Below are 57671 nucleotides of genomic sequence, written 5' to 3'. Positions count from 1 at the left end.
ATTGAGCCCGCCCCCCAGCAGGATACGGCTGCAAGTCAGCGAGAGTTAAACTCATTCAGGCTCGCCCGCCAATTCGCTTTGACCACCTGACGAAGCCCTTTAAAGTTTAACATCTCCCAACTGTCGGCAAGGCTGATATCCCACTTTCGATACCCTTCCCGCTTAGGATGCTTTACGCAGGGTTTTCATTAAGGCTTGGGGACGACTTGCGTGAATGCCAAAAGAGCACGGCAAAGACGGCGAGGCCCACAAGGTTCATCCAAAGCGGTACATGTGGCCACAACAGTGCCAACGCTGCCACACCCGAAATGACACGCAAGATAGGGTTCAACGGCCCCTCTAAATACCCTTCCATAAAGCCGACAAACGCGTACATACCCGCCAAGGCGAAGAAGAAGATCGTAAAGACTTCCGTTAATGATCCGCCAATAAAGTTGGTGTAAGCAAAGAGCACAGGCACCACGTACAAACCTTTGGAAATTTTCCAGGCCATAAAGCCGGTTTTCATAGGCGGTGTACGTGCAATGGCCGCCGCCGCAAAGGCAGTTAAACACACCGGAGGCGTTACGTTGGAATCTTGCGAAAGCCAGAAGATGATCATGTGAGCGGAGAGCAAAATCATCGACAACGTGGTTGGATCAATCGCTTGCTCAAGCAATTGGCCTTTAAAGTCGGATGGGACTTTATCCAGCAAGAGCTGCGCATCCACCGGCGACATCGGGGACGATAGCGCCGCGATTTTATCTGGGTCCACCAGCATAAAGATCATCTTCGCCGCTTCCGGGAGTGCCCCATTGGCCATCATATCGACCAACTGCATCTCGGCTATCAGGTTATACAAAGCCGGTGCCGATAAGGTCGCCAACACGATATAAGCGGCAGTCACCGGTAACCCCATCCCCAACACCAAAGAGGCTAGGGCCACCAAAACCAAGGTGATCAACAGGCTACCGCCTGCCCAATCGGTCACCATCAACGAGAAGGTATTACCAATACCGGTCATGGAAACCACATTGACGACTAAACCAACCGAGATCAGCAAAATGGCGGTCGTGGCCATGTTCTTGGAGCCTTGCGCTAGCGCATCCAGCACATCCTTAACCTTCATTGGGTTCTTGGATAACCAAGAGGAGGCAATCACCGACAAAATCGAAATACCGGCTGCATAGGTCGGCGTAAAACCGTACACTAGCAAGGCCACCAAAACCACCAGCGGTAACAGGAAGTGCCACCCCTCTTTCAGTACCTCTTTAACAGGACGGCTGTCCATCTCGACCGCGTGCGCGTGGCTGCGCATCGCCTCTACGCGCACATAGAACCCGACTGACATAAAGTAGAGTAACGCCGGCAGTGCGGCGATACCGATGATATCGACGTACGGAATCTGCGTGTAAGACGCCATGATAAACGCCCCGGCACCCATAACCGGCGGCATTAATTGCCCGCCCGTGGAGGCGGCCGCTTCAACACCCGCCGCAAAGCGTGCAGGGAAACCGGCGCGTTGCATTAACGGAATGGTAATGACACCGGTCGATACGGTGTTCGCCACGGAGGAGCCAGACACAGACCCCATCAAACCCGAGCCTAAAACCGCCACAAACCCAGGGCCACCAACAAAGCGACCAGCCGCACAACGCGAAAGCTCGATGATAAAATCACCCGCCCCGCTTTTAACCAAAAATGCACCAAACAAGATAAACATGAACACGTAAGTCCATGAAATTCGGGCAATTTGGCCAAACATCCCCTCTGATGAGAAATAGCTTCGGTACATCACGGTTTCAAAGCTTAAGCCCGAGAAACCAAACATCCCATCAATGTATTGCCCCCACCAAAACACATACGTCAGAGCAAACAGTATCAAGGTTGGGATAAACCAGCCCGTGGTACGGCGGGCCAACTCAAGCGCAATCAAGATCGCAACAATCGAAAAGAACCAATCACTGCCAACAAAGGTGACGCCACGATCATAGAGCGCATCTTCAAAGAGCATCAGATACACCACCGATGTGACCGCCAATAGGCCTACACCGATATCAATAGCCAAGATGACTTTATTGCCCGCTAAATGGCCTTTTGCCATGGGGAACATCAAAGCACACATCACAGCAAAACCACCAAAGTGGATGGCCGCAACCCAAAGCTCCGATAGGGTACCCAGTGTGTTGAAATAAATATGAGCGATGGCAAAAAGTACCCCACCCCAGTACAAAAACTGACCCACCGCTCCGTTTTCAGGGCGTTGCGTGGTTTCCAGTTTTTTCAGTTCCGAAGCGGTATCTTGCTCTAACTGCGCAGCATCAGACATCGAGATCACCAAAGAGGATAAAACAGGTAAACTCCCCCAGCCTTGCGCTGGGGGCACTTACGAAACGGTATTACTCTGCGATCAAGCGATCAGGAATAGTAAGACCGGCTTCTTTGAAGTAACGCACCGCACCTGGATGCAGCGGAACAGGCAGACCTGCAATCGCTTTTTCCAGTGACATCGCTTTAGTGGCTTTGTGGATGCCATTTAGGAAAGCCAGGTTTTCGTAGATGGTTTTGGTCAGTTGGTACACATCTTCTTCAGAGACATCAGCGTTTACAGCCAAGAAGTTTGGCTGTGCCATGGTGTTGATCTCTTTAGTTTGACCTGGGTAGGTGTTTGCCGGGATGGTGTAACGCGTCCATAACTCGTATTGGCCATTGGCTTTTTTGATCTGCTCATCGGTAAAGTCTAATACGGTAAGATCACTCCCAAGTGCCGCATAAGCACGGGTAATCGCCGACGTAGGCACACCCGATGGAATGTTCATACCTTCGATGGTTCCGTTTTGCAGAGCATCGGCCGAAGAGCCATAACCCATGTAAGCTAGGTTAAAACCATCCACATCGATACCTAAGTTACCCAAGATGGTACGACCGGAACCTTCTGTACCGGAGTTTTTGCTGCCGATGGAGAATTTTTCGCCTTTAAAACCGGTCATATCTTCGATGTTACCGGTTTTAACGTAACTGGTGCGCACTGCAAATTGCTCTACGTTTTGCCACAGCATGGTCACAGAGCGCAGATTTTTCTGTGGGCCTGATTGAGCCAGCTTGCCTTCACCATCCCACGCCCAAGAGCCGTACAAACCTTGCAGGATCGAGAACTGAGCTTCATTTTCAGCCATCAGTTTGATGTTTTCGCCAGACCCAGCCGAGTTGATGGCCGATAGCGATAAGCCTTGAGTGGGCTCTAATTTCACTTTAGCCAACGTCGCCAGCGCAACGCCTACTGGGTAGAAAGTTCCGCCTGTTGAGGCCGTTGCCAAAATGTAGGAGCGCTTTTCATCGGCCGCCTGTGCAAGTGTGGTCACACCGCTCAGTGTAGATACAGCTACCGCCAAAGAGAGGGATTTAAGCAAAGTACGCTTGCTGATGGTCATTATTGTCACCTTTGTTTTTGTGATTGTTTTTAGAAACAGGTTCAAACTTACTTAGCAGACTCTGCGCCAATTTCCGAAAACAACTTTAAAAACAAACCACTATGACGAAACACAACAAGGCATTGTCTATTTAACGATCTAACATACCTTGAAATCAGCAAAAAATCGCCGATTTCGATCAATCCATAAGCAAAAAATGGCCTATTCATTAACCAAAGCCACTTATCGCTTTTTACCAACACGTTTGATGCATATTGATCGACGTTCATGACGAAAACGCATCAAATCGATCATACAGCGTTTACATAGGCTAATTTTGGCCGATTCGTTGTTGCTCTTACTCTTCCACAAAATCGCCGCGATTCAGGCCATAACGGACCATTTTCTGATTAAGCGTCCTGCGAGGTAAATCCAACTCTTCCATCACCGCTTTGATGTTGCCTTGGTGACGCTTTAAGGTTTCCCGAAGAATACCTGATTCAAATTCAGCGACCTGCACTGATAAAGGCAGCGCCGTTTGAACCGCCCTTGGCTTCGTCGAAAGATGAGCCCGGTCCGTCGCCGATAAAATTGAGGCTACCGACAACTCAGTGTCTAGCGCAAAACGGATCGCGACGTTTTTAAGCTCGCGAACATTACCAGGCCAAGGGTGACTGGCCAGCGCCAGAAGATCGTGATCCGAGACCGGACGCGGCTTGTCATCTCCCCCGCTTTTATTGGAAGCCAAACGCACATAATGACTGAACAGAAGCGGGACATCTTCCATCCGCTCTCGAAGCGGCGGTATGTAGAGTTGCGATACATTCAAACGGTAGAAAAGATCCTCCCGGAAGGATTCATCCAACCGAAGATCCACTTTGGACGCAGCAATCACCCTCACATCGACCGGAATCGACTCATTAGACCCGAGTCGCTCAACAACGCCTTCTTGCAGGGCTCGCAGCATTCGCACCTGTAAAGGCGGCGGCATGCTCTCAATCTCATCCAAGAACAAAGTGCCCTTATCCGCATACTCAAATTTACCGATGCGCTTTTTTGCAGCGCTGGTAAAGGCACCCGCTTCGTGACCGAATAACTCACTTTCCATCAAGCTCTCGGGTATCGCGCCACAGTTGATCGGCACAAAATGCGCCGCATGACGCTGACTCTGCTGATGAAGACATTGGGCGATTAACTCCTTACCCGTACCGGTTTCACCGTAAACAATGACATTGGTATCTAAGCTGGCAAGCTTAAGTAAGTCTTTGCGTAACCGCTGGATCGATGGGCTGATCCCGATGATTTGGGTATCCAAGCCACCTTGCTGGGTGAGCGCCGCTTGAAGGCGGGCATTCTCAAGGATTAATCGACGCTTGTCGCCAGCACGCTGCACGGTTTCGGTTAAGCGCTCCGGCACATAAGGCTTTTCAATGAAATCGTAAGCTCCATCACGCATCGCCTTGATCGCCATATCCACATCTCCGTGGCCGGTCAGCAGCACCACAGGGATACCCGGCATCTCGCGAAGCACTGTATCCAATAAAGCCAAGCCGTCCATCTCGGGCATTCGAACATCGGTAACGACAATCGCTATGCTTTGGCTTTCATACAGTCCTTTTAGGTGTTCAAGCGCCGTCTTTGCCTCCCCAAACGGGCTGACTTTGTATCCGCAGACCTCTAACCACTGTAACGTGGATTCGCGAACCATAGGTTCATCGTCGACCAAAACGACTTCTACACTTACCTGCCCAGCACTCATTAAATCGAAACACTCCTCATCGAAGTTAAAACCTTATTGCCCCGCCACGGCACAGGGTAAAGTGACTTTCATCACTAAGCCCTTCGGCTCATTAGGCGCCACCTGCAATTGCCCACCTAAGTCACGGACAATTTGATCCACAATGGATAAACCCAACCCCAGACCTTTTCCGATCGGCTTAGTGGTGTAAAAAGGCTCAAAGAGATGATCCCATGCCTCTTTTTTAACACCCGGGCCATTATCCGACACCCACACACTGACACGATCACCAAAAGCCTTCATGTCGATTGAAATCCACTTTTCGGGCTGATCGATACTCTCTAGAGCATCGCACGCATTACCGACTAAATTACCGAGCACTTGCTCCAACCTTTGATGATCGCCCATCACGTAGATGGCTGGCGTCGGGGCGTTTTGTTTTAAAGTAATCCCAAGCGATTCGCAACGCGGCCTTAGTTGCTTATCAATTTGAGTCACCACATCCGTAAGGGCAACTTTCTGGGTGGCTTCACGGCCCTTGTAGGCAAAGCTCTTAAGCTGTCCTGTCATGGACGCCATGCGCTCAATCAACTGATCCATAAAGCCTAGGCTTGATTGCACGCGAGCCGCATCAATCGTTCCGACATCAACTAAGCGATGCACAACAGAGACCGAGTTCCGCATCGCCGTCAGTGGCTGGTTTAGCTCGTGAACAACCGCCGTCGACATCCGGCCAAGCGCGGCCATCTTCTCGGACTGAAACAGTTCTTTTTGGGTCGCTTTTAACGCTTCGGTGCGCTCCACCACCTTATGTTCAAGCGATTCATTCATTTCACGCAGCGCATGCTCAAGGCGCTTTCGTCGTGATATATCAATAATGGTGGCCAAGTATCGGTCACTTTGTCCTTGCCCGAGCGGGTAGAGCGAAAACATCATAGGAAACGTAGAGCCATCGGCGCGTCGACCCACAATTTCATAAGCCGAAATCGGGGCAAACTCTTGTTGGCCCAGCATTTTTAACCAGCGATCCAGCGGTTCAAATTGCTCGAGATCATCAAACAGTTCCGACAAGAATTTGTCTTTTACTAAGGCTTGCGACACCCCAAAGAGGCGCATCACCGCATTATTGATGAACTCAATCCGGCCATCGCTTGCGACCGTGATCAACCCCACCTGTGCGGTATTGATGATCTTTCGCTGGCGCTGTTCACTGTCAAGGTGCGCTCTCATCGTCTCACGTTGGGAGCGCCGTTTTAGCCGGGCTTCGCGCAAGTACAGGGCTAACAGCACCAAGACTAACAGCGTCCCCGCCATCGCCAATGCCCGTCCTAAAGCAACGGATTGCAAGTGATCCATCGGGATAAGCACACCGACAAACCAGTTAAGGTCATCCAACTTTACCTTGTTCACCAACCAAAGACGCCCTTCGCGCTTGAGCGTATCCACCCACAAGTCACCGGCTGCCATCGAGGTTAAATCCACCAATGGCCACGCTTCGGATTGATCAAACATCGCACTGGTCAGCAGTAAGCGTCCTTCGTGATCACTGACATAAAAGCTCAACTCCGAAGAGAGCTGCTCTCGTAGCGTTGCGACTTTTAAACGTAGCACCGCAACACCTAAGAATGACTGATTCGCATAGATCGGTGCCGATAAGTAGTAAGCAGGCTGACGGGTGTCGGGGTCGGTGACCAAGTAAGGGCCTTGTTCACTTTTTTGGGCGCCTTTAAAAAAGGACGCATGGGCGTACCGGTCTGGCTCAAGGCTCGCCTCTTCACGCCAATTACTAAACGCGCGCACTTGGCCATGTTTATCCATGATCATCAAGGCGGCAGAACCTGCGATCAGATTGGTCTGCTCAAGGTAGCGACTGACCCGAAAATGGTTAGTCTCGTCCGGTGAGAGCAACAAGCGCTGCACGTCTCGATTTTGTGAGAGCAAAAACGGCAGATAGCGGAATTGATCCACCGCAACCCGCAATGAACGTATGGTTTCAAGCAGCTGCTCTGAAGCAACTTGATGATAGTTTTCAAGCTCCTGAGTTTTGCTGAACCGGTAGGTCTGCCAACTGAGCAAAACTCCAACCACGATAATCAGAGCACCCCACAAACGGGCTCGTTTTACACTCTTTTCGGTCACGAACGGTGCCTTATTGTTACTCAGCGTGATGAAAGTACAACTGTGTTCAGCCTATTCGTTGAAAGCGCGGGGTATGTCATAATGAGCGCCCTTTTTTCAACGCTTATGAGCTTATCACGACCATGACAACGAATATAATCGCATATCAAGGCTATCCGGGTGCTTACTCTCACCTTTCTTGTCGCCATGTTCACCCAGAGATGGATGCACATGCCTGCAACAGCTTTAGCGATGCAATGTTTATGGTCGAGCGCGGCGAAGCCGACTTAGCGATGATCCCGCTGGAAAATTCAACCGCTGGACGTGTAGAAGAGATCTACCGCTTGATGCCAAAAACCCAATTGCACATCATTGATGAGCACTTTGAGCCGGTGAATCATTGCTTATTGGTCCGCCCAGGCACAAAAGCCGAAGATTTAAAAACCATCTCATCCCACCCGCAAGCACTGGCTCAGTGTGATGGACACATTCGTGAGATGGGATTAACGCAAATTGCGCACCTTGATACGGCCGGTTCCGCCGAAGAGCTATCAAACCGCAATGACCACTCCCATGCAGCCATCGCCTCAAGCCTAGCGGCAGAACTGTATGGCCTTGAGGTACTGCGCGAGCATTTCCAAGACAAAGCGGGCAATACCACGCGCTTCATTATTTTGGCACGCGATAGCCACATGCCAAAACTGGAACCAGGTGTCACCTTTATGACTACGGTCATGTTTACGGTACGCAACATTCCGGCCGCTCTCTATAAAGCGCTTGGCGGATTCGCGACCAACGGCGTCAACATGGTGAAACTCGAGAGTTATATGGCATCTGATACGATGCAAGCGGCCAGCTTCCATTTAGATGTGATCGGTCATCCGCACCAACAGTCGATGAAGTACGCCCTTCAAGAGTTGGACTTTTTTGCCAAGGAGGTCCGGGTTATCGGGACCTACCCTGCACATCCGTTTCGCTTCAAGCCCGGATCAGCGATTGACGCTTAACTGAAACTCAATTGCAGTGCACAAACTCAATTTTTGAACATTTTTTCACCAGAAATCCCTTGTGAAACAATGCTCTAAAATACCCAGTACTAAAGTACTATTGTGCACCGCACAATAAAATCCAATAGTGAACATCGATAGACTATCGTGTTGCGCCTCTTCACGATGACTCTTCTATCACATCCCTACTTTTCAACTCTGGCTATTTTTGAGTTGTCTTTTTTCCACCCCTGCCCTGCAGGGGTTTTTTTATGCTTACCACTGGTGCTTGATGACAATTTAAGCAGTTGTTATCAATGCGTTATTTTTTCTATTATTTTTAGAAAAAAGGCTTGATCTTAAAAAATCACTTCATTAATATACGCCGCACTTAAGCAGTGCCGGTATAGCTCAGTTGGTAGAGCAACTGACTTGTAATCAGTAGGTCCCGAGTTCGACTCTTGGTGCCGGCACCACTTTTACCCTCCTGCTTGTTGATTCTCCTCACTTTTTTATTTATCTACTTTCACTTATGCTCATGTAGACACTTACATGGAAGCTATTGTGATGCACACACCTTCACCCATTACGCTGTTACCAAATCCGCCCTCTTTGAACCGTAAGGATGACCACCCTATCCTTGAATCCAAGGCGGAATATCAAAAACGACTTAAAAAGTGGCAGAAGCGATTACTGACCGTGCAGCAGGCGTATTTTCATCAGAAACGCCGAGCCCTAATCGTGATGGAAGGTTGGGACGCAGCCGGTAAAGGGGGCGCCATCCGACGCATCACCGAAAAACTCGACCCTCGTGGCTTTACCGTTTACCCCATCAGTGCACCCACACCGTCCGAGCAAGGCAAACACTATCTGTATCGCTTTCAAACCAAGCTCCCTGCGCCTGGGCACATCGCGATATTCGATCGATCTTGGTACGGGAGGGTGTTAGTAGAACGTGTAGAGCAGTTTGCATCCCCCAACGAGTGGCAACGCGCCTATCAAGAGATAAACGAGTTTGAACGTATGCTGCTGGATGATAACGCCCGCATCATAAAGTTGTTCCTGAACATCACACCTGAAGAGCAACTCAAGCGTTTTACTGAACGCTTGGAGAACCCTCTTAAACGCTGGAAACTCACCCAAGAGGACATCCGCAATCGCCAGCGCTGGCATCAATACGAAGAAGCCATTAACGACATGTTCGCTTACACCTCGACCACCAAAGCACCTTGGCAGCCTATTTCGGCCGACCATAAATGGTACACCCGTGTCGAGGTATTAAAGACCATCGTTAAACAGCTAGAAGAAGGCGTCGATCTGACACCCCCTCGCATTGATCCGGATGTTTTAGCATCCGCAAGGGAGCATCTGGATTTCGATATGAAGATCGATTGAACCTAAAGCGATTCAATCGGCGTGATTAACGGCTTACTCTCTAAGTAGGCCGCAATATTATCGAGTACTAATTGACTCATCGCCTCACGTGTTTCATGCGTACCGCTGGCCGTGTGTGGCGATAGCACGACATTAAATTCGGGAATCGAGCCTGCAAACTTGCATCTGCCCCTGTTGAGGCATTGGTTACCAGCACATCAAACGCATCGGCGTTTTCGTTAATGAACGCTTCGGGGTCTTCTTGCTCCCACAAACGGACGGTATTGAACTGGTCCTTTAGTGCGTTGTTTAGCGAGTCGGATATTGAAGCTACCTGTAAGACACGATCCATGACACTCTCGTTATTTTTTATATAGACTCAAACAAAGTATGATGTCATACAAATTAACAGTGAGTTGCATCGATCAATGCAATCCAGATCGTTTTTAAGACATTAAGGATCTATGGTGTAGCTGCGACGAAGGTCACCAAAGGTTCGAATCCAATAACCGTTATCTTGCACGGCTTTGGGTAGCGTCTTGGCGACCGCTTTACTGGTCCGGTTATTCGGGTAGTCGCCATACAGCAACACGTATTTCTCGGCCCCATCTTGAGCGACGTGAATAAAATAGGCTGATTCCTGAAGCTGGTGCTCTTGGATAAACTTCATCATGCCATCTGGCTGACTGGCTTGGACCAGTTGAATCGCATAACGCATATTAGGTTGCTTATTGATCCAATTAGCCGAACGCTGAAAAGCCTTGGCATCTAACGGAATACTCTGCTCAGAGGCTACAGGCATTGTCGACTCTGATTGCGAACTGGTCGAAACAGCCGCTTTTTCGGACTGAGCTTTTACCGTGTTAGCATCGTTATCAATGGCTACAACAGCCTGATCCAGATCACTGGCGGCCAAAATACTGGCCGCTTCTGGTACCGTATCTTCTAAAACATCCGATGATTCAGGCTGTGAAACAGACTCTACTACCTTATCCAGTTCAGACTCCTGATCCAGCTTTTGAGGCTCTGATTCCTCAATGGTGGCCACATCGACCACTTTAAAGTGACCCGTTGATGATTGCGCATCCAAAGGTTCTGCTTGCTCATCATCAGATGAGAACGAGAGCTTGCTCATCATCCGCTTAAAGAACCCAGGTTCCTTATTTTGGGGCTCTTCAAGGTGGACGTGCGGTGCGAGTGTGTCGGATTCTGCGTTGACGGACTCATCCACAATAGCAGGACTTGGGGACACAACCTCAACACTGGACGGCTCTTTCGCAAGACCAGTATCTGGTAAATCATTCGCTTCTACCGATGCGATCACAGGCTCGTTGGACTCTATGACGGTAACCGTCTCCACAACGGGTGCGGGCTTTTGATCCTTTAATGGCTCGGCTGGAGTAGCCTCAACTAAACTCTGCGACTCATCGACAATCACTGATGACTCAGATGCCATAACCTCTTCACTTAGAGAGGGCTCTTCAACCACAGACGGTTTCGATGTTTCCACAACGACCGCTTCATTTTGCGTTGGAGCATCCGACACTACAGGTTTAGGCGGTTTAGATTCAGAGGCGGTTTCCATCTTGATGCGGATGCGGGTGATGAGCTCTTGGCTTTTCTCAAAACCGGCTTGCGAGCCAAATTGAGCAAGCTGAAGCGCCTTGTCCCAATCCTTTTCAACCCCCAAACCATAGTAATAAAGCTCAGCTAAGCGATGATTCGCGTAAAGGTTTCCACCTGCGGCCGCACGTTCGAATAACTTTGCACTGCTTTGCGCGTCGGTATCTTCTAATAAGATACCTAACGATAATTCTGCGTCATGATTACCTTTAGACGCAGAACGATTTAACCAGCGGACACCTGTTGTAATGTCTTGCTTGGCGCCTTGGCCTTCCAACAACATTAATGCCACTTTAAATTCGGATTGCTCATGCCCTTGCATGGCTGCATTACAATACCACTGGTATGCACGAACCGGATCTACCGGCCCCGCCTGACCAAACTCAAAGCGTTGACCAAGAGCGTAGCTTTGCGATGCAGATTGCTCCGAGAAGGGCTGATTGAGGCCATCGGGACGACAGGTCAACGGGTTGTCTTTTGCAGAAATAGCCACCGCACCAGACAAAACAATACAAGAGCTTAAAAGGGCTATACCTGTGATACGAGAAGGACGCACTACACCTGTTCCTGCCAATAGGTTTAAACACTAAAGAATATTCAGTTTAAACCAAAAAGATGAAAGTACATTGAGTGTATCGCAACACACGTGACTTTCAAGTCAGCATTCGTGAACTCCTTTAAAAATCAATCCATTGCACTCGAGATGTAAAATCCCTCGATACTCACCGTCTCCAATAGCAGACATTTCAAACATAACTTTCTGGTACTTTTTATGCGGACTTTATTCGCTTGCGCTGGCCGTCTTTTCAAATATAGAATGAAATTCATTATCATTAACATTTAGATAATGATATTCATATGAAATTAGACAACGACATTGACAAGCCAGAAGGAGAGCCAGATGTCCCATCAATTTCCAGCACTGCCATACGAGTACAATGCATTAGAGCCGTACATTGATGCTAAAACAATGGAAGTGCATTACAGCAAACACCACAAAACCTATTACGATAAATTCATGGCCGCCATTAAAGGCAGCGACCTTGAAAACCAATCACTGGAAACCATTTTTTCTGGGATCTCCTCACAGTCTAAAGCGGTACGCAATAACGGCGGCGGCTACTACAACCACATTGTTTACTGGGAATGCATGTCACCCAACGGTGGTGGAGAGCCCGTAGGTACGGTTGCTAAAGAAATTGAGAAGACGTTTGGTAACTTCGAGGCGTTTAAAGAAGAGTTTGCCCAAGCTGCAATCAACACCTTCGGCTCTGGTTTTGCTTGGTTAGTCGTTGCTGATGGCGCTTTAAAGATCGCCTCCACCAGCAACCAAGACAACCCATTAATGGATGTAGCCGATGTAAAAGGCACTCCAATTCTCGCGCTGGATGTGTGGGAGCACGCTTACTACATTAGTTATCAGAACCGTCGTCCCGAGTACATTGATGCTTGGTGGAACGTCGTTGATTGGTCTGCGGTAGAAGCTAAGTACCAAGAAGCCGTATCGGCTTAAGCCTTATACTTTGCGGGGGTTAAACACCCCGCTTTTAACATTCTTTATCGCCTTCTTCTATTCTGCTGCGCCCTCTTTTATTTACCTCTTTTTCTTACATCAAGAACTCTCCCTTCTTAGGCTTATTGAGCCCAACCCGCTTAACATTTCTTAACAAACAAGCCGTTTTTTTGATGCTGCGTAAAGTTGAGTAAAGCCCATTAAGCCCTGCGCAGTAAGACAATACACTTACACAAATATGATAACGAGTCTCATTTACCTACGGCCTTCAAGGAGGGCTCTTATGCTTGGACGTTTGCGCACAACCACTGTATTTGCACTTTTTACCAGCGGCGTGCATTTGATCTATCATGCCGATTCCATCGAACTGCGCATCGAACTGCCCGATTACGAGTTAAAAATGGCTGCACCACAACTGAGCCGATGGGATATCATTCCTAACGATGCATTGTTGGATTATGTGCATCCACACTTATCGGTGACGACAAACCAGGGTAAGCCACTCACACTGAACGTGCTGCCCATCACCAGCCGAATGGATGAAGACGGTAATCGCGATCGGATCTATCAACTTTGTTTTTCGGCAGATACGACACCAACCGATTGGCCTCTGACGCTCAACTACGATGGCATCAAGCAGGGTGATGAACCACAAAACCTACGTATGGTTAATGCAGGATTTTGACCAAGCTATTTTTGCCGATCACCCCACCCTTGTGGACGTTATTCGCTACCAACACACAACGGTCACATTGGAGCACTCGCCCTCCTCGCTTCGAGGACTCAGCACACTCTCTATCATGGGGGCGCATCACATTCTGAATGGCTTGGACCATCTTGCGTTCTTAGTGGGTTTATTGTGGCTCTGTATTAAAAGGGCCTCACATCAAAAGGCAAGCCGCCCACTGTGGCTCGAGAGCATCAGCATCATCACGGCCTTTAGCCTAGGACACTCCATCAGCTTTGCCGCCACCGTATTGGGTATGGTGTCACTGCCTGTCAACTGGATAGAGATCGCCGTTGCAGCAACGCTAATCGTGACGGGTGGCTCCCTTTTGAAAAAACAGCAACGGATTGCCCTTAAGTTTGAATGTTTCCTAGCTCTGTTTTTTGGTGTGATACATGGAATGGCCTTTTCTGAGGTCTTTACCGAAATGTCGCTTAAAGGCGCTCAGTTAATCACCGCTTTGCTGAGTTTCAACCTTGGCATAGAGGCAATTCAGATCATCATTGCGTGCATTGCATTGCCTTTAATTAAAGCAACGGTGCGTCTTAGCGCCTTTGATAGCCTATCCAAAGTAACTGGCATGCTCATCTTGCTATCAGGGCTTATGTGGCTGATCGAACGAGCCTTAGGCTGAACACTCCCTATAGAGGCATTTGCTACAGCAACACCGCTTTTTTGGATTTTGGAGTATCTAGCACTGATAGCTGTGCTCGCTCTGTGGCTTAGGTATTACGCAAAGCAGCGTGTCACAGAAAACCCAACGAGCTGACCCTAAGATTGAGCCTGCCTATGGAAGGCTTGCTCAATCTCGTTCAGCATCCAGTTAATCTCTTGTAAGGTCAGCGCCTGGTGGCAAGGAAACTGGATCAGATGGGCCGATAAGTCCACACTGTGCGCACACACATCTTCGTTAATCGAAAGGTCTAACAATTCACCAAAACGCCAAATCGGCACCCCAGCCATTTTGAGTTCATGAAACACGCTCTGCAGTGACTCCACATACAGTGGATAGACCAGAGGAATCGCCCCCTCTGGCAAGGTGTTATAGAGCGGTCTAGCGCCCGGCAGTTGAGATAACCGATCATGAAGTATTTGATAGTTTTGTCGTCTCGCATCACACAACTGTTGTTGCTTAGCATGCGAAATCACCCATTTAGAGGCTTTAGACATCGACTTGTGAATCCAAGCGCTGTCTAAACCAAACCCGCCCTCTGACGAGGCTGGCGCTTTAAAGCTTTGTTGGCGCTCCGCCCCCATGCAACGCTTAGCGCATTTCCAAAGCGCTTCCTTAAGCTGAATAGCCAACTTAAGGCCCTTCCCTACAAGCCCCAAGCGACGGTAATGAACCGCTTTCTCGACCAAATTGATCGCGCTTTTAAGCTCGAACGCTCGGCCCACGCCTTCCAAGGAGATGGCCGATAAATCATGCTGAGCACTGGCCAGAATACCGCCATCCAAATTAGGGAAAAACTTCATGCTGCTGGCAATGGCGTAATCCCCTACCGTTCCAACGACGGCATCCGAGTTGCCTCCCAAAAACGCATGAGCACAGTCTTCGATCAAAATGAGATTGTGCTGATCACACCAGTCTCGAATTGGCTTAATGTTTTGCATCACCCCGAAATAGTGCGTAATCAAAACAGCTTTTGTGTTGTCAGTGCGTTTAGCGGCAAGATCCTCAAAATCGACCGACGCATCACGGGTAATTTTAAAGAATACCGGGGTCGCATCACGCCATAACGTCGGCGAGATCATGGATTCGCAGTGATAGGCCGGTATCAAAACCTCGTCACCTTTTTGCACGCCAACCTGCTCTAACGCCAAAGCAATAGCGGCACGCCCGCTTGTAACCCAGCGAAGATGAGGATTTTGTAAGATGGAGGGCTCTTGCTTAAGGCTCGACGTTTTAAGTGTATAACCACGCCCAGACAACAAAGGCGTTAAAGGTACCTTTGGATAGGGATACTGAGCAAAACCAGCAATGATCTCTTCGCGTGTGGGAGTGCCAACATCATCATTGGGTTGGGGTTGTTCAGGATGAGAAGATAAAGAGGAGCTCATCGAAGATCGCCTTCCTAGCCATCGTTAATCGGAAACCTAAAAACAGTCCTGTAAGGTGCCGTGTAAAACACAAGTGTTCATGATACCACTGTCTGATAAAAAACGAAGACACTTGTCGTTAATGACGGATAAAAGCGACAGAAACAAAAAAGCCGACTCAATGGTCGGCTTTTTACGGGAGTGATCGATTAGTTAACGAAAGCAATCAGCTGAGGCTCACCCAACTTAAAATCCAATGCCATTGTCACGCTTAGCGCAGTAATGGTAATGATTGAGAAGATGAAAACCTGCTTTGCCCAACGGTTGATATCAATGTCCAAACGGTAACCACTGACTGCCATTGCCAGCCACCACAGGCTGGTTGCACACGCGACTAATAGGAAACCAACACCCGTGTAACCTGAGATAGGTAACAGCAATGTCGTTAAACCAAAGACAGCAATGTACAAAACGATGTGGCGTTTCGCTTTCGAAAGACCTTCTGCAACGGGCAACACAGGGATACCGGCTGCTTCATAATCTTTAAAACGAAAGATAGCAATCGCGTATGAATGTGGCATTTGCCAGATACAGAACATCAACAGCAGGATCGCTGCCGCTGAATCAAACTGACCGGTTACAGCGCAATACCCTACAACAGGCGGTACCGCACCCGACAAACTGCCCACCAAGGTGCCGTATACGGAATGACGTTTCATGTAGAGGCTGTAGATACCTACATACACGACATAGCCAAGCGCCGCAAAACCGACAGCTACCCAATTGGTCATCACAATCAACAGCGCAAAACCAGCAACCCCAAGCGCCAAACCAAGCAACAAAGCGGCTTGGCCAGAAACGGCTCCGGTTACGGTTACACGGTTACGCGTACGCTGCATTTTGGCATCAATATCTCGGTCAATGAAGTTATTCACTGCACAACCGGATGCCACTACCAAGGACAAACCCAACACTGTCGTAAAAAACAGCGCCCAGTTGATATCACCTTGCGCGGCCATGAAAAAACCACCGGCTACGGAGACTAAATTCCCCATAATAATGCCGGGCTTTGTGGCTTTTACATATTTCTGAACCGACTTACTCAACATGTTGCTCACTCCAGTGCGGCCCAGTGGAATCCACCGGGCCGCGCGTCTCTTTAGTACATCATCATTGCGTTAGCTTCGTAGATGATCCAGACCGACAGGCCTACAACCATCACGATAACCAGCGCCGTGAAGATGAAAGACAATGTATCCATGCGACCGTCTTCGGTAGTGAAGGTCAGATGCAAGAAGTACTTCAAGTGTACGATGATCTGAACAATTGCCATTACCAGAATAACGGCTACCGTCGTCGGCTTATCGAACGCTTCGGTCATCACTGCCCAGAAAGGGATCGCCGTCAGAAAAACTGAGAGGACGAAACCAATCAAGTAGTCTTTAACTGAACCGTGACCGTGTTCTTCATGAGAATGATTGCTCATTACATAGCCCCCATCAGATAAACAACGGTGAATACACAGATCCAAACAATGTCCAAGAAGTGCCAGAACAAGCTCAGGCAACCCAGACGAGTCACTGTGCGGTCACCCAGACCACGTTTGCTCACTTCAAACATCATCAGAGCCATCCAGATTAGACCGGATGTTACGTGCAGACCGTGAAGACCAACCAACGAGAAGAAGGCAGTCAGGAATGCACTTTCCCCTGGACCGTTACCGTGAACAATCAGGTGATGGAATTCATAGATTTCCATCGCGATGAAGAGCGCACCCAATACGAAGGTTACTGCTAACCACGTCAAAGTGCCTTTACGGTCCTTTTTGTGAGCGCAGATCAACGCAAAGCCGTACGTGATACTACTGAACAAGAGAGCAGCGGTTTCATACGCTACGAAATCAAGTTCGAAGATATCTTTACCCGATACACCACCGGCTGTGTTCATAAAGAGCACAGCATACGTCGCAAAGAACGACGCGAAGATGATGCAGTCGGTCATCAGGTACAACCAGAAACCTAGAATCGTATTACGACCGGTATCGTGGTGTTCGTCGTGTGCATGATGATCATCATGCGCAGTCATATGTGTTGTACTCATTGTTACCCCTTTGCAACGCTATCCAGATGTGCATTCTCGATGCGAGCAACTTCGTCAGGCTGAACGTAGTAGTCCACGTCAGTGTCGTAAGCACGAACAACCAGTGCTACAACAGTACCGACTAAGCTTGCAGCCGCCAGCCACCAGATGTGCCAGATTGCAGCGAAACCAAATACGGTCAGCAGAGCACCCATGATCACGCCTGCAGAAGTGTTCTTCGGCATGTGGATTGGCTCGTAAGATGCTTGACGCTGGTACGCTTCACCGCGCTCTTTCATGTCAGTAAAGGTGTCGATGTCACGGATTACTGGCATTTTAGCGAAGTTGTAGAACTGAGGTGGAGACGCAGTAGACCACTCAAGAGTATGGCCATTCCAAGGGTCACCAGTAGTATCAGCCAACTCATCGCGCTTCATGAAGCTTACGAACAGCTGGATGAACTGACACAGGATACCTACCAGAATCACGATTGCACCCGCCATAGCGATGTACAGCCAGATGTTCCAGTCTGGGTTATCCGTGTGGTTGATACGACGAGTCATACCTAGGAAGCCCAGCACGTAAAGTGGCATGAACGCTAGGAAGAAACCGATCTGCCAGCACCAGAAAGACGCTTTGCCCCATTTTGGATCCAACTTGAAGCCCATTGCTTTCGGGAACCAGAACACGAAACCAGCCAAGTAACCAAATACCGCACCACCGATGATGGTGTTGTGAAAGTGAGCGATCAAGAACAAGCTGTTGTGCAGTACAAAGTCAGCACCAGGAACAGCCAGCAGAACGCCTGTCATACCACCGATAGAGAAGGTCACCATGAAGCCCAGAGTCCAGTACATAGGAACTTCCAGACGCAGACGGCCACGGTACAGAGTGAACAACCAGTTGAACAGTTTTACACCCGTTGGTACCGCGATGATCATGGTCATGATACCGAAGAAGGCGTTTACGCTTGCGCCTGAGCCCATCGTAAAGAAGTGGTGCAACCATACGATGAAACCAAGGATCGCAATCGAGCCTGAGGCATAAACCATCGACTTGTAGCCGAATAGACGCTTACCTGTGAAGGTCGATACGATCTCCGAGAAGATACCAAACGCTGGCAATACCAGGATGTATACTTCAGGGTGACCCCACGCCCAGAACAGGTTGATGTACATCATCGCGTTACCACCACCATCGTTCGTGAAGAAGTGGAAGTCTAAGTAACGGTCAAGTGTCAGCATGGCCAGAGCCGCTGTCAGGATTGGGAACGACGCAACGATCAGGATGTTGGCCCAAGTACATGTCCAAGTGAAGATTGGCATCTGCATCAGTTTCATGCCAGGGGCACGCATTTTGATAACCGTTACCAAGAAGTTCACACCGGTCAATGTGGTACCAATACCTGATATCTGGAGAGCCCAGATATAGTAGTCAACACCAACCCCTGGACTGAACTCAAGACCTGACAATGGCGGATACGCCACCCAGCCAGTCTTCGCGAACTCACCTACACCCAGAGACAGGTTGATAAGAACCGCACCAGACACAGCTAGCCAGAAGCTTAAGTTGTTCAGGAATGGGAATGCCACGTCACGAGCACCAATCTGCAGAGGCAGAATGATGTTCATCAGACCGATCATAAATGGCATCGCCATAAAGATGATCATGATCACACCGTGAGCGGTGAAGATCTGGTCGTAGTGATCCGGTGGCAAGTAACCTTCAGCACCGTTGGTCGCAAGGGCCAACTGGCTACGCATCATCAGGGCGTCCGCGAAACCACGGATCAGCATGACGAATGCAAGGATGATGTACATGATACCAAGGCGTTTGTGGTCTACGGACGTGATCCAGTCATGCCACAAAACACCCCATTTTTTGTATTTGGTGATCAGGCCTGCTAATACCAGACCCAAGACAGCGACAACCGAGAGCGTGACCACAATGATCGGCTCGTGCAGCGGCACCGCGTCGAGTGTTAATTTACCAAACATAGTGATTACTCCTGAGTCGCAGGCTGATGTTCAGAACTTTCTACCCGCGATGGACGATTAGTATCGCCTTCTACCGCATTATCCGGCTTCTCGTAGTAGTCGACTGCGCCGTGATCCTTCATGTACTGCATAATAATGTCGTAGAACATGTCAGATTTAACCTGGCCGTAGTACTCAACCGGATGGAACTCAGTCGGTTCTTTCAGCTCTTCGTAGGTTTCAGTGTTCAGCGCTTTTGGAGACTGCTTAACTTTAGCCACCCACGCTTCGAACTCGGCATCTGTTTCAGTTGCTGTCGCTTTGAACTTCATGCCAGAGAAACCTTCGCCACTGTAGTTCGCAGAGAAGCCGTCAAAGACGCCCGCTTCGTTTGCGATCAAGTGAAGCTTCGTTTCCATGCCCGCCATTGAGTAGATTTGGCTACCCAACTGAGGAATGAAGAAAGAGTTCATTGTCGTTTGAGCTGTGATGCGGAACTCGATAGGTACATCTTTCGGGAACGCCAGCTCGTTTACGGTTGCGATACCTTGCTCTGGGTAGATGAACAACCACTTCCAGTTCAGAGAAACCACTTCAACCGTGATTGGGTCACGATCGTGATCCAGCGGCTTGTAAGGGTCCAATGAGTGAGTAGTTACCCAAGTTTTCCAGCCCAAAACAATGATGATCAGGATTGGGATACCCCAAACGATGGCTTCAATCTTAGTAGAGTGAGCCCATTTAGGGTCATAGATCTCATGGTCGCGACCTTCACGGTATTTCCAAGCGAAATACAGAGTCATCACGATCACGGGAATAACGACAAGCAGCATGATCAGAGTCGCAAAAATGATTAATTGCTTCTCTTCAACACCGACCTGTCCTTTTGGATCTAAGACGCCACCCTTACAGCCCGAAAGTAGGACCAAAGAGAACGCCAGAACGACGGAGCTAATGATACGAGTTAACAAAGGTTTTATCCTCTAACCCAGGTTTTTCAGTAGAAGTTACCCCAAAGGAGATAACCGCATGATTCCGGCAAAGCCGGCTATCGGTTCAGAAGTCATATAGCCCTCATCACCCTTTGCTGAAGTCAGCAATAGCGGGAGCTAAAGATGAAAAGGATTAGACGACTTCCTTAAGCCGAATAAGGTGGAGCGCGGCTTCCGTGCGCCGCTGAAATCGTTTCCTGAAACGCTTTTAGCGGAGCAGGTAACCAACGTTCCTGAATAATGTTGACGATGCTTGCTTGTGGCTGATCTTCTTTAGTCAGCAAGAACCAACGGCACAACAAGAAAACGTTGAGAAGGAATACGATGAGGCAAGAAAAGAAGAGACCTAGATCTTCAATGAACTTAACAACCAACCCAGTCGGCTCATGCAAAACACCACAAAGATGAAACACATAGTAAGTTAAAAGAAGCAGTGTGGTGAAAAAACCGATATTGTGAGCACGCATAAGACGCGAGCGGCATAAAACCCGCCCGAAGACCATATCTGAGTTGATTAGGGTCGTCTTAGTATCCAGCATAGTTCCGGTTCATGCCTATATCAGGGAGATCTAATAAACCTGATACAGATCAATAGTTATTAATCGCGCCAACATTAACAGATTTTTGGAACCTTACAAGCCCAAAAACGTAATACCCCTTTATTCTACGCGACAACCTTTCGATTTTCAGCCCCTACTATTAGCCAATGTCATCCTATTGCAACTTAAGTATGAGCATAGCTGCAATCTGCCCGAATACCATTAATTGCGGCTTTTCAACTCAGCGTTGATGGAAAAATAGGACAGGCTTCTATTTAATAGCATCGACACAGCGCACAAGCGTGTACCTTATATAAGTAGTTACCGAGTTATCAGCAAGAGTGATCATCATGTTGAAATGGCTAGACATCAAGCGCTTTGCAACGCAAGGCAACCCGGAGCCTGACCATCGAGTTATCAAAACCGAAGAAGAATGGCGCAATGAACTGAGCCCAGAGGCCTACTACGTGCTTCGCGAGCAAGGCACAGAACGCGCCTTTAGCTCGGAGATGTGCAGTGTGTTTGAGCCGGGTCTTTACGAGTGCGCAGGTTGCCATACCCTACTGTTTGATTCGAACGAAAAGTTTGAATCAGGGTCCGGTTGGCCATCGTTTGTTCAGCCCTATCGCCCAAATGCTGTGGCTTATCACAAAGATGAATCTCATGGCATGGTTCGAATCGAAGCGACCTGCAATACCTGCGGCGGTCACTTAGGCCATGTGTTCCCCGATGGGCCAGCCCCAAGTGGTTTACGTTACTGCATCAATGCTGCAGCGATGGTGAAAGCAGCACGGGTTGAAGATAAAGCTACTTTTGGCGGGGGCTGCTTTTGGTGCACTGAAGCCATCTTCCAGAACGTTGAAGGTGTCATCAGAATCGAAAGTGGTTACAGCGCAGGTCAAGTGCGAAACCCTACTTATCGGGAGGTCTGTACAGGAACAACAGGCCACGCCGAAGTTGTACAGATCACTTATAACCCAGCCAAAATCAGCTACAGCGATCTTTTGCGTTTACACCTGCAGAGTCATGATCCGACGACCTTAAATCAGCAAGGGGCCGATCGCGGCACTCAATACCGCAGCATCATTCTGACGCATAACGATCAACAAGCCAGCGAAGCCAAAGCGGTTATTGAAGAGATGCAGCCAACGTTTGATCAGAAAATCGTTACAGAAGTGGCTGAATTTGATGCGTTCTACAAAGCGGAAATTGAGCATCAAAACTACTTTAATGACCACCCTGATGCGGGGTATTGCCAAGTAGTAATAGCGCCGAAAGTGCAAAAATTTAAAGACGCCTTCAAAGAGCGCTTAAAGCAATAAGCCGATGTGGCTTAGCACGTAAGGTTCAGTGTAAAACGGGGCTTTGGTAATGACGTTGATGAAGGCTGACATTAAGGTGGTGCTGAACAAAAGTGCCATGGCAGTCTTCATCCGCGACAACATGCGTAAGCTCTTTAACTTCAGGAACAGGCTGCTCGGCTAACAGTGCTTGGGTATACAGGATCACCCGGTCGGCTTCCTCTTCTCGTTGCATGTGATGCAGCACATTGGATGAGAAAATCGCAGACAAGCACAGCATGGTATTCACCATCGTCTCATCATCAAGGCGCTTAATAAGAATGGTTGCCAAGTCAAACGCCCCACCCATTAACGGTAACGCTTGCTGCCAATCTCTGTGGAAATAATGAGATTCCGCCTGCTCCATCCACTGAAACCAGGTTTTGATTAAAGTTTGCTCATCTTGCTCTTCGATAGAATGACGATGATGTGCACATAAAAATCCCATACGTTCCTCCGCCCATGACGTTAAATCAATGTGTGCGAAGCCATGGTATCCAGCCATGGCCGATGACGAATAAAGCCGGACCCACAACCCTCTAAAACATCACTCGCACACGGAGAAACTATACACAATTGAGAATCATTTGCAAATAGAAACTATTAGCAAAAACTAACTCGCCTGCTGCAATCCAAGCAGACGACGCTCCCATTCAAGCTTAGAGATGGGGTACGAAAGGTAATACCCTTGCGCATAACCACACTCTATCACTTTTAAGCATTCGAGCTGGGCATGGGTTTCCACACCCTCGGCCACCACATCCATGCCTAACTCATCCGCAATGGACAGTACCGATCTCACAATCGCCATATCGGTGTTACCATCATCGATATCAATGATAAAACTGCGATCCAACTTAAGGGTGTCCGCCGGTAAGTGCTTAAGAGAAGACAGAGAAGAATACCCCGTTCCAAAATCATCAATCGACACTTTGAAACCTAACGTTTTGATCTGCTCGATCGATTCACGGCAGCGATCCAGATTGGTCATCATGTCCCGCTCTGTAATTTCGAGCGTGATGTGGTGCGCAAGACTAGGATTACTTTCGATGATCTCACTAAGTTCGGCTTTAAGCCCTTGGGAGAAGAACTTCCTACCCGAGAAATTGACCGAGAACGTCAGCCCTTCAAATGCGATGCCCATTTTTTGCCACTGACACATCTCTTTAAAGACACGCGCCAATACCCAGTTATCCAAATCGACAATAAGCCCTGTCTGTTCGGCGATCCCTAAGAAGGCCCCTGGGGAGAGCAGACCAAGCTCCGGGTTGTCCCAACGGATCAAAGCTTCGGCCCCAATCACCTTGCCAGTGTTAAGCTCAAATTGAGGCTGATAGACCAGCAAAAACTCGTCGTTTTCCAACGCACGACGGATGCCTGCGCTTTTGTATATCAGGTCATGCGCTTCGTGGGTCATGGAATCTTTATAGATACAATACTGATCCCGACCTTGGCGTTTAGCGTGATACATGGCGGTATCGGCATTACGAATCAAGGTCGCAGGGTCAATACCGTGATCAGGATAACGACACACGCCGATGCTGCTGGTCACAAAAATCGGCTCACCTGCAATAATGAAAGGTTTGCGAAGGATCTCGTTGATCGATCTGGCCAAATTGGCCGCCCCTTGAAGATCAGGCACCCCGTCACCGATCACCATAAACTCATCACCACCTAAACGGGCTACTTTGCCCTTGGCACCGATCAATGATTTAAGGCGCTCTGATACACCACGCAGCAACTCGTCTCCAGCATCATGACCCAGAGAGTCATTGATGTTTTTAAATTGATCAACATCTAGGTACAGCATGGTAAACGGGCTGTCTTGGTCGCTGTCACTGATCACTTTGTCCAGCGCCTGCTGAACAAATAATCGATTCCCCATCCCGGTCAGAGGGTCATGATGGGCAAGGTAGTTAAATTTCGATTTCTCGTTATTCAGCTCAATGTAGGTTTGCTCTAGGCGAGACGCCATCTTGTTGAAGGCGGATTCGATCGTTCCCCACTCGTCTTGACGCTTCAGATTCACCCGCTGATTAAACTCGCTGGATTCTAGCTGCTTGAAGCCCTCGGTCAGCGCATTCAGCGGTTCGCGGATGTGTCGGCGGACCATGTGAATGACCAAGATAATGCCCACCACAATCGCAAATAAGCCAACCGCTACGACCTTGATACGCATGTTGGACAAATCCTCACCAAGCCGCCCTTTAAGAGACACGGCGCTGTCGTGCACATTGGCTTCGGTCCGTTCTACGTAAGAAATCAACTCGTTTTGGGAACCCACCAAAGCATTCATCACCAACCATCGCTGATCCAAGTTGGCACGCATTTTTCTAAGGGCCGCGGTGTAGCGTGCCAAAGTACGGCTTAGGGCTTTTTTAGCCGCTAAAATCTCAGGGTTAAAAGCTTCCAAGTTAGTGAGGTGCATGCGGAAGATATCCAGCTCTTTCAAGACCTGAATAATGACGACGGTTTCCGTGTCCGGGGTAATACGACTGCGCACCGACCCAACCATTTTACCGGTACTGAGATAGGTTTCACGCAGCATGTTCATCAAATCCACATGATCACCGATCTGCAAGTCGTTGTCTTTTAAGATCTTTTCAACCGTGTAGGCTGCGACTAAGTAATCCAGTTGGTCTATCTGGGATTCTAAACGGGCATCAATTTGGGTGATCTCTTGAAGAATACGGTTCAGGGTTAACGAATTACCCAAAAAACGATGGAAGTCCTGTATAAAGAGATCCATCTGCACCACAAACTGCTCATCATCCGAGAGTGCACGTACTCTTTGCAATTGCTCATCGATGTTAAAGCCCTCTTCCGATAACACCGACTCGTTATACAGGAACGTCTGCTCAAGCAAGCGCACACGGGAGGACAGATCAAAGATCTCTCGGCTTACCACCGAGTTGACCGTGAGTGAGTCGATGTGCTCGATCGACTCTTGTTCAAGGATCTGCTCGACCGACAGTAAAGATTGGATAACCAAACTGACCCCTACACCAAAGATGGTCAACAGAACCAGAACCGTGCCCGCTAAACGAGCACTTAAATTAAGCACTCGCGATTTCATTTCCAAATCTCCAGATACGCATCACGATAGCCGTTTTTTGGCTCATAGACGCCGCTGTAGCGATCAATTTCGCCCATGTTGGAATCGGTAATCAGATGTACCGCCGGATTAAAACCACTAGAAGGCAAGCCATGAAAGGCGCGATTAAACTCATCTATGATCTGCCACCCCTGTAAGAATAAAGGCTCTGGCACGGTTGCACGCTGAAACTTACCTTGTTCGATTCGCTTATAAGCCGCCATGCTGCCATCCCCAGCCGAAATACTGTGGGGAAGCTGACTCTCAGTAAGTCCTGATGCCTGAAGGGATGGCGTCGCGTAATCGATGTAGAGATCATTAATAACAAGAAAGTGTGTGATACCCTCCGGGAATTCATTCAAAAGACGCCCAACCACATCGGGCATCAAGTCGGATGTTTTATCCAGTGAGACATGTTCAATAGACAGCAGTTTGCAGCCAGAACAATCTGAGATCTGTTCCGCCATGCTATTGGCCTTTAGCATCGCGATGCTGTAATTGGGGTCAGTAAAGATAACCACTCGAGCCGTGCGGTCGGATTCAACAATGGCTAACTGGGCTGCAATTTCACCCACCGATTTCGCATCGGTCGTAATGTTGGTGAAAAGCCCCAACTCTTTATCACCCGCAGGGTCATTGGTCGAGTGCCACCCAATGACTTTAATGCCCAGTTGCTTTGCCGCCTGCAAAGTTTCCTTATGGCGGTACGCATCAATCCCGCCCAGTACAATACCATCAGGTCTAAAGCTAATGGCACGATTTAAAGCAGCGGCTTGGCGCGTTTCAGAACCACCGCCATCAAGTAAGCGCAGATTCCAATCCAGATGAGTAACGGCCTCGGTCATTCCTTTGGCAACACCGTTCACACCGCCGTTACGTAAATCCGAGGCGATGTAGATGATGTTCATCCCAGAAGCCGCTTTGGGTCCTGTGGTAGGCCCCCTCCAAACCGGGTCGACGCGAATGGCTCTCTCAACCGCTTCTTTAGCTCGCTCAAAAGTCAGTTGGGCTTGAGCATTTTTACTCTGCAGTAAAAAAAGAAATACACACAGAGAAAGCAAGGGAGCATAAAAATAGTGTCTCAATTTAGTCACAATATTATTAAATTATCTTTCCAAATAAAAACGCATAATCCCTTATCTGGCTGTCTCCATAGGTTTGGACTACACTTCGCCCAATGAATAGTAGACATTATAGGAAAGAATAATGCCGTTATTGAAAAAGTGTGTCTTTTTTTTTGGCGCACTGATCACGTTTCATGCAGTAGGCGCAACCACTCCAGATGCCACCGCCCAAACGGACGCGAATAATAGTGACTACTGGCAGCCGGAACAGGTAAACGACCCTGCCACCGTTTCGTCGTTTCAAAACACCGTCAGCAGCGAAGCCGCACCGTCCGATTTAACCTTGCATGCTCCGGTTAAAATCGCCCTGATCTATCCAAGTGCAGACGTATCTGACTTTTGGATACGAAACTTTAAAGCCATGACCGGCCGTTTAAAGGATTTAAATATCCCGTTTGAAGTTGAAGAGTTTAGCTCTAAGCAGATCGAGCACTCACTTCAGACCCGTTACACGGATGAAGTGCTTGAGCGCGCCGATCAATTCGACTTTGTTGTTTTTGGCCCATCGGAGCTCCAAGTACAGGCTGAAAATATTCAACGCCTTTCGGCATCGGATCAATTTGAAACCTATATTTGGGCTTTTCACACACCGATGAAAAGCTGGGCGCACCGCCCTGATGCTTGGTTTGATTTTTCGAGCTCCGTCGGTGCGAAAGCGCTGTGCGAATTTATGACCAAACGCCTTGGCGAAGACGTGTTCTTTGCCATGAACCGAGGGATACCTGGTATTACCGACGATCAACGCTCTGGCGAGTTCAACCAGTGTGTCCAAGAAAACGCGTACTGGATAAATCTGTATGAACACTTTGGCCAATACCAACCCCGCGGTGGACGTGACGGCGTCGAGCTTATCTTGAAGAACTTCCCCGAGGTTCAGGTGCTGCACAACGCCAACACCGCGATGACCATAGGGGCCATCGAATACCTTGAAGAGACCGGCCAAACCGACAAGCTTTATGTGACCGGTTGGGGGGGGACTGCGATTGAAACTCAGAAAATCAAAGAAGGCTCGCTCAATGCTACGCCAATGAGGATGAGTGATGATGTCGGCGTCGCAACCGCCGAAGCCATTAAATACACCTTGTTAAAACGCGAAGCCGAAATTCCTCAGGTTTACCTTGGTCGCATCCGCGTTATTGATGATCAATTAAGCGACGATCAAATTGATGCACTCACCCGAGAGGCCTTCCGCTACTCTGGCATCGAATAACAAAAGGCTCCTTAGGGAGCCTTTATCACCATCACGATAGCGGATTAAAGCGAAACGTGTTGTTTGATTTTAGCCAGCAGTTTTGGCCCCATCCCTTTGACTTTAAGGAGACGGTCAATCGACGCAAACGGACGCTCTTCTACGATCTGTTTTGCCAGCTTTTTAGAAAGGCCTTTTACCGCCTCAACCTCTTTTAATGAAGCCGTGTTCAAATTCACAACAGCCACTGCAACCTTTTTAGGCGCAGGTTTTGCTGGGGCTTTAACAACGGGCACTTTTGCTTGTGCCGTTTTTTTAGGCGGCTCAGCTTTGTTTTTTACAGCCTCTTTAGCGGGCATCGTACGCGCAGCAGGAACCTCTTTTTCTGGACGAGAGAAGTCCACTTCAATGACCTTCTGCCCATCGGGTTTGACCATGCTTCGCTCATCGACAGATTCCGCCACCACGAAGGGAAGCGGGAAGTTCACATAATCGAGCGTATCGAATGCCGTTCCGTTCCACTCACGCAGCATGGCACACAAGGTCCACTCCCCTGCTGCAGGTTCCGCAAAGCACAGATCATAATGACACGCTTCTAAGTAGCAATTATCCGAAAGCTGACCAATTTGAGTGCCCGCAAGTGGCGTACCCGAGAAGAAACCGCCTTGATACGCTTCAGGTAGCGCCCAAAGCTCAATCGATAAAGTACCGCTGATCGCCGCCTGCTGGCGATTGTTTTCAATGCGATCAAACGTGAGATGCACGCGATCACCGTCGATTCGGTAACCTACGTTTTGCATACGGATGAGTGGCAGAGACTGCAGTGTGTATTGCGCTTTCTGTGGTGAGGTCATGACAAAATCCCTGTTATTATTTAGCGCATCTAGTGTAGGACGGCGATTGTTAAAAACCTATTGCAATGAGTTCATCAAACATTAGGGTTTATAACTATCGATCTACCAAAGCTTTCGACCTGACTTACCTCTAATCCTTTGATTTTAAGCTCATTAAATAGACACGCCTTGATGAGCGTAAAATACGCAATGCTCACCATGCCTAAGCAACGTACAAATAGACTCCAAATAGAAACAAATATACGCACCATTGAATGAATTCCGCTCAACTGGCTACTCAGCACTCAAAAACGAACAAAGCCAATATGATTCAGATCAAAGTTGCAATAAAATCAACAATCAAATAAAAAAACAGAACAGTCTTTGGGGAAGGCGAATATAAAAAGCGAGCAAAAAAAAGCCGGGTTAAAAATACCCGGCAAGGAGCTCTATCGGAAAGGTAAAACTTACTTTCAATGAGTAAGACGGTCTATTTCAGTAAAAGTTCACTTAAGTGTAAATTTTAATGAAATTTCTGTATCCAGTAATTTCGATATAGGACAGTTGTCCTTAGCTTGGTTCGCAATCTTACTAAATTCTTCTTCACTGATGGACGGCACATCGGCTTCTAGCGTGAGCTCTGACTTCGATACTTTGAAGCCGTCACCCTCTCTGTCCAGAGTGATCGCACACGTGGTTGAAAGCTTACCATCCTTATAACCCTCACCTTCTAAGGCGAAGGAAAGCGCCATCGTAAAACACGAGGCATGTGCCGCACCGATCAGCTCTTCTGGGTTAGTACCCGGCTTATCTTCGAAGCGGGTATTAAAGCCATAAGGCTGGTTATCTAAAGCACTGGACTGTGTAGAAACATATCCTTTGCCTGACTTACCTAAACCTTCGTACTGTGCTGAACCGGTTTTAATAATACTCATAAAATTCTCATTCATCGTTAGCGAAACATAATAATTCTGTTTCAAAAAAAGAGATTAAGTTCATTATTTAACCTCATAAATATATTTAATAACGCATAAAAATAATTAATAGTAAATGCGTTACCAGAAAGCATTTGTGCAACAATCAACCAATCGCAGCACCCAGCCTTAGAATTTCGGCGCTTTGACGATCAAAACTGATATAGTGACTGACATCTGCTTTGGGGAATCTCTGGATATGCCATTTGGCCTAAAATGCACTGCCTCGCTCTTCGTTGTTTGCCTTTCTCTATTTGGGACACCAATGGCTTTTGCTCAACAGGCCACCATTGCCGTTGCTGCTAATTTTTCAGCCACGGCCAAGGCCCTTAAAGCGGCTTTTGAAGCACAGTCTGACCACAGCCTTACTCTGAGTTTTTCATCCACCGGCAAGCTCTATACACAGATCATCCACGGAGCCCCCTTTGATGCTTTTTTCTCGGCTGATGCGGCTCGCGCCGAGCAACTGACAACCGCCACTCAAGCCCCCAAAGAAAGCCTCATCATCTACGCAAAAGGACAATTAGCGCTGTACAGTACCGTCATGCCCGTTGGTGAACAGGCTTTAAAGCAGTTGAGCATCAACCCCATCGGTCTAGCCAACCCAAAGCTGGCCCCCTACGGCTTTGCCGCACAGCAAGTGTTAGAGGCCTTATCACTATGGCCTCACTACTCAAAGACCAGAGTGCTCGGGGACAGCGTCACCCAAGCGTTTCAGATGGCCGATACCGGAGCCGTACAAGCGGGCTTTGTTGCGCGGTCTCAAGTGATGGATAAACCGAAAGATCAGATCTGGGTTGTGCCTTCTCATTTGTACGACCCCATCATTCAAAAAGCACTGATCACAGAACGGGGTAAAGACAACCAAGCGGCGAAAGCGTTTTTGGACTTTGTTCAAAGCCCTGAAGGTCGGGCCATCATTGAACGCTCGGGCTATGACACTCAGCTATAGGATTTTGATGTGCTTGATACGGTTTTACTGACCTTACACCTTGCTACGCTGACCACCGTAATTCTGTTAATCATTGGGATTCCACTCGGGGCTTGGCTGGCTTTTAACCACCGCTGGTACAAAGAGATCATCAATACCTTGGTCGCCCTCCCTCTTGTACTCCCCCCTACCGTGTTGGGCTTTTATCTATTGATCCTGTTATCCCCCACATCAGGCGTTGGGCACTTTTTACTGGAGCACTTTGACCTGCGTTTGGTGTTTACCTTCGAGGGCCTTGTGTTGGGCTCGGTGATCTATTCGCTCCCCTTTGTTGTGCAGCCTATCAAAAATGCGTTCGAGTCGATGGGTGCAGCACCGCTTGAGATGGCCGCAACGCTTGGGGCCAGCAAACTGGATCGCTTTATGACCGTTGGAGTTCCGCTCGCCAGAGCCGGCATTTTAACCGGCGCGGTTCTCGGGTTTGCCCATACTTTGGGGGAGTTTGGTCTTGTTATAATGATTGGCGGTAATATTCCAAATGAAACCCGCGTGCTCTCTATGACGATTTATGATCATGTTGAGGCACTTGAGTGGGAGCAGGCACACAGACTTTCATTAGGCATGTTGATCGGGGCGTTTGTATTGATTCTGACGATGAACCTCATCGACCGTAAGCTTAGGTGGCAAAAATGACCACACTGTCACTGAACTTGGATGTTCAATACCCCTCTTTTCATTTAAAAGCCGATTGCACCGTGTCTGATCAGGGCATCACAGGGCTTTACGGGCCTTCGGGTTCTGGTAAAAGCAGCTTATTGCGGGCCATTGCAGGACTTACTCCAAGCCAAGGGACGATCACCCTAGGAGACACGGACTGGCAAAACGATCACCTCACGACGCCTACACACAAGCGGCGGATCGGTTATGTGGCTCAAACACCGCAACTGTTTGCTCATTTGAACGTCGAGCAAAACCTCCTTTATGGCGTTAAGCGCTCTGGTAAAGCCCCCAAAGTCATTCACGAGCTCACAGAACTGATGGGGGTTCAGCATCTACTGAAACGCAGCACCTTGGGGTTATCTGGGGGTGAAACTCAACGCATTGCCATTGCACGAGCCTTGGCCACCAGCCCGGATGTGCTATTAATGGACGAGCCGTTATCCGCCTTAGACACACAGAACAAAGCTGAAATACTCCCCTTTCTAGAGCGTCTTCAAAGTACGCTGAACATCCCAACCTTATATGTCACACACGACATCAGTGAGTTAGAACGACTGGCAACAGACATCATAGTGATCGAGAAAGGCCAGATTGTTATTCAACAGCCGTTGACCGAAGTACTGATGGATACGCGCCTCCCCTTTGCACAGCGAAGTGACGCGGTTGCGCTATTAGAGGGCACCGTAACGCAATTAGATGACGCCTACAACGCAAGTTACGTGCAGGTGGGCGATGCGTCTTTTTATCTACCTTGTTTACTTGAAATAGGCCAGGTTGTTCGGCTGCGCATCCATTCGCGTGATGTCAGCTTATCGTTAACCCGCCCAGACAATACCAGTGTGCAAAACTGCTTACCGGTCACCGTAAACAAGGTCATCGGCACCGATGCATCATCCATCAATCTTAAGCTGACACTTGGCAAGTGTGGGACAACTCAACAGATGCACATCTTAGCGAGTGTGACACAACGTGCGGTTAACCAGTTGAATATTAAGGAAGGTTCCCACCTGTGGGCGATGTTAAAAGGCGTCTCACTGGTGTAAAACGCCATCATTGGGCACTTACTTCTTGTGCCAAATCGGGTTGGTTCTGTGGAAAGGGATACCGCCTTTAAGGTCAAACCCGCGCATGACTAAATCCTTCCTCATGGCAGCAACGTGTTGGTCAACACATTCCTCTAGGTGGTCTTCGTTGTGCTCTTCTTTGTTCTGTTTTGATATCGGTTCTGACTTCATCGATACGTTCTCCTTGATCGGTTCTGTCAACTTGTCATCGAAAAAGATGCAACGGCTGTACCATTGCTAAATTGCTCACGGTCGCGGCACGCCCTATTGGATTAATAGGATTGGAATAAAAAGTGCCACTTTTCATTATATTTAAGGTAAGATGCTTTTTAAAAGTGCAATAATACCGAGCAGTATTCAAGCTTTTCAACTTGCATAACTCAATTTGTTGCGCCATACCTAGATAAGGATTTTTGATTATTATCCTGATGTAGTGGGCAAGCCCCCTTCCTTGCTACCAGCGCATCTCAGCAGCCAAGGATGGCCGCTACTACCTTCCTAGCAGCATGTTTTTCCAGCGCTTTTTTGCATAGCAACGAAGCCTATTTTAGGGCAGACTACGCACTCTCTAACTGAAAAGCTCAATGGGATCGGAGCAGTTTCCTTTATGTTTCAGGCGTTTGTATCAGCCCTTCTACCTGTCATTTTGATTGCCGGATTAGGTGCCTATCTAGGTCGTAAAACCACCTACTTAGACTCCCCCGCCCTTGGCCAATTAGTGACAAACATCGGCTTACCTTGCCTGCTATTAAGCTCTGTCCTAAAAATGCAAATGCCCGTCGACGAAATGCTGAGTTTGATATTGGCGACTGCAGCGGTATTGATCTCGATGATGATCGTTACCTTTTTTGTACTCAGGGTAGCCCGATTACCCGTACGCTATTACATCTCCCCTTTGGTCAACCCAAACGCTGGTAACTTAGGTATACCTGTCGTGTTTGCGCTGGTCGGTGATGCCGGTCTTGCAGCGGCTGTGGTGATCTCATCTGTGGTGCAGATCAGTCACTTTACGTTGGGTGTCGGGGCGATGTCAGGTGAGTACAAACCTAAGCAACTGATCAAAAATGCGCCAGTGATGGCCCTTTTGCTCGGTATTATCTTGTTGGGGCTGTCCATTCCGGTTCCCGATTTTGCTGTAGATACTCTCTCGATGCTGGGCAACATTACACTGCCGATCATGCTATTGATGCTGGGCCAATCCATCTCATCACTGACCATGATCGACAAGGCTCAGTTTACACGCCTATTAAGCTTTGCGGTCTATCGCCCGCTGATCGGCACCTTAATTGCGCTGGGTATCATTGAGCTGTTCCCGCTCACGCCCCCTCAAGCCCTCGCACTTTTATTGCAAAGCGCGATGCCTGTGGCGGTGATCAGTTACATGCTGAGTAAGAAATACGGCGGGCCAACCCAAGAGATTGCAGGGCTGATTGTTATCTCAACCCCAATCTCGTTTGTGATGATCTCTCTGCTTTGGATACTGGTTAGTTAAAGCTGGGGTTCAATTGAGAAAGCGCCCCATCTTGAGTGGCCTCGCGACTTTTTAACTGCTGCTCGAGTGCAGATGCGCTTTGGGCAAAACTGCGTTTAAACTCATCCCCATTAAAACCTACGGCACCCGATTTGTAGAGCGCCGCCTGTAGCCCCTGAATCTGGCGGGCTAACTCGGGCTCCGCTTTTTCGGATAAGACATTCAAAGTCACCGTCTGTTTAGCCACCGCAGCTCCCCATGCCAATAACGCCTCGCGTAGGGCTTTTGGGTCATTAGCATGGCAAGCATCCACGACATATTTGCGAGAAGGCGAAAGCTCAATGGGTGCCTTTGTCTCTTGGACGGCCTCATTGGCGTTAGAGGTCCTTTTTCGCATGACAACATAGGTAATCGCACCACCACCCACAAGACAGCCAGCTCCGATCAGAGCAGCCCACCACCATGGGATATGTTGTTGAGCGGATGTCACCTGCACTTCGTCGGATTTTACAGGCTCACTGCTGTTGATCGTATTTGAAGTAATCTTTTCAGAGGGCGGTTCAACGGCTAGGCTTGGGGCTTGCTCAGTTTCTGGTGTTGCCGGCTTCTCTGGAATCTGTGCTTGGGCACCTTGTGCAATGTTGAGCGACTGGGCCTCAATCACGGCCGTTTCGGCTTGATCCGTTTTGGTATTCCACCAAGGGATACTCAGCTTAGGAACCGATAGCTCCCCGCCTTTTTGTGGAATTAAGGTGCTCTTGAGCGTTAAACGCGTAACTAACTCGTTAGAATCGCTGTTGTATTGCTGATCCATCACCGGTTTATCCGCATATTGCTTAAAACCCGGAATATCCGGCAAGGTCGATAGGGCCGACAGCGCATGCTCACTCTGACCCGTTACCGTCAGCGTGACAGTTCGGGTGATTGGCTCACCGCTGGAGTAAGGGCCTTTCGAGAGGGTTTGCTCCGCCGTCATGGATTTAGCAGGCACCCAAGCCCCTGTGTGATGCTCGGGAGTCGGCTTGATGTCTAGGGAGTAGATTTCAGTCGCAAGGTTAAAGCGTCGGCCACTGTTAAGCTGCCCTTCGACACTGCCAGAACGGATCGATAACGGCCCCGTTTGCTGTGGCGTAATCAGCCACACCTTTTCGGCCACTTGCACATTTTTGCCTTTGAGCCTTTGGGTGTAATTGCGTTGATCACCAATCGGCTCGATCAGCGCCTTACCCTCTAGCACTTCGGGGTCTACAAACTGGCCGCCCGCAATGGGCACACCAATCAACACCGTCGCGCGGTAAATCAGTGGCTGTTGAATATACGCCTCTTTGGGGTTTAAAGAGGAAACAATTTCCAGCCCGCCTTCCGAGGCGGGCGGCATGTTAAAGGGCTTAACCGACAGCGTGCGTGCTTGGGTTCGATCCTTACCCACCGGTATCGCGGGCAGAGTGACATCACCGGCCACTTTAGCGGATAGCCATAACACCATTTTGTTGGATCGCTCAAAGGATCCATTTTGCATGATCGTGTTCGACTCCGTTCCACGGCGAAGCACATCGAAATCTCGCTCTAATACCGAAAGATCCACATCATTGGCATCGGCATCATCCAAATCGATCGTGAGATTAAACGGGTCGCCCACCATCAAGGTTGAGCTTTGCTGATATACCTTGGAGGGCACTTCGGCATAACTCAGTGATGCGCAACTGAAGAACACACTGAGGGAGACCAAACGGACGACCTTCTTAGGATTTACCATATCTGATCCTCATCCTGAACGGGCTGCTTACTGTTGTTGTACTGATATTGAAACTTGCGACGCCATAACCTTGCGGGGTCATCAACAATGGTATTCAGTCGCTGCGCTCTCGCTTGTGCGGCTTCATCTTGCACTTCGCCTTGGGCCCGCCCGCCTAACACTTGCCCAGCTTGCGCATTATTGTCTTGGTCGGCAGATTCCTCGGCCGTTTCGCCCCCTGTTTGAGCATTAGAGGCGTCAGAGCCTTCCTGTGCACCGGCTTCATCCATCATGGAGGAGTAATCTTTTCGGGCACGATTCAGCTGCTCTTTGACCGCTTCCGAGCCTTGCTGACCCTCTTGGCCTTGTTGTCCTTGTTGTCCTTGTTGTCCTTGCTGTCCTTGTTGCCCTTGCTGTCCTTGTTGCCCTTGTTGCCCTTGTTGCCCTTGTTGCCCTTGTTGCCCTTGCTGTCCTTGCTGTCCTTGCTGTCCTTGCTGTCCTTGCTGTCCTTGCTGTCCTTGCTGTCCTTGCTGTCCTTGCTGTCCTTGCTGTCCTTGCTGACCTTGCTGACCTTGCTGACCTTGCTGACCTTGCTGACCTTGCTGACCTTGCTGACCTTGCTGACCTTGCTGACCTTGTTGCCCTTGTTGCCCTTGCTGCCCTTGCTGCCCTTGCTGTCCTTGCTGTCCTTGTTGGCCTTGCTGTCCTTGTTGGCCTTGCTGATCTTGTCGTTGATCCTGCTCTTGCTGCTTTTTGGCCTCTTCAACAATGCGTTTATTCTCTACCGCATCGTCAAAGTCAGACTTCATCGCCAATGCTTTATCGTAAGCGGCAATCGCATCATCAAAGCGCTTTAACTGAGCCAGCGCATTACCGCGGTTGTACCAATCCTTTGCTGTTTCTGGGTCTGGCAGGGCTTTTAAAGCCGCTTCATAATCGCCTGCCTTATAAAGCGCCGCTTGTTTCCACCTTGGGTCTTCAAACTGCTCGGCCGCACGGGCTGGGTCGTCCGCAAAAAGCTGAGCGCCTTGCTGATCGGGCGTTTGCCATAGTTGGCTCCATTGGCTGTCAGATTCAGCCGCCTCGGCTGGCGTGCTAACAAAAGAGCTCGACATAGCCACACCGGCCACCAGCACCACACTCAGTATCCCTTTGCGAAACAGCCCTAACACCAAAGGCAGCAAAGCGAGCACAAACCAAGGCCCTTCCGCTATCCATTGATCCACCGTGGATTCGTTCGGGTTCTCCTGCTTAATGTCGCTGATATTAGATACACCCACCTCTGCAGGCTGATTCAAAGTGGCTACTAGCCGGTCGACGTCTCTGTCGTTGGCCGATAAGGGCGCATAGACACCACCTGCCGATGCGGCCGCCGCTTTCAAAGCGGGGACGTCCAACTTAGCCACCACTGTATTGCCAGAAGCATCCGCTAAATGGCCTTTCTGTGTGGGGATCGGTGCGCCTTGTGCTGTGCCAACACCCAATACCGAGATGGTGGTCGGCAGTTTATCGAGCGCCGCTTTGGCCTTGGTAAGGTCTTGCTCGGTAAAGTCATCGGTGATCATTAGGATCTGCCCATGCGTTACATTGGCTTGGTTCAACATACGCACGGCTTCTGATATTGCACGCTCTGGACGATTCCCCAATACCGGCATGATCTGCGGCATTAAGGCGGGCAACTGCGCGAGTAAAGTCTCGTGATCTTCTGTAAGCGGTGTCACCGGGAAAGCATCACCTGCGTAAGCAACCAAGCCGACCCGTGCGTCTGGCATGGCGGCTAACAGGTCACGAAGCTTAAACTTAACCCGCTCTATTCGGCTGGGTTTAAGGTCTTGTGCCAACATAGAGGCGGACAGGTCCAGCGCAATCACCACAGACACAGGTTCTTTGTAGGCAGGCACAGGCTGCTTTTTCCACACCGGTTGTGCTAAGGCGATCCCCATCAAAAGAGACCCTATGATCACTAGCATATGCCCGCGTTTATGGGAGGGACGCGTCTCTTGATCGATCAAAAACGGCATTAATTCTGGGTCACACACACTGGACCAATGCGTGGCGCTGGATCGAGTGCTTAAGGCCCACACACCCAGCACCATCAAAACAGGGATCGACCACAATGCCCAAGGCATTAAAAAGTGAAACGATGAAAAATCCGGCATTCGCCTATCCTCACTTTCAAGCGCCGAGGCGTCGGCGTACCAACGCCAAAGCGGCCAAACACACAGTACCGCCCAACAAAGGCCACTGATACAGAGAAACCACCGGCCTAAAGTACTCATCCTCTTGCGCGACTGGTTCCATCTCATCAAGCAGTGCGTAGATTTTTGTCAACTGCTCGAGATCATGCGCACGAAAATACTGACCACCGGTTTTCTCGGCGATGGCTTTTAGGGTTGTCTCATCGATCTCTGGCATACCACGCATACGCATCACCATCGACATTAAACTGTCAGCGCCACGACCAATCCCGATGGTGTAAATCTTCACCTGCTCCTCGGCGGCCAATTGCGCCGCGTCCAGCGGGTCTAATGCGCCAGCAGTGTTGGTACCGTCGGTTAATAAGATCAGAATGCGCTGTGCGGTATCGTTTGCTACAAAGCGCTTCACCGCCAAGCCAATCGCATCACCAATGGCGGTGCTTTGTCCTGCTAAACCAATTTGGGACTCATCCAAAAAGTGGCGCACTGTGGCACGATCCCGAGTCAACGGAGCTTGCAGGTAGGCTTCCTCGCCAAACAGAATCAGACCAATCTGATCCCCTTTGCGACGTTGAATAAAGTCCCCAGCGACCACCTTGGTGGCCATTAATCGGTTGATGTATCGGCCTTTAAACTCAAAGTCTTCCTCTTTCATACTCTCCGAGAGGTCGACCGCCATCATGATGTCCCGCCCCTCCATTGGCTGCGGGACGGGCTCACCCAGCCATTGGGGCCGTGCTGCCGACGCCAATAAAAACGCCCACGCCAGCGTGACCAATAACATGGGCCACACGTTCATCGCTTGATGAGTACGACTGTGCGCTTCACCTTCCAGCGCGCGGCTCATGTAACTGAGTAGTGGTACGCGCATCCGGCTTTGTTTGGCATCCGGTGCTGAAGGCAGCAACCAACGCACCAACCAAGGCAGGGGTAATAAAAACAGCAACCAAGGCCATGCAAATTCAAACACCTTGCCACCTCTCTTTTGCACTGCTGATCCAAGCACGGGTCACATCGGTAAAGGCCTTTAACGCGTGTTGATCGACAGGCGTTTCTATATCGGCCTGATAAAGAGAGCCAATCAATGCCTCTAACTCTTGGGCGATCGGTTTTTCGGTATGCGCGATCAAAAAAGCAAGCCAAGCTTTGCCCGACAAGGAGGCCACCTGCTCACGCGGATACAAAGATAAAGCCGTTCGTTTAAGCAGCGTATTGCACTCAAGTGCAGCTTGCTGGCGTGTTAGGGTCGATGATTGCTCTATCACCAAAAGCGCGTTTAAGGCTTCCCGCTTTGGGTTATGACGGCGCTGCTCAACAAGATGGCGCACGACAAAAAAAGCGGCAATCAACGCAATGAGGACAAGCCCAATGACAATCCACCAGCCATAGGCCAAAGGCCACCAACTGATCTCTGGCGGGAGCGCGATCCCCTTTAGCGGCAGAGACTGATCGGTCGGATTCATGACACTGCCCCCTGTGTGGTTTCGGGGATATCAAACAGGGGATGATCATTTGTCATCCAGTGCTCGACATGAACTCCAGGGATGGCTTGTAAGCCTTTGAGCTGATCGAGTCGATCCTGAAAGCGATGCTGATATCGATCCCGTTGCTGCTCATTTGCGTTGATGATCAGCTCTCGCAGTTTATCGACAAAACGAAAGGCGCGACCGGTTGGCAGTTCAGCTTCAAGAGGGTCGGATAAGTTGATCAAAAAAAGATCACATCGCTTCGATAAGCGAATCAGGTGTTGAATGCCGGACTCATCCAGATCCAAAAAGTCACTGATCATATAGATTCGACTGCCGCCTTGAACCCGCCCCTCAAGCGTGGACAGGTAGTGATTAAGCTCAACACTTTCTGCGGCCTGATGATGGTTTTTTACAAACTCTACTTCGATCATGTCGGAGGCGTCGTTCAGTCGCCAAGGCGAAGAAGCTGATGGCGGCACAGCAGGCCCTGCCACGCTTTGACTTGCCGCGTTGTCTTCTTGGTATTGATGCATAAAGCCTTGTTGCTGCGCTTTTGCCAATTCCGACAGCCAGAGTGAGATCGGTTTACGTCCAGAGGCCGGCTTAAACCACTGCTCACCTTGATGGGTCAATAAGGTGCCGCCTACGCGATCCCCTTGTTTAAATACGCTCCAGGCAATCGCCGAGGCCGCATACGCGGCTAAAACGGATTTAAAGTGGCCTCGGGTCGCAAACGCCATGCTGGGTCGCTGATCACATAAAATGAAAGCGGGACGCTCGCGCTCTTCATGATAAAGCTTGGTATGCGCCACACCGGTACGGGCCATTAAGCGCCAATCCAGATGGCGAATGTCGTCGCCCGGTTGGTACTCCCTAACATCATCAAACTCCATCCCACGACCTCGGGTACGGGTTTGATGGCCGCCCTCTTTACGGGTGCGCTTTTTTGATCGGTTCAGGGTGGTCATGGGCCAGAGCCTAAGCGCCAGCAACTCATCCAATGACACCCAATGACGCTTGGCCGGAGCCGGCAGCGTCAACCCTTTGGGATGGTTCATTGGTGAACTCCTAAGGCACCGCGACGCGTGCGATTAGCTCGGCCAGTATGTGATCTTTGGTCATGCCCTTGGCTTCGGCCAAATAACTGATGCCAATGCGATGGCGCAGCACACTCGGTACCATATCTTGGATGTCATCGGGCGTGACAAAGTCACGACCGCTGATCCACGCTTTGGCACGTGCGGCTTTATCTAAGGCCAACGTACCGCGCGGGCTCGCGCCAAAGTCCAGTACACCGTCTAAATCCCCACCCAACGCACCCGGGTGTCGGGTCGCAAGAATCAAATTGACCAGATACTCTTCCAACGCATCGGATAGGTACACATCCATCACCGCGTGTTTGGCTGCCACCAGCTGCTCATCAGATAGGACCAGCTGCGGCTGTTTGGTGCCCGGCAAAGCTTTGGGTTGTAGGTGCTCGTTACGCACCATACGAAGAATCGCCGTTTCCTCTTCCGCATTGGGGTAGTCCACCTCAATGTGGAGCATAAAGCGGTCGAGCTGGGCTTCTGGCAAGGGATAAGTGCCCTCTTGCTCCAATGGGTTTTGGGTCGCCATCACCATAAAGCTACGTGCTAACGGATAAGTTTTACCCGCCACCGTTACTTGGTGCTCAGCCATCGCCTCTAAGAGGGCTGACTGCACCTTAGCTGGGGCACGGTTGATCTCATCGGCTAATAAGCGATTGCAAAAGAGCGGCCCTTTACGAAACTCAAACTCCCCTTTTTGGGCGTTGTAAATTTCGGTACCGGTGATATCACTAGGCAGCAAATCGGGGGTAAACTGAGCCCGCTTAAAGCTGCCTTCTAGCAGATCGCTTAGCGCGTGTATCGTTCGGGTTTTCGCAAGCCCTGGCGGGCCTTCAAGCAGGACATGCCCGTCGGTTAACAGGGCAATCAATAAGTGTTCGATCAGTTTTTCTTGCCCTACCACTTTGTGTCGCAGAGCATCATGTAGTTGTGTGAGTGCCGTTTGCAGCGCTTCTACCTGAACTTCGGTAGTCATCGGAATCTCCTGAAGCTACAGATCCGTACTTATGATGAAAAGCTGTTACACGAGCGTGTCGCAGTACATCCTGTGTAACAGACGACCTATAGATTACAAAACCGTAATTAAATTCAATCCATTGAGCTAAAAGTGTGTTGCATAAGGGCTTTTAACCCGCCATCACTGATCGGATGGCCAGTCGCAGATGCACCCTAACGCCAAATTTCGGGTTCGAGGATACACTTCACCGGCCAACAGGTCATTCAATACATTACCGACAAAATCATCCTTACTGAGGTTACACGTCGCCGCAGGGCTGTATGGGCCAATGTATTGTGGGTTCATGTTGGCATCAAGCACTAAGGAGCTTGGGCTGGCAATCGGGACGGAACCGGCCTCGGCCACTTTCGCCGGACGATTAAACATCAGCTCTGCTTCTCTGATCTGTGACTCATGCGGCACACGAATCTCGAAACGCACGCCCTGCTTAGTAAACTCTTTGATCAGATCTTTAACGTGCCAGGTGTTATAGCGCGTGCAAGGGCAGTCTGGGTTGTAGTAGTGCAACACCGTTGCTTTGGGGTCGGTCACCGGCTGCTTTTTAGCGCTTACGGTTTCGGTTGTGAATATCGAGTCGTTCATCAAGACCGATGCATCGTAGAGCCTGTCTTGCAGGTGGTTTTGCTCTTGGTTTTTTAACGAGGTCAGGTACCAAAACACACCCACTACGGCCAGTAACCAGAAAGCCGTGGCGCCCCAAATCAAACAGGTCTTTTTAAAAGGAGTTAACGTCATGAGTCAGAATAAAGCCTAAGCCGCCGTTACATATGTTGAAATTTATCGGGATGTTTAGGGGTAATTGTATTGTAAAAGTTCCAGATTTTTCGAAGATCCGCCTCGGCATCCCCTGTTGGGTAGAAAACCTCACCGGAACCGGCTTCCTTTTTGGCGTAGTCGAGGTAGCTCAGCATAATCGGCACCTCGGCTTTTAAAGCCACGTAATAAAACCCCATTTTCCAGCGCGACACCCGTGAGCGCGTCCCTTCTGGCGTGACCAACAGGATAATTTCGTTGGCTTCGCGCACTTGCTCGGCCATTAAATCGACCATGCTTGGGCGCTTGTCACCAGCGCGTTTCGCCGAGCGATCAATCGGCACCGCCCCAAGCGGCCCCAGCACCCAACGAAATGGAATCACCATCCATTCTTTTTTGATCGTAAAACGCGGTTGACCGATCCCCATCATCTCGCACGCCCCCACCATCAGGATAAAGTCCCAATTGCTGGTGTGCGGAGCACCAATCATCACGCCTTTTTTCAACCCAGCCGGCGGTACGGAAGCCACCTTCCAACCTTTTAAACGAAACAGCCAAGCACAAAAACGTTTAAACATGATCAATCACTACTCAATGACAAAAGCGGTCAACGATGAACGTCGGGCCGCATATTAAAGCAAGACGCCAGTAAAGGCGAATGAGCCCCTTTTTACAGGTAAGGATAGCAGGCAAATCCCGCCTTGGATGGGCGAAGCGCCGTGCAAAAGATGCTAAACTGGCCCGCACACTGACGCTGGAAACCGATTCATGGAAATCAAAGTAAATTTTTTAGATAACCTTCGCCTTGAAGCCAAGTTTGACGACTTTACCGTCGTTGCCGACCAACCCATCCGTTACAAAGGTGATGGCTCTGCCCCTAGCCCGTTTGATTACTTTCTGGCGTCGTCAGCCTTGTGTGCGGCCTACTTTGTGAAGGTGTACTGCAAAGCGCGCGACATCCCCACCGAGGATATCCGCCTTTCGCAAAACAACATTGTTGACCCAGAAAACCGCTACAACCAGATTTTCCAGATTCAGGTCGAGCTGCCTGAGTACATCAGCGATAAAGATCGCGCCGGCATTTTGCGCTCCATCGATCGATGCACGGTGAAAAAAGTCGTCCAGGAAGGCCCTGAGTTTAAGATCGATGCGGTCGAGAATTTAGATGAAAACGCATCGCTGATGGCGATGAAACTGCCGGACGCGTCGCACAAAACCAGCATCGTCGGTAAAGATCTTCCGCTTGAAGACACCATCGCCAACATGACCGAGATTTTGTCGGAGCTTGGCATGAAGATCGAAATCGCCTCGTGGCGTAACATCGTGCCTAACGTATGGTCGTTGCACATCCGTGATGCAGCCTCGCACATGTGCTTTACCAACGGCAAAGGCGCCAGCAAAGAGAGCGCACTGTGCTCCGCACTTGGCGAGTTTATCGAACGCGCCAGCTGCAACTTCTTTTACAACGATCAGTATTTTGGTGAGGAGATCGCCAACGCCGAGTTTGTTCACTACCCAACTGAGAAGTGGTTTGCGCTAACCGACGATGATTCCATTCCCGATGGGCTGTTGGATGATTACTGTTTAGAGATCTTCGACCCTGAGCAAGAACTGTGCGCAAGCAACTTGGTGGATACGAACTCTGGAAATGTGGATCGCGGTATCTGTGCGATCCCTTATGTGCGCCAGTCCGATCAAGAGACGGTGTACTTCCCCTCTAACCTGATCGAGAACCTCTTTTTAAGTAACGGCATGAGCGCGGGCAACACCTTGCCTGAGGCGATGGTGCAGTGCTTATCCGAGATTTTTGAGCGCGCGGTAAAGCGTCAAATCATCGAAGATGAGATTGTCCTACCCGATGTACCGATGTCTGTGCTGGAAAAATACCCAAGCATCTTGGCGGGTATTCAAGGGCTTGAAGAAAACGGTTTCCCTGTAGTGGTTAAGGATGCCTCGCTTGGCGGCCAGTTCCCGGTGATGTGTGTCACGTTAATGAACCCGCGCACCGGCGGTGTGTTTGCCTCTTTTGGTGCGCACCCAAGCTTTGAAGTCGCACTTGAGCGAAGCTTAACCGAGCTTTTGCAAGGCCGAAGCTTTGAAGGCTTGAACGATGTTCCGGCCCCGACGTTTAACTCGCTGGCGGTATCCGAACCTAATAACTTTGTAGAGCACTTTATCGACTCGACCGGTGTGATCTCGTGGAAGTTCTTTAGCTCTAAAGCGGAATACGCGTTCTGCGAGTGGGATTTCTCGGGCACCACAGAGCAAGAGCGCGATCGCTTGATGGCTATATTGGAAGACCTCGGTAAAGAGGTTTACATGGCCGTGTTTGATGATTTAGGTGCTTCGGCGTGTCGCATCCTGGTGCCGGGTTATTCCGAAGTGTACCCAGCCGAAGATTTGATCTGGGATAACACCAACAAGGCGCTCTACTTCCGTGAAGATATCCTCAATATCCACTCACTCGATGACGAGGCGTTGACTGACCTGCTGGAGCGTTTAGAAGAGAGCGAGCTGGATAACTATACCGACGTTCGTACCCTGATCGGCATCGAGTTTGACGAAAACACCCCATGGGGTCAGCTGGATGTAGGCGAGTTAAAACTCTTGCTGTTCCTAGCACTCCAGATGCATGAAGAAGCGAAAGAGCAAGTCTCGGAGTTTCTAAGCTACAACAACAATACCGTTGAGCGCGGTCTGTTCTACCAAGCCGTGAATGCCGTGTTGGATATCGCGCTGGATGACGAGCTGGAACTTGAAGATTACCTCCCCAACATGACCCGTATGTTTGGTGAAGAGGTGATGGAAAACGTGGTGGGCTCGGTCAATGGCGAGGTTAAGTTTTATGGCTTAACACCGACCAGCATGCAGCTTGAAGGGCTGGATCGCCACTTAAAACTGATCGAGAGTTATAAGAAGCTTCACGCCTTTAGAGCGAAAAAAGCCGGTTTGGCTGGATAAAAGGCATTATTTGAGCTTAAGAAAGGCCCGGCGATGCTGGGCTTTTTAGTTTAATCAAAAGAACAGGGGATCTTACAAAATCTAGTGGAAACTATTTTTCCTTGATCATCAATAACGGCCCTGATTCGGACATTAGAAAATTCAGGTAATAGTTCCTGACTGAAATATTCATCTGTAATTTTAAAAAGTTCTAGCGATCGATAAACACCTAAGCTAAAGGACATTTGTACTTTTTCATCATGATACAGACGTACAGTATCAATTTCATTCGGTTTGACCTTTGCTATTGCAGCCTTATCATCACCAAGAATCACCTCTACATAGCCTAACGGATCTGCACTATTATCGGCTTTAAATTCCACCTCAAGAATGCTACTACCAGGCCAAAAAATAAAAGCAAAACAATCTAAAAGCACAACCAAAGCAACAAAAATTATTTTAATCCAAAGAGCAAGGGAGCTTGCAGCTTTTCTCTTCAACAAACTCCCCTTTTTCATTTATCAAGGCTCTCACTCTAATATGGGTACCCCTAGGGTAAACATCCTCTCCCATCCAAGCGGATGTTCGTGTATCCGTCTCAGCATTGAGATATATAGACCCACTTAAAATGGGTAGCGAGTCCTGTGAGGGCTTCATACGGACCGACTTGACTTCATTCGGAGCAATATCGACAACCTTAGCTTTATCATCACCTAGAATGACTTCAACATAGGCTAACGATTCAGCCTCGGATTGAGAAATATACTCAATTTCAACGATTGATACATCTTCATTAAAAAAAGCATAGGCCAGTACTAGAGAAACAACGACCAATAAAATCACTGTAGGTTTAATTATCGAAAAAAATCTCACTCAGCACCGCAAAATACTAATCAAATGAACAAGGCAGCCTGCATATTTTATGCGAGCTAATCAAACCCTTATCATCAACATTAAGTCGAACCTTTATATCGTCGCCTCTAAATTCATTTTCTTCGCTGTATAGTGAATCCGTAATGCCACCACCTTTACTATATATATCTGTCGCAAAGACAAGCAAAATATTTTTATCAGGATACATCCGTATACTTTTGACTTGATTGGGACTAATATCAAAAAAACTTGACTTCTCCCCACCCAAAGTCACAGAGACATGCCTCAAAGGTTTCGATTCATCATCTGCGATATACTTAACCTCAATTATGCTATGTGGTATGAATGCTTTGTAAACATAATTACAGGCAAAAAATAGGGAAACCAGAAGTGGCACCATCAAAATAAACTTTAGCATCAGACTATTTCGCAGATTTAAATTTAATTTTACCAGATAGTATATAATTCAGAAGCTGATCCCTAGTGACGCCAGTCGGGAATTTACTATAAAGGAATATACCCAGTTCAATACTGAACCTATCATTCTCATCATCATAGTCGCGTAACTTTCCTGTTGATACCTCTACTTTCTTTTTAAAGAAAACGTTTCGTAAAGCATCACTACCTATTTGCTCTAGGCCTGCGCCATCAAGCAAAACGGCCTCACTGAACCCAGCAGCACTACCGATATACCCGTAATGAATATTCGACCAGATATCAAGAAAATACCTTCGATCCTTCCACGCATGATAATCCTGACCTACTGGATCTCTAGGATGAAAACAGGTTTTAATAACAGGCTTATGATCCCAAGTGCTGTCTTGCGCTACCATCTTTGTCCAGATCGCCATTGCGGCAGCTTTAGCTTCATAATTGACTAAATGATCTACATGGAACTCCATTAGACGGCTATCTGCCCATCCACCAAGCAGCTCAACCATTTTGTCTTTGTTTGCGCGGTAATAGGCTGGATAGTTGTTCAGACGCTTCATCGCCCTAACCTCTTTACTTCTTAGGTTAAGGTTGATTTCGCGACTCATGTATTCAGCGATGGGAGTCAATTCGTCCAGATATAGAGCTGAGTTTGGGTTACTGGTGATCGGTAATCCATTTGGGGTGGGGCAAATATTCATAAATACAATCCTTGTATTAAACGTAAAATCCGCGATGGGTGATGATACTTTGCACACGCTTTAAGCTCAATGAGTTAATCCAGCTCCCTCATTACACTGGATGCCGTTAGTTTAAAGAGTGGCGATAAGTCAACGCCTGCACTGTAAAGGGCTTTGGCCGTCCATTTGTTGCAGGTGTTTAGCGCATAATAGCTGCCCTCCCCTGCATAGAACTGGCTGTCACCGTAGATACCTTTACGCAACTCAATCACGCTGCCCTCTGCATCCCGCTCGAAACTGTTTGAAATAAAACTGAGCAAGGATTCAAGGTTGGCTTGGTTGATATCAACGTTTTTCACAAGGCTGCCCGTAAAGTAACGATGCGCAGGTACATCTAAGCCGACCACATGCACTACAGAATCGGTCGGTAAAAAGATGGCCCTAAACGTAATGCCAGAGGTGATCTCGTTCGCTTGATAAAAGCCCGCATCGCCCCAGCCTATTTCAAGGAAATGCGCCCCAATGAACCGATCCTCAAGCTCGGGAATTTTTGAGTACACAAGCTCCACAGGAAGAATGATGCCGGTATGCCAACCATGACTGGCGACTTGAACGGTTAACGATGAATCCTGAAGCACTTCGGCGGGCTCCACCGCTTTAGGGTAGGTAGCACAGCCGCTCAACGCGCTGACAAGAACTAAAAAACCAAGAAGCACCGCTTTCATGATGGACGCATTACCCAGTCTGAAATCAAGAAATACAAAACAGCGCCAATGAGCCCACTGTATAAACAGATTTTGTGCAGGGTTGAGACGGACACAAGGCCCAGCAAGTCGTTATCCAACGTAATTGGGAATAAGGGCTGAACATCGGCATGCATGATGCTATCGAGCAATACATGGCTGAAGGTGCCGATAAACGCAGAAAGCACCGCAACCCACCAACGGATGTTCACTTTCCAACCTTTATTAAGGCCGATTAAGAACAAACCCAGTTGTGATAGGTATTTGCCCGTCACCGCTGAAAAGACCGCCAACAAGCAAGCGCCTACATACGTGTGTGAGAAGCCGTGTAAGTGCCCCTCCCCTGTGATCATCACAAACAAGGGTTGTATATCCATCACAATCTGAGCCCAACCAAAGACCATCAAGCTAAAGCTGCCTTGCATCAGCGCCTTAACGAGTATTCCGGGGCCCATATGAACGGGAGTAAATGGCATCGTGCATCATCCTTGAAAACGTATTGATTCAATAACCGTTATCACAAACTGAACATTCAATAGGAATCGGATGATTTAATAAAGAAAGATTAAAATAAAGAGATTTGGTGGAGCCTGGGGGGATCGAACCCCCGACCTCAACGCTGCCAGCGTTGCGCTCTCCCAGCTGAGCTAAGGCCCCAACACAAAGTCGGTACTGGGATGTACCTGAAGACGGCGCATATCATCTTAAGAATCCGCTTGGCTGTCAACGCTTTTTTTAATTTTTGTTAGGCGGATCAAGGTGTTGTTGGATGTTTTTCATTCAGTAAGCCCTGCTCATACCCTCTTACGCTGAACAAACCGAGCGATACAAACGATAACGATGGATAACACCAAGGCAGCGACACACATCATACCCAGTAAAAACAACCGTTCTTTTAAACTGAACAAAGTGTAATTAGATAGAACATAGGTAAAGAACCCTAAGAAAGAGAAAGACGCCACAACACCGACTAAGGCCATGTATTTATTGTTTAGTTTTTCTCCAAAAGCCCAATAGATAAGAAAAATACCCACTAAAGCGTAGATTGGCATCATTAAATAGCCCATTTCAGGCTTAAAAAAACTCAACGCGCCCATAGATAGGTAGCCTAAAGGGATAAATAAACCAGTAAGTGTGAATAATTTCTTTAGCATTGGGGAGTTTTACCTGAGCGTCCTTAGAATAGCTAACATGCTACTTACATGAGATAGCAATATTATTGAAAAAATATCGTGATAAATGACACTAGCGAAAACTAATAAAAATACAAAACATCAACTCCATTCAACAGCCAAGACATTTAATTAAAACTATTTTCCTACATATAGACCAAACAAAAAACGCAATACGATGTGCAGAATTAACGGTGGAAAACAAGTTATAAACACCCACACATACTGATTTAATAGGTTATTGATCGATAGCGTATCACCTATTAAAAACAGCGCTATTGGCACAGCAAAAACAACTGAAAAAAGCACACACAATGTGGAGTTTTTTATAGAAGAAACAAACGAGTTACCAAACCAAGCAACTGGAAGTAAAATGATGAAAGTGATAAACCAACCTGCTCCAAAGGGTAAAGGGAAGTACTCTGTCCAGAATGAGTTTGGAACTATCTTCGAAAACAAAAATTGATTAGGAAAAACAATGATCGATAGCCACAAAAGAACTGAACTAGCAATCAAAGAAAATTTCATTCTTTGCACTAAACTCTCCTTATTTAGATAATGCCTTTAACTAAAACTATGCTAAACCGAATGTAGTGGTTGCCTCGACCTGTTAAGCATAGCTGTGCAACTGAAGCTCATAGCCCACATAGAGTATAGGAAGGATTGAGTCATGAGCCATTTACCATAATTTTCCGCCAAATCTTCGGCTAACATTCATTACCAAACACCGGATATAATTTTGAAAAACCATCGTGCCAGACCCGGATGCTTAGCAGCATGCGACCAATATTGATTTCTTAAATAGCGAATGAACCTACTCTTTGTGGCCAACATTCGATAGTCGAAGTCCGTAAAAAGCAGGACTCTTTTCGCACGCGCCGCAAGGATGCTCTCTACGTTCATATTTCCGGCCACCAAGCCCTCTGCCAAAGTAATTCCGTCCCAGATGGCAAGATTGAGCCCTTGACCACCCACCGGCGACTGCACATGCGCTGCATCACCAATTAACCAGATTCGGCCCTTTCTCGGTGTTGAGACTCGCTTCAGAGCAACTTTGAAGTGACGTTCGTAGCGAACTTCGGCATCCTTAAAATGTGCGCGAAGTCGCTTCGCAGCATTTTCGGCATTGAGAATACCTTGCACGACGCCAGCTTTTGGCTGCGACAGGAATAAACCCTCGCCGTTCGACTGAAGATACAATTGTGCCTGTGCCGCAGAAGGCCACTGATTTGTAGTTACCTCTGCAACAGACCATTGCTCCGGATAGCTTCGCCCCAGCAACGGCATTTCAGCCGCTTCACGCACTTTGCTGTGAGCGCCATCAGCACCAATCAACCAATCAAATGAATTAACGCTCTCTTCCGCCTTGGAAGTGTTTTTTAACCTGACATCAACCTCGGATTCTGTTTCTTCGAAAGAAACAAATTCAGTGCCGTATTCGACAGCTATCCCTTTCGACAAGAGCACCTTTTCAAGGTGTAGTTCCAACTCCCCCTGCGGAAATAGGTGTGCAGGGGGGTCACCATCAATTTCTGGCACCGGAACATTTGCGACCAAAGCCCCATCATCATAAAAGGCAAAATTCCGCATAGGGATAGCCGTTGCCACACTGTTGGGCGAGATGCCAAACTTTTCCAGCTGACTCCATACCCCCGCAGCAACACCCGTTGCTTTTTCGATCATCGATCTCGACGGTCGTTTATCAACTATTCGGACCTCCATCCCACAGAACGCGCATTGAAGTGCAAAAGACAGTCCGCTAGCACCCGCACCCACAACTAAGATTCGAAGAGACGACTCCTTCATCTGAACACTTCATGTTGATCGATTCTTTTCAAGTATATCGCCTCAAACACCTCTGGTGTATGCGAAAAATGATCGTCATCCTAAGTACCATGATTAAAAAGAACTATGGCGTGAGAAAGCAGTTTGAAACTATTGACCAACACCACAGTCACTTGTTAGCTGCTGGTCTCGGCAACATCTACGGATCTACATATGACAAAGCAAGTGTCAAACACCAATGCCTTGCACCCTCCCTCAGGATTATACGAGGGAACATAGTTAGTTTTAATGTGGGCACCTATTGCATTTTGATAGAGCTCCATGAGAGGCTTGGGTCCCTAAGCTAGTTGCCCATTGGAACCTTTACAGAACTCTATGAACTGGCCCGCGTTATATGTATTGGCAAAATCAGTAAGGGGACGCCAACCACCAAATAGCTTTTCATGAGCCTCCCAAACACGACCCAATATTTCGTACCTATTTTCTGGCTCAGAGGAATAATAAAGATACCCATGAGGCTCATTGTGATTCCATAGTAATTGGTGAGATTCGGTAAACTCAACTTCACCCGATACTGACGGCTGCACATCACTTTCTTTTACTCCGTGACACGTAATCTTAAAAAATCGGGTAGTGTAATAGTCCTGCCAGTCATCACACTGAAAATCGATTACCAAATCATCCGAAAAATCAACGGCAGTGATTCGACCATTTAGATCTTCATATAACTTTTCTGATAATTCTTCGATGTTCATATTTATGTTCAGCTAACGCCCGGCACGCGCGCCGGAGTGAAGCGGCGAAGCTGCGTAACGGAGGTCGCCGTGCTGCCGTTTGTTATGGCATCTGAATTACAGGTTTCAAAAGCTTGTAGCCGCACTCTATTAAGTGATGATTTACTCCGTGCACAGACTCATCAAATACTTCATCACTCTCATCAAAAGATGCAGCCACAATACCTTGGATATTTCGCTGTTTAGAGATAGTCGTCAAAAGCGCATTTACACTTGTGACTCCCATCGAATGCTGGCCTGGTTCATCCAAAAGTACTAATCCAGGGTGATTCCCACCCAACTCATCTGAAGCCGAATATACTGCTAGTAAGTAAGCCCAGATAAGTCTTACAAAGTCACTTGCTGAAGAATCAGATTTTATATCTGTATTTACTTCTCTCAACTCCAGCCCCGCCAAATATGGAAATAATGTGTCTCTATTTATTTCTATATCTGAAGTCGGCGCACTCTTATAGCCAAAAAAACTTGCATAGTTTCGGAAATAGCTCTGAAATTTATTATACTTTTTGACATCTTCAATAGATGACTTTCGGTCCGGCAAACCTGCTAACTTGGCCTTAACATTCCGAAACTCATTGCTGAAATTCACTAACTTATCGACCGAACTATTTACGACCTTTTCCGCTTTTAAGAGGTTTTCTACTTTAAGCTCAAGTTGTAGTTTAACTCTTAAATCAGCTTCTTCTGCATTACCAGACAATCGTACCTGCTTCTTAAAACTCAAGCATACTGCACGCTTATCAGAAACATTTTCTGAGTATTCGCGCGCTTGAGACTCTAACTTTGTAATTGTTTTTTCTAACCCTAGAATATACCTAGATACCATCTTTTTTTGGTTCTCGAGGTACTTCACATTTTCGTTAATACTCATCGGTTGTATAAGGGTATCTGCTAAAAACAAGGCATCATCTACGTGTTGATGACAAGCTGGACAACTATCAAGCGCAAGGCTTAAACCACTCTCTGCACCAAACTTCTTGAGTTTCTTAGCAATTTTATTTTTTTCTAAATCTTTTTCTATTTCTGATCTAAGTGATAAATACTCAGTCAGCCTTGATTTGGAAAGCCGAATCTCCGCATTAGCGGAATCAAGCATAGAAACTAACTGGTTTAGCTCTGCTTTTGAACTCTCATATGCCTCTATTAAATCGATAGAAACATCTTCTCTTGTTTTATTCTCAGCCTCGTCAATAGCCTCAATTTTTCTTACCAATTCAACAATGTAATCACTTAGAACAAAGTTGGAATCTCCAACTTGCTTCATAATTCTCACTAGTTGTGGGTCAAACATATCGTCTGCTGTGCGCTTAATACCTATCACGTTGATAGAGTGATCCTCTTCCAGCAATCCAATTTTAACCTTCTCCTCCGACCATTTTGATTGAATATCAGCTAGGTCTGACGTCAAATTTGATTTGAGTCTTTCGTTTTCGAAAACATCCAACCCCAGAATAAATTCAACGATTTTTGTTCTCACATCACGGATAGCGTAATAGGGGGTATTAGCTATATAATCAGTCCACCCTCTCTTTTGCTCAATTAGGAGAGCAGAAAAAATAGTTTGAATATAGAGTTTTACTTCACCACCATTGGAACCAGGAACGAACGGAAGACTTAAACCTACGAAATCTTCAAGGAATGTAAAGTAACCCGATTCAGCGTTCTGTGCTGAGCCTTTATCGTGCAAATACTTTGGAGATATTTCAAATTCTCGGTCTTCTCCTGAAAGATAACTCCCATGTATCACTTCGATTAATTTTGTATCCTTATCAGTAGAGTTAATAGCTCTTTTTAAAGTTACAACATCACTATTTTTGTTTGAGATCTGTAAATAAACATAAGATGATACTATCTTTATCTTATCCTTATTTTCACTTTCAACATATTCCTTCAATGCATATGGCAAGGTCTTTTCACCTTTCCCACCAAGAACTTCCTCCATGCCAAGGGAATAGATAAGAGAATTAACCAATGTGCTTTTACCAGAGGAATTATTGCCGCGTATAATATTTAATCCCGATTTAAATTCACATTCAAATCCGTATTTACCGCCAGTCGTATTGAGAACTATTCTAAATCTCTCTAGCTGCAAACCAATCATTCCCATTCCCTAATAATATTTTCAACCATACCTTCAGTTATTTTCGAACCTAAAGTCTGAAGAAAAATGTAATCATCTTTGAAAGCCATCTCGATACCAATTTCTGAAACGTATTTGGCACCATCTTGCGTTAACTTATATGAAAGTCCAGATTTACTAATCAGCCCTTCAGCTTCAGCATACTGAAGTGATACATTGACTGCTGGATCAACCCCCCATACCCCAAATAAAATTTGGTTTTGGTTAGCCGACTCAAACAACATTTTCTTTCTTCTCTCATCTTTCAAAACCCAGCTGAATAAATGTAGTCGAATTAGGCTAGACTTCTTTCCTCGTGATGAGAGATTTAGCACCAGTAGTAGTTGAGTGATTTTATAGATAGGCCTATGCTCAGCCATAAGCGGCATAGGCTTTCTGTGAAATGTAAGTTTACTCATCATTCAATACCCAACGGACACAATGCAATCCACTTTGACGTCATTTGATCTGCTATCCGATATATCTCTGCCTCTCCTAAAGTAGGGGTTGCCTCGCCCAATCTTTGGGCTAATTCGTCTCTAACCTTAGATATCAATTCTTCAGCATCCCCGCGCCAAGTTATACACAACTCTTCTACTTCACTTTCGTACTGATTTATTGCTCTCAACACATGAAAGTAGATTTCCGAAGCGTTTTTCTCTATTTCTTTTAGGAGCGGGTCACTTTTTAGCCATTTATTTGATGTTATGAGATTCAATTTTAGATGCTTTTCTTCATCTAAAACTCCATTGAATGTACATCGAACTTTATTCTTCTTGCTAATATTTTTCTCATATTCTGAGACATCTTTTTCTTCTGCTTGGCTTTCCAATTCTAATGCCGAAAAAAGAGTAATTTTTTTCCCTTTCGCTGTTTGTATTGCGCCAATTTCCGTAGCAAAATAATCAGCGTCTTGAAGAATAACTTTGAATTCAGGGGCTATAATGGAAAGCCCCCATGTGACAACCTCTTCTTGCTTCGTTTGCGCGTGACTCAGCAATTTATTGTCTGTGATTAGCGGAGTAACGAAAACCCACTCCCTAATTTTCGTATTACCCATTCGACGAGAAATTTCATTTTCATAGGTTCGAAGCTTCTCAAGGTCCTTAGTTACTTTGTCTCTCTGCTTTACGAACAATTCTCTTTGAGTGTAATGGGTATCTGGGCAATAACACTGAAATGCCACGCCGTCTAGTTTCGTAAACCCTTCGATCCCGAAATCACCAGGGGATGCAACCATTTCTTGGTACTGTTGATCTTTATACTTTGATTTGAAAACCAGTTGACAGAGATCTTCCCATGAATCCCCGTCAAAAGTTCCGTACTTAGTCTGGATCATTTATTAATTCCAAAGTCCATTGTGCTTTCTACCCTGTGGCCTGCCATAACGCCCACATAAAAGGCGAGCGATAGCGAGTCCAGCCCACGTTTTTTGAGGGCGATTTTTAATGTGCTTGTTATGAGTTTTTATTGCGAACATATAAGTAACCGTAACCAAATAACAACCCTGATAAAAACCAAATAAAGCCTGCCGACATACTAAAGGTACTTACCATTTCTGGAAATAAAAATGACAAAGGTATGGTGCCTACACCACGCACTATACATAAAACAGCAATTAGAAATAAAACAGCACCAACATATGGCAACTTTTTTATAATGCCTGCACCTGATAAAGCAAAAATACCGCAACAAACAAAAAGCCCAGAAATTATAAGAGTAGCAATGGGAGATAACATAGTACCATTAACAGCAGACTCTACGATTTCAGGCGGCGCCATTTGAGCTTCAAAGCATGCCGGCCCAAGCAAAATGCATGAAAGGTGAGCAATTGCTGTGGCTATTGATATTGCAGCAGCCAACACTAACGCTGTTTTTCCCTTGTGACTCATGGAATAAATACTCTTACTCATAACGCTCGGCTCTGGGGCGTGGTGAAGATTGGCTGCTTTTCAAGCCTAGCTTTATCACGTCCCTAGCAGCCGCTTGTTAGATTTTGGTGATAAAGTCTGCCAATCTTTGCCCGATACCTTTATCATTTTCGTTTAACTCGGCTGTAGATGAACTATTTGGTTCGTTTACAACAACTTCAATATTGCCTATTTCATCTCGAACTTCTCGAAGCTTTACTTGTATTTCGCTTTGGTGAGCCTCCAGCGTGGCCATCAAAGCGCTCTCTGAAGCTCTTCTGTAAATCCATACAATAGCCAGCAAAGAGATTATGATTACAAGTATCAAGATTATATCCAGCATGTTTCTCTGAGCTGCTTCGCCGTACATCGTAATCTTATGGTTACCACTATCGTCTATGTAATTTATGTCGTATGAAATTGGTGAACCCGAAAACATTGTTATTTTCAGATTCGAATTTCTCGACAGCCTTTCAAGAGGAATGTTTAGTCTGCGCCCTTTAACTTCTACCTTACCTATGTCTTCATCACTGGCCAGTTCGAATTTTGGGATTTCTACAGAGAACTCGACAATAAGCTTAACGTTCTTAGATGCAGACCTCCCTCGATTTTTGAGATTAAGCGTCTCAATATAGCCATTCTGATTAATGAGTGAATTCAGCTTGATCATGTCATTAGATGCAACTATATCTGCCTTATTACTTATTTTTGATACGCTATCACTAAGAGTTAGACCAATGAACGCAACTAGCAAACTCAATATAGATACACCTAAAGATATTCTTTCGCCCCAACCCATTTGATTAACTGCCGAAGACATGCAGCCCCCCCTGCGCATTTAGATTCAGAACTACATGCTCACTTGGAACCTCATCTTTGTAGGTGAACTCGATATATTGAAGACCTTTGTTCATGGACATCAGATTATCAAGAATAATGAGAGATCTTCGATACGACCTATTATCAAGATCAAGCGATAGGTAGCTGTCATTGATAATTAGCTGAGGGAAATTGTAACCGCCTTCCTGGGCGACTTTTGCAACAGCAAGAACTAGTATAAACCTTGAAAAGGTCTCCTCTCCATAGGACATGGTTTTACTTCGGCCTTTAACAAACAACTCCAAACCATCAAAAAAGCTCCTTTCAAATCCCACAGAATGATTAAGGCTAAAAAACACATCCTCTATTTCAGCGATCTTAGAACTTAGTTCTAAATCCGATCGCTCCTTTATTTCCTTGAATTTTGAAGTGGCATTAGTCAGCAAATCTTCTTTCTTTCTGAACTCATCAAAAAATCGTTCTTTTGTTGATTCGATTGTGCTATCCAAATCTGCGATCTTTGCGCTCTCTTTCAGGCTAACTGCAATTGACCTAGAAAATTCATCGACAATTATTTCAAGCTCTTTATTTTTTGACACTTCTTTTTTTAATGCGTTTATATCCTTTTCAACGGAACTCAGCAGAGATACATTTACACCGCATATTGAATTTATAGATTCCCATTGCTGGCGTCTGTTAGCCGATCTTTCTTCAGATAAAAAACAAAAATTAAGCAACGAGAAAATCGATTCAGTATCGCTCTCGTATATATAGGTAGGTGAAAGCGCTTCTCTTAGAAATCCATCTAGCTCTTTTGATAATGCACGGTACTTATAAGATTCCCCTTTGTGCCAAACGGAAAGATACGTACTGCCAACCTCCCTTCTAAAACCAATGTCAAATCCATTAATGCAAACCTCAAGCTCAATTTGGCTTATGTGTTTATGCACAATAGACTTAGTCAACCCTAGCGCATATCTAATACAATTAAATACGGTAGTCTTTCCTGAATTATTATTACCGACGATATAATTTGGGCCATCTTTAAAATGGATGTGAGTATCATCAATTTGAAGTGATACTAGCTTTAAACTATTCACTCATACCTCTCGAACTCTCTACCTTGTGGAAATCTAACGAGACTGTCGGATTAGACTTTTAACACGATAACACTCCATCCCACAGTCCTCTTTCATATTCTTTAACGCCTAAAAACCGTTTTTCAGGCTCGCTTTGATGTATTCAAACACATTTTATATCGCCGCACGAGCGCTCTCATGAGGCTGCTTTCCTTAAAGTTAGCCTCGTC

The 57671-nt window shown here is 47.6% G+C and carries 55 protein-coding genes and 2 tRNA genes; 13 read left to right on the top strand and 44 right to left on the bottom strand.

From position 1 onward, the window contains the following. Positions 1 to 172: 172 nt before the first annotated feature. The 4 genes from ACXAF9_RS09985 to ACXAF9_RS09970 form a co-directional block, all read right to left on the bottom strand. On the bottom strand, positions 173 to 2308 hold the full coding sequence (locus tag ACXAF9_RS09985) for a TRAP transporter permease (protein ID WP_475073540.1): 2136 nt from the start codon (positions 2306 to 2308) through the stop codon (positions 173 to 175). A 70-nt stretch (positions 2309 to 2378) separates the two neighbouring features. Continuing rightward, positions 2379 to 3410, bottom strand: coding sequence for a TAXI family TRAP transporter solute-binding subunit (locus ACXAF9_RS09980; RefSeq protein WP_475073538.1), 1032 nt, complete (start codon positions 3408 to 3410; stop codon positions 2379 to 2381). Positions 3411 to 3747: 337 nt separating this feature from the next. After that, positions 3748 to 5148 (bottom strand): sigma-54-dependent transcriptional regulator, encoded by a 1401-nt coding sequence (locus tag ACXAF9_RS09975; RefSeq protein WP_475073536.1) that lies wholly within the window; start codon positions 5146 to 5148, stop codon positions 3748 to 3750. A gap of 33 nt (positions 5149 to 5181) precedes the next feature. After that, the gene (locus tag ACXAF9_RS09970; protein WP_475073534.1) at positions 5182 to 7266 is read right to left on the bottom strand and encodes a sensor histidine kinase; all 2085 of its coding nucleotides are present in this window, start codon (positions 7264 to 7266) and stop codon (positions 5182 to 5184) included. Positions 7267 to 7388: 122 nt separating this feature from the next. On the opposite strand from ACXAF9_RS09970, the gene ACXAF9_RS09965 reads away from it, so the two are divergent. From ACXAF9_RS09965 to ACXAF9_RS09955, 3 genes are all read left to right on the top strand, one after another. Further along, entirely contained in the window at positions 7389 to 8252 is an 864-nt protein-coding gene (locus ACXAF9_RS09965) for a prephenate dehydratase (RefSeq protein WP_475073532.1), read from the top strand. A gap of 379 nt (positions 8253 to 8631) precedes the next feature. Beyond that, a tRNA-Thr gene (locus ACXAF9_RS09960) sits at positions 8632 to 8707 on the top strand. Positions 8708 to 8783: 76 nt separating this feature from the next. Next, positions 8784 to 9626: a polyphosphate kinase 2 family protein gene (locus ACXAF9_RS09955; RefSeq protein WP_475073530.1), complete on the top strand. Its 843-nt coding sequence runs from the start codon at positions 8784 to 8786 to the stop codon at positions 9624 to 9626. 76 nt (positions 9627 to 9702) lie between these two features. Here the strand turns inward: ACXAF9_RS09955 and ACXAF9_RS09950 are convergent, their stop codons facing one another. Together ACXAF9_RS09950 and ACXAF9_RS09945 are read right to left on the bottom strand one after the other, a co-directional pair. Continuing rightward, positions 9703 to 9957: a hypothetical protein gene (locus ACXAF9_RS09950; RefSeq protein ID WP_475073529.1), complete on the bottom strand. Its 255-nt coding sequence runs from the start codon at positions 9955 to 9957 to the stop codon at positions 9703 to 9705. A 102-nt stretch (positions 9958 to 10059) separates the two neighbouring features. After that, positions 10060 to 11784, bottom strand: a complete 1725-nt coding sequence (locus tag ACXAF9_RS09945) for a hypothetical protein (RefSeq protein WP_475073527.1) — start codon at positions 11782 to 11784, stop codon at positions 10060 to 10062. 345 nt (positions 11785 to 12129) lie between these two features. On the opposite strand from ACXAF9_RS09945, the gene ACXAF9_RS09940 reads away from it, so the two are divergent. From ACXAF9_RS09940 to ACXAF9_RS09930, 3 genes are all read left to right on the top strand, one after another. After that, a complete protein-coding gene (locus ACXAF9_RS09940; RefSeq protein WP_475073525.1) occupies positions 12130 to 12741 on the top strand; it encodes a superoxide dismutase in 612 nt (203 codons plus the stop codon). A gap of 283 nt (positions 12742 to 13024) precedes the next feature. Further along, positions 13025 to 13426: a hypothetical protein gene (locus ACXAF9_RS09935; RefSeq protein ID WP_475073523.1), complete on the top strand. Its 402-nt coding sequence runs from the start codon at positions 13025 to 13027 to the stop codon at positions 13424 to 13426. Continuing rightward, positions 13386 to 14102 carry a HupE/UreJ family protein gene (locus tag ACXAF9_RS09930; protein WP_475073520.1) on the top strand — a complete coding sequence of 239 codons (717 nt, stop codon included), beginning with the start codon at positions 13386 to 13388 and terminating at the stop codon, positions 14100 to 14102. Before ACXAF9_RS09935 ends, ACXAF9_RS09930 begins: the two co-directional genes overlap by 41 nt. A 137-nt stretch (positions 14103 to 14239) precedes the next feature. Here the strand turns inward: ACXAF9_RS09930 and ACXAF9_RS09925 are convergent, their stop codons facing one another. The 7 genes from ACXAF9_RS09925 to ACXAF9_RS09895 form a co-directional block, all read right to left on the bottom strand. Beyond that, positions 14240 to 15529: an aminotransferase class I/II-fold pyridoxal phosphate-dependent enzyme gene (locus ACXAF9_RS09925; protein WP_475073517.1), complete on the bottom strand. Its 1290-nt coding sequence runs from the start codon at positions 15527 to 15529 to the stop codon at positions 14240 to 14242. A gap of 188 nt (positions 15530 to 15717) precedes the next feature. Then, a complete protein-coding gene (gene cyoE / locus ACXAF9_RS09920) occupies positions 15718 to 16617 on the bottom strand; it encodes a heme o synthase (protein WP_475073514.1) in 900 nt (299 codons plus the stop codon). A gap of 50 nt (positions 16618 to 16667) precedes the next feature. Further along, positions 16668 to 16994 carry a cytochrome o ubiquinol oxidase subunit IV gene (gene cyoD / locus ACXAF9_RS09915; protein ID WP_475073511.1) on the bottom strand — a complete coding sequence of 109 codons (327 nt, stop codon included), beginning with the start codon at positions 16992 to 16994 and terminating at the stop codon, positions 16668 to 16670. Then, positions 16994 to 17608: a cytochrome o ubiquinol oxidase subunit III gene (gene cyoC / locus ACXAF9_RS09910; protein ID WP_475073508.1), complete on the bottom strand. Its 615-nt coding sequence runs from the start codon at positions 17606 to 17608 to the stop codon at positions 16994 to 16996. Before cyoC ends, cyoD begins: the two co-directional genes overlap by 1 nt. Positions 17609 to 17610: 2 nt before the next feature. Beyond that, positions 17611 to 19584 carry a cytochrome o ubiquinol oxidase subunit I gene (gene cyoB, locus ACXAF9_RS09905; protein ID WP_475073506.1) on the bottom strand — a complete coding sequence of 658 codons (1974 nt, stop codon included), beginning with the start codon at positions 19582 to 19584 and terminating at the stop codon, positions 17611 to 17613. A gap of 5 nt (positions 19585 to 19589) precedes the next feature. Then, entirely contained in the window at positions 19590 to 20534 is a 945-nt protein-coding gene (gene cyoA / locus ACXAF9_RS09900) for a ubiquinol oxidase subunit II (RefSeq protein WP_475073504.1), read from the bottom strand. Positions 20535 to 20701: 167 nt separating this feature from the next. After that, positions 20702 to 21094: a hypothetical protein gene (locus ACXAF9_RS09895; protein WP_475073500.1), complete on the bottom strand. Its 393-nt coding sequence runs from the start codon at positions 21092 to 21094 to the stop codon at positions 20702 to 20704. A gap of 350 nt (positions 21095 to 21444) precedes the next feature. On the opposite strand from ACXAF9_RS09895, the gene msrA reads away from it, so the two are divergent. Beyond that, positions 21445 to 22416, top strand: a complete 972-nt coding sequence (gene msrA, locus ACXAF9_RS09890) for a peptide-methionine (S)-S-oxide reductase MsrA (RefSeq protein ID WP_475073498.1) — start codon at positions 21445 to 21447, stop codon at positions 22414 to 22416. 25 nt (positions 22417 to 22441) lie between these two features. Here msrA and ACXAF9_RS09885 read toward each other — a convergent pair whose 3' ends face one another. The 3 genes from ACXAF9_RS09885 to ACXAF9_RS09875 all read right to left on the bottom strand — a co-directional run bounded on the left by ACXAF9_RS09885 (position 22442) and on the right by ACXAF9_RS09875 (position 26436). Beyond that, positions 22442 to 22882 (bottom strand): hypothetical protein, encoded by a 441-nt coding sequence (locus tag ACXAF9_RS09885; protein ID WP_475073496.1) that lies wholly within the window; start codon positions 22880 to 22882, stop codon positions 22442 to 22444. Between the two features lie 165 nt (positions 22883 to 23047). After that, positions 23048 to 25510, bottom strand: coding sequence for a putative bifunctional diguanylate cyclase/phosphodiesterase (locus ACXAF9_RS09880; protein WP_475073494.1), 2463 nt, complete (start codon positions 25508 to 25510; stop codon positions 23048 to 23050). Then, positions 25507 to 26436: a substrate-binding domain-containing protein gene (locus ACXAF9_RS09875; RefSeq protein ID WP_475073492.1), complete on the bottom strand. Its 930-nt coding sequence runs from the start codon at positions 26434 to 26436 to the stop codon at positions 25507 to 25509. Before ACXAF9_RS09875 ends, ACXAF9_RS09880 begins: the two co-directional genes overlap by 4 nt. A 298-nt stretch (positions 26437 to 26734) precedes the next feature. On the opposite strand from ACXAF9_RS09875, the gene ACXAF9_RS09870 reads away from it, so the two are divergent. Then, a complete protein-coding gene (locus ACXAF9_RS09870; protein WP_475073490.1) occupies positions 26735 to 27862 on the top strand; it encodes a substrate-binding domain-containing protein in 1128 nt (375 codons plus the stop codon). Positions 27863 to 27906: 44 nt separating this feature from the next. Here ACXAF9_RS09870 and ACXAF9_RS09865 read toward each other — a convergent pair whose 3' ends face one another. Then, positions 27907 to 28695 (bottom strand): ComEA family DNA-binding protein, encoded by a 789-nt coding sequence (locus ACXAF9_RS09865; RefSeq protein WP_475073488.1) that lies wholly within the window; start codon positions 28693 to 28695, stop codon positions 27907 to 27909. 485 nt (positions 28696 to 29180) lie between these two features. Further along, entirely contained in the window at positions 29181 to 29609 is a 429-nt protein-coding gene (locus ACXAF9_RS09860; protein WP_475073486.1) for an OsmC family protein, read from the bottom strand. 304 nt (positions 29610 to 29913) lie between these two features. Here ACXAF9_RS09860 and modA point away from each other — a divergent pair, with 304 nt between their 5' ends. Genes modA through modC form a run of 3 tightly spaced genes read left to right on the top strand, consistent with a single transcriptional unit; the run spans position 29914 to position 32342 of the window. Next, on the top strand, positions 29914 to 30600 hold the full coding sequence (gene modA / locus ACXAF9_RS09855) for a molybdate ABC transporter substrate-binding protein (RefSeq protein ID WP_475073483.1): 687 nt from the start codon (positions 29914 to 29916) through the stop codon (positions 30598 to 30600). A gap of 9 nt (positions 30601 to 30609) precedes the next feature. Continuing rightward, on the top strand, positions 30610 to 31272 hold the full coding sequence (modB, locus tag ACXAF9_RS09850; RefSeq protein ID WP_475073481.1) for a molybdate ABC transporter permease subunit: 663 nt from the start codon (positions 30610 to 30612) through the stop codon (positions 31270 to 31272). Beyond that, positions 31269 to 32342, top strand: a complete 1074-nt coding sequence (gene modC / locus ACXAF9_RS09845) for a molybdenum ABC transporter ATP-binding protein (protein ID WP_475073479.1) — start codon at positions 31269 to 31271, stop codon at positions 32340 to 32342. The genes modB and modC overlap by 4 nt, the downstream gene beginning before the upstream one ends. Positions 32343 to 32360: 18 nt before the next feature. On the opposite strand, the gene ACXAF9_RS09840 is transcribed toward modC, so the two are convergent. Beyond that, complete coding sequence (locus ACXAF9_RS09840; protein WP_475073477.1) at positions 32361 to 32534, bottom strand: hypothetical protein; 174 nt, start codon at positions 32532 to 32534, stop codon at positions 32361 to 32363. 436 nt (positions 32535 to 32970) lie between these two features. Between ACXAF9_RS09840 and ACXAF9_RS09835 the strand changes: the two genes are divergently transcribed. Then, positions 32971 to 33855: an AEC family transporter gene (locus ACXAF9_RS09835; RefSeq protein WP_475073474.1), complete on the top strand. Its 885-nt coding sequence runs from the start codon at positions 32971 to 32973 to the stop codon at positions 33853 to 33855. Here ACXAF9_RS09835 and ACXAF9_RS09830 read toward each other — a convergent pair. The 8 genes from ACXAF9_RS09830 to ACXAF9_RS09795 all read right to left on the bottom strand — a co-directional run bounded on the left by ACXAF9_RS09830 (position 33848) and on the right by ACXAF9_RS09795 (position 42673). After that, the gene (locus ACXAF9_RS09830) at positions 33848 to 35590 is read right to left on the bottom strand and encodes a BatD family protein (protein WP_475073472.1); all 1743 of its coding nucleotides are present in this window, start codon (positions 35588 to 35590) and stop codon (positions 33848 to 33850) included. The genes ACXAF9_RS09835 and ACXAF9_RS09830 overlap by 8 nt on opposite strands. Beyond that, entirely contained in the window at positions 35584 to 37728 is a 2145-nt protein-coding gene (locus ACXAF9_RS09825) for a VWA domain-containing protein (RefSeq protein ID WP_475073470.1), read from the bottom strand. The genes ACXAF9_RS09830 and ACXAF9_RS09825 overlap by 7 nt, the downstream gene beginning before the upstream one ends. 16 nt (positions 37729 to 37744) lie before the next feature. Continuing rightward, a complete protein-coding gene (locus ACXAF9_RS09820; RefSeq protein ID WP_475073467.1) occupies positions 37745 to 38737 on the bottom strand; it encodes a vWA domain-containing protein in 993 nt (330 codons plus the stop codon). Beyond that, positions 38730 to 39230: a DUF4381 domain-containing protein gene (locus ACXAF9_RS09815; RefSeq protein ID WP_475073463.1), complete on the bottom strand. Its 501-nt coding sequence runs from the start codon at positions 39228 to 39230 to the stop codon at positions 38730 to 38732. Before ACXAF9_RS09815 ends, ACXAF9_RS09820 begins: the two co-directional genes overlap by 8 nt. Beyond that, a complete protein-coding gene (locus ACXAF9_RS09810) occupies positions 39227 to 40294 on the bottom strand; it encodes a DUF58 domain-containing protein (RefSeq protein WP_475073461.1) in 1068 nt (355 codons plus the stop codon). Before ACXAF9_RS09810 ends, ACXAF9_RS09815 begins: the two co-directional genes overlap by 4 nt. A 10-nt stretch (positions 40295 to 40304) precedes the next feature. Next, positions 40305 to 41300, bottom strand: coding sequence for an AAA family ATPase (locus ACXAF9_RS09805; protein ID WP_475073459.1), 996 nt, complete (start codon positions 41298 to 41300; stop codon positions 40305 to 40307). A 162-nt stretch (positions 41301 to 41462) separates the two neighbouring features. Then, on the bottom strand, positions 41463 to 42077 hold the full coding sequence (locus tag ACXAF9_RS09800; protein WP_475073457.1) for a DUF6436 domain-containing protein: 615 nt from the start codon (positions 42075 to 42077) through the stop codon (positions 41463 to 41465). A 26-nt stretch (positions 42078 to 42103) separates the two neighbouring features. Continuing rightward, the gene (locus ACXAF9_RS09795) at positions 42104 to 42673 is read right to left on the bottom strand and encodes a 1-acyl-sn-glycerol-3-phosphate acyltransferase (protein WP_475073455.1); all 570 of its coding nucleotides are present in this window, start codon (positions 42671 to 42673) and stop codon (positions 42104 to 42106) included. Between the two features lie 190 nt (positions 42674 to 42863). On the opposite strand from ACXAF9_RS09795, the gene ACXAF9_RS09790 reads away from it, so the two are divergent. Further along, on the top strand, positions 42864 to 45056 hold the full coding sequence (locus tag ACXAF9_RS09790) for an OsmC domain/YcaO domain-containing protein (RefSeq protein ID WP_475073452.1): 2193 nt from the start codon (positions 42864 to 42866) through the stop codon (positions 45054 to 45056). Between the two features lie 50 nt (positions 45057 to 45106). On the opposite strand, the gene ACXAF9_RS09785 is transcribed toward ACXAF9_RS09790, so the two are convergent. The 17 genes from ACXAF9_RS09785 to ACXAF9_RS09705 all read right to left on the bottom strand — a co-directional run bounded on the left by ACXAF9_RS09785 (position 45107) and on the right by ACXAF9_RS09705 (position 57462). Further along, positions 45107 to 45535: a hypothetical protein gene (locus ACXAF9_RS09785; RefSeq protein WP_475073450.1), complete on the bottom strand. Its 429-nt coding sequence runs from the start codon at positions 45533 to 45535 to the stop codon at positions 45107 to 45109. Next, a complete protein-coding gene (locus ACXAF9_RS09780) occupies positions 45495 to 45908 on the bottom strand; it encodes a hypothetical protein (protein WP_475073448.1) in 414 nt (137 codons plus the stop codon). The genes ACXAF9_RS09785 and ACXAF9_RS09780 overlap by 41 nt, the downstream gene beginning before the upstream one ends. A 16-nt stretch (positions 45909 to 45924) precedes the next feature. Continuing rightward, entirely contained in the window at positions 45925 to 46326 is a 402-nt protein-coding gene (locus ACXAF9_RS09775) for a hypothetical protein (protein WP_475073447.1), read from the bottom strand. 4 nt (positions 46327 to 46330) lie between these two features. Beyond that, the gene (locus ACXAF9_RS09770) at positions 46331 to 47041 is read right to left on the bottom strand and encodes a polymorphic toxin type 44 domain-containing protein (RefSeq protein WP_475073445.1); all 711 of its coding nucleotides are present in this window, start codon (positions 47039 to 47041) and stop codon (positions 46331 to 46333) included. Between the two features lie 74 nt (positions 47042 to 47115). Then, the gene (locus tag ACXAF9_RS09765; protein ID WP_475073443.1) at positions 47116 to 47745 is read right to left on the bottom strand and encodes a TIGR02117 family protein; all 630 of its coding nucleotides are present in this window, start codon (positions 47743 to 47745) and stop codon (positions 47116 to 47118) included. Beyond that, the gene (locus tag ACXAF9_RS09760) at positions 47742 to 48239 is read right to left on the bottom strand and encodes a hypothetical protein (protein WP_475073441.1); all 498 of its coding nucleotides are present in this window, start codon (positions 48237 to 48239) and stop codon (positions 47742 to 47744) included. The genes ACXAF9_RS09765 and ACXAF9_RS09760 overlap by 4 nt, the downstream gene beginning before the upstream one ends. 105 nt (positions 48240 to 48344) lie before the next feature. After that, positions 48345 to 48420, bottom strand: a tRNA-Ala gene (locus tag ACXAF9_RS09755). A 137-nt stretch (positions 48421 to 48557) separates the two neighbouring features. Further along, positions 48558 to 48917 (bottom strand): hypothetical protein, encoded by a 360-nt coding sequence (locus ACXAF9_RS09750; protein WP_475073439.1) that lies wholly within the window; start codon positions 48915 to 48917, stop codon positions 48558 to 48560. A gap of 156 nt (positions 48918 to 49073) precedes the next feature. Next, on the bottom strand, positions 49074 to 49472 hold the full coding sequence (locus ACXAF9_RS09745; RefSeq protein WP_475073437.1) for a hypothetical protein: 399 nt from the start codon (positions 49470 to 49472) through the stop codon (positions 49074 to 49076). 180 nt (positions 49473 to 49652) lie between these two features. Beyond that, a complete protein-coding gene (locus tag ACXAF9_RS09740; RefSeq protein ID WP_475073435.1) occupies positions 49653 to 50741 on the bottom strand; it encodes an FAD-dependent oxidoreductase in 1089 nt (362 codons plus the stop codon). 317 nt (positions 50742 to 51058) lie between these two features. After that, a complete protein-coding gene (locus ACXAF9_RS09735) occupies positions 51059 to 51475 on the bottom strand; it encodes a hypothetical protein (RefSeq protein WP_475073433.1) in 417 nt (138 codons plus the stop codon). Between the two features lie 82 nt (positions 51476 to 51557). After that, entirely contained in the window at positions 51558 to 53615 is a 2058-nt protein-coding gene (locus ACXAF9_RS09730; RefSeq protein WP_475073431.1) for an ATP-binding protein, read from the bottom strand. After that, the gene (locus ACXAF9_RS09725; RefSeq protein ID WP_475073427.1) at positions 53612 to 54055 is read right to left on the bottom strand and encodes a hypothetical protein; all 444 of its coding nucleotides are present in this window, start codon (positions 54053 to 54055) and stop codon (positions 53612 to 53614) included. Before ACXAF9_RS09725 ends, ACXAF9_RS09730 begins: the two co-directional genes overlap by 4 nt. After that, complete coding sequence (locus tag ACXAF9_RS09720; protein ID WP_475073424.1) at positions 54052 to 54972, bottom strand: hypothetical protein; 921 nt, start codon at positions 54970 to 54972, stop codon at positions 54052 to 54054. The genes ACXAF9_RS09725 and ACXAF9_RS09720 overlap by 4 nt, the downstream gene beginning before the upstream one ends. Before the next feature lie 118 nt (positions 54973 to 55090). Further along, positions 55091 to 55546, bottom strand: a complete 456-nt coding sequence (locus ACXAF9_RS09715) for a hypothetical protein (RefSeq protein ID WP_475073422.1) — start codon at positions 55544 to 55546, stop codon at positions 55091 to 55093. A gap of 76 nt (positions 55547 to 55622) precedes the next feature. Further along, on the bottom strand, positions 55623 to 56363 hold the full coding sequence (locus tag ACXAF9_RS09710) for a hypothetical protein (RefSeq protein ID WP_475073420.1): 741 nt from the start codon (positions 56361 to 56363) through the stop codon (positions 55623 to 55625). Further along, positions 56347 to 57462, bottom strand: coding sequence for an ATP-binding protein (locus tag ACXAF9_RS09705; RefSeq protein ID WP_475073418.1), 1116 nt, complete (start codon positions 57460 to 57462; stop codon positions 56347 to 56349). Before ACXAF9_RS09705 ends, ACXAF9_RS09710 begins: the two co-directional genes overlap by 17 nt. Between the last annotated feature and the right edge of the window lie 209 nt (positions 57463 to 57671).

It is taken from the genome of Neptunomonas sp. ABH4_499 (assembly GCF_056160565.1).
Note: the sequence above shows the minus strand (reverse complement) of the source record. Positions and strands in the feature narration are given on the sequence as shown.

Excerpts from the sequence above, each read along its gene's own strand:
- ACXAF9_RS09980 (WP_475073538.1), bottom strand. The coding sequence starts at position 3,410 with ATGACCATCAGCAAGCGTACTTTGCTTAAATCCCTCTCTTTGGCGGTA.
- ACXAF9_RS09720 (WP_475073424.1), bottom strand. The coding sequence starts at position 54,972 with ATGATCCAGACTAAGTACGGAACTTTTGACGGGGATTCATGGGAAGAT.
- ACXAF9_RS09875 (WP_475073492.1), bottom strand. The coding sequence starts at position 26,436 with ATGAACATCATCTACATCGCCTCGGATTTACGTAACGGCGGTGTGAAC.
- ACXAF9_RS09985 (WP_475073540.1), bottom strand. The coding sequence starts at position 2,308 with ATGTCTGATGCTGCGCAGTTAGAGCAAGATACCGCTTCGGAACTGAAA.
- ACXAF9_RS09830 (WP_475073472.1), bottom strand. The coding sequence starts at position 35,590 with ATGGTAAATCCTAAGAAGGTCGTCCGTTTGGTCTCCCTCAGTGTGTTC.
- cyoB (WP_475073506.1), bottom strand. The coding sequence starts at position 19,584 with ATGTTTGGTAAATTAACACTCGACGCGGTGCCGCTGCACGAGCCGATC.
- ACXAF9_RS09930 (WP_475073520.1), top strand. The coding sequence starts at position 13,386 with ATGAACCACAAAACCTACGTATGGTTAATGCAGGATTTTGACCAAGCT.
- ACXAF9_RS09725 (WP_475073427.1), bottom strand. The coding sequence starts at position 54,055 with ATGATGAGTAAACTTACATTTCACAGAAAGCCTATGCCGCTTATGGCT.
- ACXAF9_RS09950 (WP_475073529.1), bottom strand. The coding sequence starts at position 9,957 with ATGGATCGTGTCTTACAGGTAGCTTCAATATCCGACTCGCTAAACAAC.
- ACXAF9_RS09880 (WP_475073494.1), bottom strand. The coding sequence starts at position 25,510 with ATGAAATCGCGAGTGCTTAATTTAAGTGCTCGTTTAGCGGGCACGGTT.
- ACXAF9_RS09770 (WP_475073445.1), bottom strand. The coding sequence starts at position 47,041 with ATGAATATTTGCCCCACCCCAAATGGATTACCGATCACCAGTAACCCA.
- ACXAF9_RS09955 (WP_475073530.1), top strand. The coding sequence starts at position 8,784 with ATGGAAGCTATTGTGATGCACACACCTTCACCCATTACGCTGTTACCA.
- ACXAF9_RS09730 (WP_475073431.1), bottom strand. The coding sequence starts at position 53,615 with ATGATTGGTTTGCAGCTAGAGAGATTTAGAATAGTTCTCAATACGACT.
- modC (WP_475073479.1), top strand. The coding sequence starts at position 31,269 with ATGACCACACTGTCACTGAACTTGGATGTTCAATACCCCTCTTTTCAT.
- ACXAF9_RS09925 (WP_475073517.1), bottom strand. The coding sequence starts at position 15,529 with ATGAGCTCCTCTTTATCTTCTCATCCTGAACAACCCCAACCCAATGAT.
- ACXAF9_RS09815 (WP_475073463.1), bottom strand. The coding sequence starts at position 39,230 with ATGAATCCGACCGATCAGTCTCTGCCGCTAAAGGGGATCGCGCTCCCG.
- ACXAF9_RS09895 (WP_475073500.1), bottom strand. The coding sequence starts at position 21,094 with ATGCTGGATACTAAGACGACCCTAATCAACTCAGATATGGTCTTCGGG.
- ACXAF9_RS09805 (WP_475073459.1), bottom strand. The coding sequence starts at position 41,300 with ATGACTACCGAAGTTCAGGTAGAAGCGCTGCAAACGGCACTCACACAA.
- ACXAF9_RS09935 (WP_475073523.1), top strand. The coding sequence starts at position 13,025 with ATGCTTGGACGTTTGCGCACAACCACTGTATTTGCACTTTTTACCAGC.
- ACXAF9_RS09740 (WP_475073435.1), bottom strand. The coding sequence starts at position 50,741 with ATGAAGGAGTCGTCTCTTCGAATCTTAGTTGTGGGTGCGGGTGCTAGC.
- ACXAF9_RS09795 (WP_475073455.1), bottom strand. The coding sequence starts at position 42,673 with ATGTTTAAACGTTTTTGTGCTTGGCTGTTTCGTTTAAAAGGTTGGAAG.
- cyoC (WP_475073508.1), bottom strand. The coding sequence starts at position 17,608 with ATGAGTACAACACATATGACTGCGCATGATGATCATCATGCACACGAC.
- ACXAF9_RS09760 (WP_475073441.1), bottom strand. The coding sequence starts at position 48,239 with ATGCCATTTACTCCCGTTCATATGGGCCCCGGAATACTCGTTAAGGCG.
- ACXAF9_RS09860 (WP_475073486.1), bottom strand. The coding sequence starts at position 29,609 with ATGAGTATTATTAAAACCGGTTCAGCACAGTACGAAGGTTTAGGTAAG.
- ACXAF9_RS09835 (WP_475073474.1), top strand. The coding sequence starts at position 32,971 with ATGTTTCAGGCGTTTGTATCAGCCCTTCTACCTGTCATTTTGATTGCC.
- ACXAF9_RS09810 (WP_475073461.1), bottom strand. The coding sequence starts at position 40,294 with ATGAACCATCCCAAAGGGTTGACGCTGCCGGCTCCGGCCAAGCGTCAT.
- ACXAF9_RS09840 (WP_475073477.1), bottom strand. The coding sequence starts at position 32,534 with ATGAAGTCAGAACCGATATCAAAACAGAACAAAGAAGAGCACAACGAA.
- ACXAF9_RS09965 (WP_475073532.1), top strand. The coding sequence starts at position 7,389 with ATGACAACGAATATAATCGCATATCAAGGCTATCCGGGTGCTTACTCT.
- ACXAF9_RS09800 (WP_475073457.1), bottom strand. The coding sequence starts at position 42,077 with ATGACGTTAACTCCTTTTAAAAAGACCTGTTTGATTTGGGGCGCCACG.
- ACXAF9_RS09975 (WP_475073536.1), bottom strand. The coding sequence starts at position 5,148 with ATGAGTGCTGGGCAGGTAAGTGTAGAAGTCGTTTTGGTCGACGATGAA.
- ACXAF9_RS09825 (WP_475073470.1), bottom strand. The coding sequence starts at position 37,728 with ATGCCGGATTTTTCATCGTTTCACTTTTTAATGCCTTGGGCATTGTGG.
- modA (WP_475073483.1), top strand. The coding sequence starts at position 29,914 with ATGGCTTTTGCTCAACAGGCCACCATTGCCGTTGCTGCTAATTTTTCA.
- ACXAF9_RS09750 (WP_475073439.1), bottom strand. The coding sequence starts at position 48,917 with ATGCTAAAGAAATTATTCACACTTACTGGTTTATTTATCCCTTTAGGC.
- ACXAF9_RS09940 (WP_475073525.1), top strand. The coding sequence starts at position 12,130 with ATGTCCCATCAATTTCCAGCACTGCCATACGAGTACAATGCATTAGAG.
- cyoE (WP_475073514.1), bottom strand. The coding sequence starts at position 16,617 with ATGTTGAGTAAGTCGGTTCAGAAATATGTAAAAGCCACAAAGCCCGGC.
- ACXAF9_RS09715 (WP_475073422.1), bottom strand. The coding sequence starts at position 55,546 with ATGAGTAAGAGTATTTATTCCATGAGTCACAAGGGAAAAACAGCGTTA.
- ACXAF9_RS09790 (WP_475073452.1), top strand. The coding sequence starts at position 42,864 with ATGGAAATCAAAGTAAATTTTTTAGATAACCTTCGCCTTGAAGCCAAG.
- ACXAF9_RS09885 (WP_475073496.1), bottom strand. The coding sequence starts at position 22,882 with ATGGGATTTTTATGTGCACATCATCGTCATTCTATCGAAGAGCAAGAT.
- ACXAF9_RS09735 (WP_475073433.1), bottom strand. The coding sequence starts at position 51,475 with ATGAACATCGAAGAATTATCAGAAAAGTTATATGAAGATCTAAATGGT.
- ACXAF9_RS09775 (WP_475073447.1), bottom strand. The coding sequence starts at position 46,326 with ATGCTAAAGTTTATTTTGATGGTGCCACTTCTGGTTTCCCTATTTTTT.
- ACXAF9_RS09865 (WP_475073488.1), bottom strand. The coding sequence starts at position 28,695 with ATGACCTCACCACAGAAAGCGCAATACACACTGCAGTCTCTGCCACTC.
- msrA (WP_475073498.1), top strand. The coding sequence starts at position 21,445 with ATGTTGAAATGGCTAGACATCAAGCGCTTTGCAACGCAAGGCAACCCG.
- cyoD (WP_475073511.1), bottom strand. The coding sequence starts at position 16,994 with ATGAGCAATCATTCTCATGAAGAACACGGTCACGGTTCAGTTAAAGAC.
- ACXAF9_RS09765 (WP_475073443.1), bottom strand. The coding sequence starts at position 47,745 with ATGAAAGCGGTGCTTCTTGGTTTTTTAGTTCTTGTCAGCGCGTTGAGC.
- ACXAF9_RS09710 (WP_475073420.1), bottom strand. The coding sequence starts at position 56,363 with ATGTCTTCGGCAGTTAATCAAATGGGTTGGGGCGAAAGAATATCTTTA.
- ACXAF9_RS09870 (WP_475073490.1), top strand. The coding sequence starts at position 26,735 with ATGCCGTTATTGAAAAAGTGTGTCTTTTTTTTTGGCGCACTGATCACG.